The organism is Chryseobacterium sp. LAM-KRS1 (assembly GCF_013184525.1).
In the GTDB taxonomy this organism is placed as follows: domain Bacteria; phylum Bacteroidota; class Bacteroidia; order Flavobacteriales; family Weeksellaceae; genus Chryseobacterium; species Chryseobacterium proteolyticum.
The window spans coordinates 519,043-576,713 of sequence record NZ_JAAOIZ010000002.1; the positions used below are offsets into that span (position 1 = coordinate 519,043).

The following is a 57,671-nucleotide window of genomic DNA, read 5'->3' on the forward strand; positions in this document are numbered from 1 at the left end:
ACATTTTCGTGAACAGCCGGGTAATTCAGCGTGATTCGGAATAAACTCTTTTGCGTTAGAGTTAGATGTTGCGCATAACATAGCGCATATTTCAAAAATAAATATCAAAAAAAAATGTTACTTTTGCTTTAGGGACGAAGTTTTTAATGCTATCTGATCCCGGAATTGCAAGGACGCCATATTATAAAATGTTAAAAATCAATCCAATGAGGAAAATAATTTTACTATTTACTTGTCTGTTCGGTATTTCAATTTTTGCACAAATTAAAGTGTTAAAAAATGAGACTCTAGTGGAAATTGGTAAAGATAACTCTGTTGGCTTATATAAAAAGGAGGATAAATTCACTATCAATTACCAGGATCTTAATACCAGCAACCTCAATACTTTCAGATCTTTTTCTTTTCAAAACCTGAACGGAGATGTCTCTGATCTATATAAACTGATTACGGACGGGTTTATTTCCCTTCCAGAAGGAAACATCGCTTTGGAGCTTCCAAACGATATCATTGAGCTCCATTACGAGAAAAACTATGGCCAGCCAACCGTTCAGTTTATCCAGTTCATTAATAAAAACCGAAAATATGTTGGAAAATCTCAATTCTTAAATAAGAAGCAGGTCGATAAAATCTTCGGAAAAACAAATGGGAAATCATCTCTGTATGAGAGGACTGCCATGATGAACAATGTTCATTCCAATAAGCCGGACACTTCAGCATCATCTTATAATTCCGGCAATAAAAATAAGAAAACGAAAAAATAATAATTATTTTTACAATATAGCAGAGCTCATTCCTAAGAATGAGTTTTTTTATTTTATTTTTGCAAAAAGATCATTACACCCTATGTCGCTTCAAATAATCAATTTAACCAAAAAATTTGGTGACCAAACCGCCCTTAACCTGATTAACATCTCCATTGATAAAAATGAAATCATTGGCCTTCTGGGACCTAACGGCGCAGGAAAATCTACTTTAATGAAATCCATTGTCGGAGCTTTAAAAATAGATGAAGGGCAAATCATCTTTAATGATAAAGAAATTTCGGAATATGAGATAGAAGCTAAGAAGAATATTGGTTTTCTTCCTGAAAATAATCCTCTGTATCTGGAAATGTATGTTAAAGAATATTTGCAATTTGTGGCTAATATTCATAAAATCCCTGAAACACGAATTAATGAAGTGATAGAGCTTGTAGGGATCACTCCTGAAAAATCGAAAAAAATCAGTCAGCTTTCCAAGGGATATAAGCAGAGGGTTGGTTTGGCACAGGCTATTCTACATCAGCCTGATCTTCTCATTCTTGACGAACCTACCAACGGTCTGGATCCTAATCAGATTATTGAAATAAGAAATGTAGTAAAAGAGATCGGTAAAGAAAAAACCGTTCTGCTGTCAACCCACATTATGCAGGAGGTTGAAGCATTATGCTCACGGGTAATTCTTATCCATAAAGGAAATATCCTTCAGGATTGTCCGATTGAAGAATTCAAAGGAAAATTCGGCAGCCTGGAAGAAGCTTTTGCAAGCCATACCAGCTAAGATTTAAATTGTATTGATTGTTTAATGGCTTTATATTTGATTAGATTCAGGTAATCTAATTTTAAAACCTATTGCCATGATCAGAACAATCTTAATGGGCACATTTATTATAGCATTATCTTCTCCAGTTTATGCATATGTTGCTAATGAAAATCCGGTTATAAAAACTGAAAACAGTTCAGAATATATCCAGCAGGTTCCCAAAACCGTTATTATTAAAACAAAGAAATTTAAAATACGGATCGATCTTCAACCTAACGGAAAATACCTTTATCAGGCATGGGGAGCCAATTCAAAACTTACCTCAAAACCTAATATGATCATCAGTGACGGAGAGCTTGTTCCAGATGGTTCCGGAGGTAATTATTATTATGATTTCGTAAATAAAGGATTTCATTACCAGGTCTGGAGAAATTACCTCACCGATTCAGCAACGAAAGCACCCTATACGCTCGTTGTAAGTGATGAAAGTGGTAATACTGTGGTACAACAGGATGGAATCGTGGTAAAAAAGTAAAATAAAAACTCCCGCATTGGATGCGGGAGTTTTTATTTTATGTACCTAATTGTTTGATCTGGGTATAAAAATTACTCTCTGCAAAACTTTCTTTTGCCGAATTATAGCCTATATTGAAAATCTCTTCAAGACGATCCTTTTTCCTTTCAAAAGTTCCGTAATTGGAAAGATCCTGTGAGGTAATGAACCAATCACAATAATCGAACTTTCCTTTCTCTATTCTGTACGAAAGAAGGTCATAAGAGCGTGAAACAATAGCTTTAATGGATTTTAAATCTTTAATATCGATTTCATGGGGCGGAGATACAAAAACCCCGATCAGCTTATCACATTCCTCCCTGATGATATCCGCAGGAAAGTTATTTAATACTCCTCCATCACAATACATCTCTTCGCCGATGATATAAGGCGTTGTAATCCCGGGAATAGAACATGAGGCAATAATTGCATCTGTAACTTTAAAATTTTCATCAAAAATTTTCTGCGTCCCGGACACCAGTTCCGTAGCTACGATCTTAACCTCTTTATCCAGATCTTTCAGTTTCATATCCTGAAAAATGGGTCTTAAATAGTTGGTAAAAATAATGGAGGATACCAGCCCGGGCTGGTTGAATGTAAAATGCTTCCAGTTAAAAAAATAAACCGAATTGAAGAATTCCAGAATTTCTTCAGGTGTTTTACCTACTGCATACAGGCATCCTACGATAGAACCTGCACTGCAACAAGACAATACATCAATATCAATATTCTTCTCAATCAGGAATTTTAAAACTCCGGCATGTGCAATACCCTTGGTACCGCCACCTGATAAAACAAGCCCTACTTTCTCAAGATTCATAGAATAAAATTAAGAAAACAGGTCGAGAAAATCTGATTATTTTTTTGAAATATTCTAATTTTAAAATTATTTTAATAAATATCCCGGCATAAACTATATTAAAAAAGCCCAGAATAATCTGGGCTTTTAAATATTTCTGTATTATAGATTAAATGTGGATCACTTCTCCATAAGCTGCCGCAGCTGCTTCCATGATTGCTTCAGAAACAGTTGGGTGCGGGTGGATAGATTTAATGATCTCGTGCCCTGTTGTCTCTAATTTTCTTGCAACAACAGCTTCGGCAACCATATCAGTTACTCCGTCACCGATCATATGACATCCTAACCACTCTCCATATTTAGCATCGAAAATAACTTTGATGAAACCATCTGTATTTCCGTTTGCAGTTGCTTTACCACTTGCAGAAAGAGGGAATTTACCTACTTTGATTTCATATCCTTTTTCCTTAGCCTGCTTTTCTGTAAGACCTACAGAAGCAACTTCAGGGTGACAGTAAGTACATCCAGGAATATTGCCATAATCAATTTTCTCTACGTGCAAGCCTTTGATCTTTTCAACACATGTAATTCCTTCTGCAGAAGCTACGTGTGCTAAGGCCTGAGTCGGGATAAGGTCACCGATGGCATAGTATCCGGGAACTGAAGTTTCATACCACTCATTAACCAAAACTCTTCCTTTATCTGTCTGGATTCCTACTTCTTCCAATCCTATATTTTCGATATTGGCAGCAATACCAACCGCTGAAAGTAAAATATCAGCTTCCAGGGTAATGTTTCCATTAGCAGTTTTTACATTTGCTTTTACACCTTCTCCGCTGGTATCCACGCTTTCTACAGAAGCATTGGTCATAATCTCGATTCCTGATTTTTTCAAAGATTTCTCAAGATGTTTAGAGATCTCTTCATCTTCTACAGGAACAATGTTCGGCATAAACTCAACAATAGTCACTTTTGTTCCCATCGTGTTATAGAAATCGGCAAACTCTACTCCGATTGCACCTGAACCTACAACAATCATAGATTTTGGCTGCTCAGGAAGAGATAATGCCTGTCTGTATCCGATTACTTTTTTACCATCCTGTGGTAAATTCGGTAATTCTCTTGAACGTGCACCTGTTGCAATGATAATATGACTTCCTGCATATTCAGTCACTTTACCGTCTTTATCTGTAACAGATACCTTTTTATCTTTTAAAACTTTAGCCGTACCAAGGATAACATCGATCTTATTTTTTTTCATTAAGAACTCGATTCCTTTGCTCATTTTGTTGGCAACACCACGGCTTCTTTGAATTACGTTTGGAAATTCAAAACTTGGCTCTACTTTATTTAAACCATAATCTTCAGCATGATTAATATAATGAAAAACCTGAGCAGATTTCAATAAAGCTTTAGTTGGTATACATCCCCAGTTAAGGCAAATTCCACCTAAATTCTCTTTTTCGATAATTGCAGTTTTGAAACCCAACTGTGCCGCTCTAATCGCTGTAACATATCCACCAGGACCACTTCCGATGACAATAATATCGTAATTCATTAGCTTAAAATTTTTATGCGAATTTAAGGAAAAAATATGGGATGATTCACGTTTATGCAAATTCATCCAATAATGAATCATATAGAAAATTTCATGTGATTATAATTAATAAAAAACATAACACAACAAAATATTCATAACAAATATTATATTATACAAAAAATTTCACAATACAAAATCTTCTCCCGAAACAATTTCAATTTTAATAATCCTAAAAAATCCCTGTTATTTCAGCTTTTAAATAATCACCGGTACTTTCATAGTCTCAGCTAATTCGTGATTAGCTGGTTTATAGGAAATAGGCAATAAAAATGCGTGCACTAGTTACTATCTTACAAAAGATTTGGAAGTTCCGTGCCGATTGGTTTAATTAATAACGATCCGATATACTGAGTTTTAAAATAACATAATAAAAAAGAGCAGGTATTTCCTGCTCTTTTGAGTCGTATATAAATTCCGGAGTATTATAGTTTTTTCAATAATTTTTTTTCAATCATGTACTTCTCATCCAAAGCCTTTAACTGGTCTCTTTTCATCTTTTTGGTAGCCAGCGGATGGTTCAAAATAAGTTTCCTTTCCCGATTGTATTTTCTTTCCAGCTCTTGCGATTTCTTTTCTATCAATTCGGTTCTCGAAGGATGTGGCGGAGGTGCCGGGCGCCTCTGAGCCTGGACATTCATCGATAAACCTATTAATACTACTGTTGTTATAAAAAACTTGTTCATGACCTTTACTTTTGTGAATGATTTTAATAAAAAAAATATAATTAATTAACTTCATTCAGGTTCGGAGTAAATATTACATATATCATACCACAATCTTAAATTACTGAACTTCAACATCCTGCTTTAAAGTCAGATTTTTGGAAGAGTTTCCAATCATAATACGGTAAGTCCCTTTTTCTACGATCCAGTTCATTTTCTCATCCAAAAACTTCAGATCTTTTACGGGAACTTCTATAGATACCTTCTTTAATTCTCCCGGTTTCAGATATACTTTCTGAAATCCTTTTAGTTCAAGAACAGGTCTGGAAACTGAAGCCAATTTATCTCTTACATAGAGTTGGACAACTTCGCTTCCACTCACCTTTCCGGTATTTTTAATAGTAACCTTCGCAATAATGGTATCGTTTGTGTGATATTGGGTCTTGTTCAATTGTAAATCCGAAATCTCAAAAGTCGTATAGCTCAATCCATATCCAAAGGGATACAATGGCTCGCCACTCAGGTCATAATAATCATTTCCCCTGCCGGTAGGATGATGGTTATACGTTAACGGAAGCTGCCCTTCTTCCTGTGGAAACGTAACCGGCAGTTTTCCGGATGGGTTTTCGTCCCCAAAAAGAACTTTTGCGATTGCATTTCCCCCTTGCTCTCCAGGATACCATACATCTAAAATAGCTCCGACCTCATCTTTCCACTTTGTTGTTTTTATTGCTGAACCTCCGACTAAGACCACGGTAGTCGGTTTACTTAACTTCGACACCTGATGAATAAAGTCTTCCTGATTTCCGGGAAGGGCTAAAGATGAGCGATCCTGAAACTCGCCTTCATGAATTCCTGCGGTGACAATAATATGATCTGCCGTTTTTGCCAGTTCCAAGGCTTCATTAAAATTCTTTTTCTGATCTTCTACACCATAATTCCATATCAGTTCTATATGAGCTTCGCCCCTGTTTTCTTTAAATTCGATCTGAAGATCATAACTTTTATTTTTAACAAAATCTATTTCTGTGGTTTGAGTGGAATAGCTTAGCTTTTCCCACTGATCTACAACCAGTTTGCCGTCCAGATATAATCTGAAACCATCATTTCCACGAAGGCCCAACCGATACTTGCCTGAATCCGGAGCTTTTAATTGCCCGGTCCAACGCACACTGTAATTATCCGGCTGAAGCTTTTCCACATCAGGAGAATACAAAGTCCATTGAAAATTAATCTGTTCATCCTGTCTTTCAAATGCAGGATTTCCTTTGAATTCACTATTTGAAAAATAAAATCCTTTCAAGCCCTTTTGATTTCCAAAAGATAAAAATTCAGCAGGAACAGTCAGTACATCTTTCACATTCCGCTCAATTCCTTTAGCATATACTACCTCAATCCCTTTCTTTGAGCAAAAGTTCTTAATGCCTTCCAATATACTCACCTTATGATTTCCCGGTCCTGAATACCCGCCTAATCTGGCTTCCGTCGCATCAGCACCTACTAAAAGGATTCTTTTTGCATTTGCGGAAACAGGGAGTGTGTTGTTTTTGTTCTGAAGCAAGACAAAAGACTCTATTGCAGCTTTTTCTGCAAGACTTGCATAATTAAGCTTTTTTAAGCCCTCAATATCTTTATCGGATATGTATGGATCGTCAAATAACCCGAGTTCGAATTTAGCCCTCAGTACCCGCGAAACAGCATCATCTATTCTCTCCTGAGATATTCTTCCGTCCAGGAATGATGGAATAAATAATCGGTAATGCTCGTAATCCGTCTGAAAAATTACGTCCAGACCTGCATTAATTGCCTGAGCTGAGGCATCCTCATAATCTTTTGCCGTAAAATGCAATACATTGGCACCACCAACTGCACTTGCATCACTGATTACAAATCCTTTAAAATTCCATTCTTTTTTCAATTTTTCTGATAACAACCAGTGGTTTGCTGTGGCAGGTCTTCCATCCAACAAATTATAAGAAGTCATTACAGATCTGCTTTTTCCCTCTGTAAATGCTTTAAAAAACGGAATAAGGTGGGTTTCTTCCAGATATCTTTTGCTCCAGTGGATAGGATAAGAATCTCTTCCTCCCTCCCCCACGTTCGCAAGAAAATGTTTAGGCGTTGTAATGATTCCTGTATTTTCGAATGAGCTTACAAAACCGGTTCCCATCACGGAGGTCAAAAACGGGTCTTCTCCATATGTCTCCTCTGTTCTGCCCCATCTCACATCACTGGCCAAATTAACTACAGGAGTTAAGATCTGACGGATTCCCCTCAGTTTCGATTCTTTTGCAATCGCCATGGAGACTTCCTTCATCAGCCCTTGATTAAAAGATGAAGATAAAGCAATGGCTTGTGGAAAGGCCGTAGCGCCTTCTCTCATTAAACCGTGTAAAGCTTCATCAAATGGAATAATCGGAATTCCCAATCTTGATTCTTCAATAAAATATTTCTGAATACTATTGATTTTTCTCGCCAGTCTCTCTGCATCCTCATCTGCATTATATTTTAGCATTTGTCCGGCTACACCATCTCCTTGATTGGTGGCACTCACCTGTAATCCAAAAATCCCATGCCGGTACTGATCTTTGGAAACATGATCCAGGTCTCCGGGAATCATAAAACACTGCCAGAACTTTTCTTCAGGCGTCATTCTTTTGAGCAGATCCTGAACCCTTAGCTCAACAGGTTGTTTTGAATCTTTATACAGTGGTTTTTGAGCGGAAACAAAGCTTAGACTTAATAGCAAAGCGATTCCTGGAAATCGAAAACGGAACTTCATTATTTCTGTAGTTGAATTACAGTTGAATATATGAGCTGTTTACGTTCTGAAGGCAGGTGCACCTCAATGCTGTTTCCTTTCTGCTTCCACTGTACCTTCGAATCAATACCCAGAATTTTCAGGGATTTAGGGGTAAAGTTTTCAGGGACTGAAAAACTCAGGTCAGAAGGAGCTGCATAACTTGTTTTTTCATCGGTATGGAATACATTCACCGTTTTTCCGTCTTTGCTCGTGGTGTAATAAAAGTCCCCTTCATGAAAAGGAGCCAAGGTTCTTGTTGCAAAAACAGCTGCCCCATTCTTATCCATCCAACCGGATATTTCTTTCAGCCTTTCATATACCACAGCATCATAATCCCCATTAGGACCGGGAGCAATATTCATCAGATAGTTTCCTCCTCTTGAAATGATTTTAATGAGGGTTTCAATGATCTTTTGGGAGGACTTATAATGATCATTAGGTACGTAAGAAAAAGAATCTCCCATGGTAATACAGCTTTCCCAGGGAATTGAAAGAGGCTGATCGGGCACTGCCTGTTCCGGAGTTACATAATTTTCCCATTTTCCGGGAACCGTACGGTCTACGATAATGATTCCCGGCTGGTTTTTCCGGGCCATATTACCAATCTTATCCATATCGATATCCTGTTCCACCTTAATGGTTTTTTGCCATTCTACAGCAGGATCAATTGTTTTAAAGGGGCGCACCCAGCCACCATCCAGCCACAGTATATCTATTTTACCATAATTTGAAGTAATCTCATTGAGCTGATTCCAGGTAAACTTCTTAAAGCGTTCCCATCTTTCCGGATATTTTTTAGGATCATAATTTACATTCCGGTCTTTTGGAGGAAAGTAAGGCCACCAATAATCATCGGAATGCCAGTCCGGTTTAGAAAAATAAGCTCCGATCTTAAATCCCTCTTTACGGAATTTGGTAAAAATTTCTTGTACAACATCTGCTTTGGGATTTTTAGAAAAAGGAGTTTTAGCAGACGTTATTTTGTAATCAGATTCTTTCGTATCAAACATGGAAAATCCATCATGGTGCTTCGTTGTAAAAACTACATATTTCATTCCCGCTTTTTTAGCTGCATCAGCCCACTTCCGGGGATTAAACTGAGTTGGATTGAATGTTGTCTGAAGATTTTCATAATTCTTCACATATTCATTATATGTTTCTCCGTGTTCAGGCTTACGCTGAGTCCACGATTCGTCTTCCGGGCATAGACTCCAGCTTTCTACAATTCCCCATTGGCTGTACGTTCCCCAATGCATAAAAAGTCCGAATTTAAGATCCTGCCATTCTTCCAGGTTTTTCACAACCAAAGGGTCCGTTGGCTTCTCATAGCCTTTTGAAACATTATGGGCCTGTGAAAGAAAGGTTGCCGATATGAAAAGTGATGAAAGAAAAAAGGTTTTAGTTTTTTGTGGAATCAGCATAAAAAAATACTTTTTGCTAATGTAATCATCCTGCTGTAAACTCGCAAAAATTACTTCCCTGTATGACTCCTGATGAGTAGCTTCAGAGCTTTTAAACATTCAGGGTTTTTAAAAATATTTTCTCCCCGCGGATGAAATTTCTGTTTTTAGCTTACTAAGACTAATCCTTTATGGGGTTTCAAACCTAGATAAGTTTCTGTAAAGCAGAATCAATATCAGGATAGAGGAATTGAAAGCCATTTTTCATCAGTATTTCCGGATATACATTTCTGCTTTTAAGTAATAATTCTGTTTCTGTATTGAGAAATACAGACGCCAGTTCCAGTTGCCACACAGGGGAATTAATTCCAAACGGAATTCGTAAACGTTTCCGTAGTTTTTTCATTAATTCTTCATTAGTTAAAGGCTGAGGAGCGGTCACATTAACACAACCTGAAATGTATTCATGATGTATGATCCATTCAATGGCACGACAAAAATCTTCAATATGAATCCAGCTAACATGCTGATTCCCTCTTCCCTGTCTTCCTCCTAACCCTAGTTTTGTAACCTGGCAAAGTTTTGGGAAAGCTCCTCCGTTTTTCCCCATTACTATAGAAGTACGTAACGCCACTTTCCTTATCTCATCATGATGCACGGCAAAGAATTCCTTTTCCCAGCTTTTACAGATATTCATCGAAAAATCATCTCCTATAACTCCGTTTTCTTCTGTATTCAGATTCTTTTCAGAGTGCACATAAATGGTTGCCGAACTTGCATTCAGCCATATTTTCGGTTTGTCAGTGCATTGGTCTACCGCTTTTTGAAGAACTCTTGTACTTTCAATTCTTGAGGAATAAATTTCTTTTTTGTTTTTATCATTATACCTGCAGTCAACAGATTTCCCCGTAAGATTGATCAGGACATCACAGCTCTCAAGCTTATGTGACCACTCGCCGATATGGGTTGCATCCCAATACATTTCGTGTTCATTTTTAGGATTTCTGGTTAAAATATAGACCTGATTTCCTTTCGCACGGAAATACTCTTTCAGGTTTTCACCAAGAAATCCTGTACCGCCTGCAATAATGATTTTCATAAATTTAGGGTTTTAGAGGGTTAATTATTCTGAACTCCGTTTCAGATAATATATTTTTTTATTTTTACTTTAATCTCGGAACCTTCTGCAAGCATTACAGACAGAGGATCCTGAATGTTCAAAAATTTAAAATCTTTTCCGTAGATTCTTTCAAAATCTATCTTCAACTGATGATCTTTTACCAGATAATATTTCCATTGAGGGTGGCAAACTTCATACTCGGAAGTCTTGTTATCATTTTTTGTAAATCCGTAATAGTGTTCGGTAATGAACTCAAATTCAGAATCAGATTCCATAGGAAGTGCCTGAAGATCTGCAGTAATTTCCATAGAATGCCATGTTTTATCTTTCCATGAATATGTAACCAACATTTCGTGTTCCTTTTTTGCTATTGCGTTTTTCATCGGCAGCGTTTTATAATTTTCATTATAGATAGCATTTGCAATAAAGCTTAAGGCCGGTTTCGGAACAATCTCTTTAATAAAGACCACTCCTCTTTTCCATGCATTATTTTCTCTTTTTTTCACATAAAACCTAAGGTTAACTTCCTCAAAGTTGCGGTGAAAAGGGATGCGTAAACCGAGTAATCTGGTATTTAAAAACATAAATCCGACAAGACTTATATAGCATTTCCCTTTATAGAAATCAAGTTCTGTACCTTCAGGAAGATATTTTATCAGTATTTCAGGATCTATTTCATAATTGATGATCGCCAGTTTGCGCCATTCAGCCTTTAAAAAGTTCATAATTCTGCATTTTTTTGATGATTTCATTTCTTTTTACTAAAAAATCTTTGAGGTAATTTTTAAGAAAAAAATAATTAAACAGCATACCGATCATTCCCAAAGGAGATTCAAATTCGAAAATATCGGTCATGATCGTGTAATTTCCTTCCTGTTTGAAAAGGTGCTGATGCTTTAATGATTTAAAAGTTCCTTTCAGCATAACATCAGTAAACTCCAGAGGCTTTTCCATACTGATTATTTTTGAAGTGTGCGTCTGATATATTCCCAGATGCTTTGCACGCCATGTTACCGTTTCATTCAGTTCAATAAGTCCGTGCATACGTCCGGCAATAGCTTTCTCCTCTGTACCGGATGTTGATTGCTGATGCAGATCAATATCCCTTGATAGATCAAAAACTTTACAGATGTCTGCCTTAATGATTGTTTTTAAATAAATTCTAGACATAGTAATACAATAAAGTGATCAAGACAATAGTTCTGTAAATAATCCAACTTATGGACGGAATAAAATTCAATTCCAATATTTTGCAACGTCTTATGTGCTCTAGAAGCATCATGAAAACCACAATTCCAAAGTAAAAAATATAAAATAGAGAATTGAATTCTGTAAAGAGAGCAGGCAATAAAAGCAGGGTCCCGATCAGGGAAACAGTCATCATATTTCCGATATAATCCCATATTTTATCTTTCAGGTAGGCCTTTAAAAAAACAGTTTGCCAAGCGATCTGCCCTAAACAAATGGCCAATTCCCTTAAAAAATTCCGGCTAAAACCTAATCCCGTTTTTGTAACAAATACACTTAAAATACAGGAGGAAAAAATCACCACAAACAGGATGTATCCGATCCTGTACTTCATGTTAAAATCGGGAACACATGACTCTTCTGTATAAGGTTTAGATGATGGAATAATCTGTTTTCTGTTATATGACACAAAAGAATATAATTTTCTGAAAAACCAGTAAAAAGGTTGTATTCTCGCTATCTTCTCCAATACCGGAAATGAGTTTCCAATAATAGCAAGCAGGCTGTCCAGACCGTATATCACTTCATTTGTGCTATGATCAATCAACGCAATTTCATTTTTTGCCCGCTTATAATCAATAACCGATCTGCTCTTAACACTCAATTCACTAAAAGCCTCTCTCCCATTTTCATCAAGCATTCCACATTGTATAAAACCTTTAGAGTAAATATTACACATAGGACATTCATTGTCGTAGATGAGGGTCTGGTTCTTTAGAGTTTTCATATCCTTAATTTTAAAATGATTTTCTTTTCGAGAAGTACAAAATCAAAAACAAATGAATGATTAAATTTTTCATAATTATTATATTTTCAATAATTTTTGAAAGTTTATTTGAAATAAAAAAGGAACACTGTCCTTTTTAGCCTTATTTTAATAGATTCGTGATCTTTCCTACCAGCCAATGATCATCACTTTTGATCGCGAGATCCATAATATTATTAATCTTCCCCGTAACCGAACTAAAATCTTCCATCAACTTAATAAACTCTTTGGCTTCATCAGAATCACGGTCTTCAATATTCTTTAATTCTTCTAAAAAAGAAATTACCGGTTCGATTTCCCTTTTTCTTCTTTCTTTTGTGATTTGCTTAAACAGAAACCACACATCTTTTTCAGCAATGAAATACTCTTTCCGGTCTCCTTTTACAAATTCCTTTTTTACAATTCCCCAGTCCATCAGAGCCCGTAAATTCATATTGGCATTTCCTCTTGAAATTTCAAGCTGCTCCATTACCTCATCTGTTGATAATGGCTTTCCACTTGCCAAAAGCAATGCATGAACCTGTGCCATTGTCCGGTTAATCCCCCAATTGGTAGCAAATGTTCCCCACGTCTGAATATATTTTTCCTTCGCCTCTGAAAGTTGCATATTGATCTCTTTTTGAATTTCTATTACAAATGTAATAATAATTTTCGAACTTTCAATAATTTTTGAAAATTAAATTTAAAGTTTTTATATTATGGTAACATAGAATTCCTGCTTTTTCACCCTAATAACTCCAATTTAAAATTTAACCTTTTCCTTTGTAACAAATCTTGTATTACAACGACTATTCAATAATAATCTTTTTAGTAATGAAATATAACAAAATTGCCTCATTACTTTTTGTTTTGTCTGCAGGAAGTATGATGTTCGCACAGGATGACTTGATCAACAAGTTGAAAAACAATCAATCCCAAAATGCTAACTTTAAATTTACGACTCTTAAAGATGTTGGTGCTACTTCAGTAAAAAACCAGGGATCTTCAGGAACGTGCTGGAGCTACTCGGGGAACTCTTTTCTTGAGTCTGAAATGCAGCGTATGGGTAAAAAACCTGTAGACCTGGCAGAAATCTTTACCGCAAGAAACTCTTACCATGACAAAGCAAAATTATATGTTTTAAATAACGGAGCTATCAGTTGGGGAGACGGAGGTGAATTGCACGATGTAATCAATATGTACAAAAAGTACGGTGCAGTTCCTCAGGAAGTGTATACAGGATTGAAAGCCGGACAAACGACCAACAACTTCAAGGAAATGCAGGGTAAATTAAAGACTGTATTAGATAGTTTGGTTCAGGCTTCATCTAAAGGAAAACTTTCCGACAACTGGATGTCTTCTGTGGATGTTATTCTGGATGAGTACCTTGGAAAAGTTCCGACTAACTTTACATATGAGGGGAAATCCTACACTCCGAAAACATTTGCTAAGGAGGTCGTAGGAATCAATCCTGAAGATTATGTAGAATTATCTTCTTACAAAGATTATCCTTATTTCCAGAAATTTGTAAACCCGATTCCTGATAACTGGAGCCATGATTCTGACTGGAATATTCCGATGACAGATATGACTGCAATTGTTGACAATGCAGTTTCAAAAGGATATTCTGTAGGTTGGGCAACAGATGTATCTGAACCTTATTTTTCATATAAAAACGGAGTGGCTTATGTTCCGGATGTAGATCTTGACCAGATCACTCCTGAAGTAAAAAAAGAATTGTTTACAGAACCGAAAAAAGACAAAGCGATCACAGAAGATATGCGTCAGAAAGCTCTTAACAACCTTTCAACCACGGATGACCATGGTATGCATATCGTAGGTTTAGCAAAAGATCAAAGCGGAAAAGAATATTATATGGTAAAGAACTCATGGGGTGTTACCAATGATTTTGAAGGATATATCTATGTAACAAGACCATACGTTGAATATAAGTCAACTGCTATTCTTGTACATAAGAATGCCATTCCAAAAAATATTTTAAGACAATTAAAACCTACCAAAAACATCGGTTTATAATTAACAAAATCACTTTGTCATTTGATGACAATTTTAAATATTTACTCGGTTAAAAAACAGCTTCTGTAAACCAGAAGCTGTTTTATTTTATGTATAAGAATTATTTGATTAGTCATAAATCCAATAAGAGTGAAACCAAAACTGTTATATTTGTAATCTAATCAACAAATTAAAGCAATATGAAAAATTCAAAAAAATTATCCAAATCTGAATTAAAAAGAATTAGTGGTGGAAATCCACCGGACTGCACAGAAGGAATAGCTTGTTATCATCGTCCCAAAAACGGATTTCCAGGTTACTGGACATGTAATGCAGGGTCAAGCAGTTGTCCTGAAGATTAATTGATTCTACAGCTAAAATCCCCAAATTTTCAGGGGATTTTTTGTATAATAAATTTCTGAATTAAAATTAAATGAAATCAATAATGCAAAAAAAAAGCTTCCGGGTAACCCGGAAGCTTTTTTGTATATTTTTTTTGTCCTTAGAATATCGCCGGATATTTTTGAGGATTGGTTTCATTAAACATCGCATAGATCTTTTCTATCATATCATCTGCAGAAGGTTTGCTGAAATAATCTCCATCACTTGCATAAGCAGGACGGTGGTCATTTGCGGCAATTGTTAAAGGATCAGAATCAAGATATCTGAAAGCCTTTTGCTTCTCCAAAATCTGCTGTAGAATAAATGCTGAAGTTCCTCCTTCCACATCTTCATCGATCACCACCAATCTGTTGGTTTTCTTCACACTTTCAGCAATTTCATTTGTTAAATCAAAAGGAATTAAAGACTGAACATCAATAACCTCTGAAGAAATTCCTAATTTCTCCAGCTCTTCTGCTGCCTCCATTACAATTCTCCATGTAGACCCATAGGTTACTAACGTTACATCCTTTCCTTCTTTCGTTACTTCAATCTTCCCGACAGGAACAGTAAACTCTCCCAGGTTATCAGGTTGCTTCTCTTTTAAACGGTATCCGTTCAGACACTCAACAATTACTGCCGGATCATCACTCTGAAGCATTGTATTATAGAATCCTGCAGCTTTTGTAAGGTTTCTTGGTACTAGTACCAGAATCCCTTTTGAAAGATTAAGAATTCCTGCCATCGGAGAACCTGAATGCCATACCCCTTCTAATCTGTGCCCTCTTGTTCTGATAATTACGGGTGCTTTCTGCCCTCCTTTTGTTCTGTACTGAACTGTTGCCAGATCATCACTCATTCCCTGCAGGCAGTATAGGATATAGTCTAAATACTGGATCTCGGCAATTGGTCTCAGACCTCTCATTGCCATACCGATTCCCTGGCCTAAAATAGTCGCTTCACGGATTCCCGTATCTGCAACACGAACTTCACCATATTTCTCCTGCATTCCTTCAAGTCCCTGGTTTACATCACCGATGTTTCCGGCATCTTCTCCAAATACAAGGGTTTCAGGATATTTTTCAAAAATTTTATCAAAGTTGTTTCTTACCACTACTCTTCCATCCACATCTTCTGAGCTGTCTGAATATACAGGCTTGATCTCTTTAACGTTTTCGGCCTTCCACTGAGACTGAGAATACAGATGAGAAGAATAGTTGTCTTTTTCTACTTCCAGGATCTCATTGTACTTCTGTATTAGCTGGTTTCTTTCAGGAGTATTGGTTCCTCTTGTTGCCAGTAAAGACATTCTTACCAAGTGGAAAATATCTTTTTTAGCTTTTGAGACTAATTTATTAAAATGAGTAATGTAATTTTCTATTTCTGCATTTTGACCTTTAAGGTTTTCCACCAAAGGTAAAACTGCTTTTGACAGGTCTGAAATGGTTTTCTGATAGTTTTCCCAAGCCAGTTTCTGTCCGGCTTTTACTGTCTTTTTAGCCTCGTCATCGATGGCATCCAGCTCTTCTGCGGTTGCAATCACCTCTTCCTTTCCTTCAATTTCAATGGAATAATTCAGAATCCATTCTTTGAATTTTATCAACCCGTCAAAATCTGCTTCCCATGAAAGACGTTCTTCATTCTTATATCTTTCGTGAGATCCTGAAGTAGAGTGTCCTTGTGGTTGCGTAACTTCAATGACGTGAACAACTACAGGAACACTTTCAGTTCTTGCAAAATGTTCAGCTCTTGCATAGGCATCCAATAATGCAGGATAATCCCACGCTTTTACCTGAATGATCTCGCATCCCTGGTTTTCTCCTTCTTTTCTTTGGAAACCACTTAGCATTTCAGAGATATCCGCCTTTGCTCTCTGGTTTTTAGTAGGAACAGAAATCCCGTACCCATCATCCCAGATTGAAACGATCATCGGAACCTGAAGCGCACAAGCCGCATTCAGAGTTTCCCAAAAATGGCCTTCTGCTGTGGAAGCATCGCCAATTGTTCCGAAAGCTATTTCATTTCCATTGTTTGAAAACTTTTCAGAACCTTCAAATTGTACTGATTTATATATTTTAGAAGCCTGAGCTAACCCTAATAATCTAGGCATTTGTCCTGCTGTAGGAGAAATATCAGAAGAAATATTCTTTTGAGCCATAAGGTTTTTCCAGCTTCCGTCTTCATGTAAGCTTCTCGTTGCAAAATGCCCGTTCATCTGTCTTCCTGCTGATGCCGGCTCTCTTTCTACGCTGGTATCTGCATATAGCTGTGCAAAAAAGCTTTCAACCGTTAACGCATTGACGGACAAAGCAAAGGTCTGATCCCTGTAATATCCTGAACGGAAGTCGCCATTTCTGAAAACTTTCGCCATTGCAAGCTGTGGTAATTCTTTACCGTCACCGAAGATCCCGAATTTAGCTTTTCCTGTAAGAACTTCTCTTCTCCCCAGGTAAGACATTTCACGAGAGATTCTCCCTAATTTATAGTCTTCAAGTATTTGATTTTTAAAATCTTGAAAGGAAATCTTCTGTGTTTCAATATAGGTTGTTTGCATAGCCAAATATAAAAATTTTTAGTTCTAGAAGTATTTTGCTAATATACACTTTTTAAATTAATTTTAATTTTTAATAATCTTTTTTAAAAATTTGATAATAAGGCAAATTGTGTTTTATTTTAAATAAATTTGTATAAATGGAAAAAAAATCACCTCATATATTAAATGCATCCAGCAATCTTTTAGGATTTTCTCTGATTATAATCACTTCATTGAAAATCACTAAAATCAGTGGTAGTACGTATCTGGACGAATTTGCAGGTGTTGCTTGTATACTTTTTGCCTGCAGTTGTTTTTTTTCATTTCTGGCCATCAGAACGAAGAATGAAAAAAGAGAAACCAAGTTTGAGAACATTGCGGATTATTTATTTTTAATCGCTTTATTCTGCATAGTCCTGGCAGTTATTATCGTAACAATAAGAATAATGTAATTATTTATCCCGAATTGAAAGATAAACATTAAGTAGAGTTGAATATAAATGAATATTTAGGCCATATAATCAAATTCACTTTATTTTAAGATAATCTGATTATAAAAGCATTTATAGAATTTCCCAACGGATGGCAATTACAGAGAACAATAACAGGAAAAAACAGCTTTAAGGATTAATTATTTATGGGAGATAAAAAAGTACCGACCCTTTTAGAATTTTCTTTCGATCACATAATCCAGCATGCTGTGGAGTGATCTTTTAGCATCTGAATCGGGGAATTCATTAAGCAGGTCTTTTGCTTTTTGCTGGAAATCTTTCATTACACTGATAGCATAATCCAGCCCACCCGAGCTTTTAACAAAAGCGATGAGCTCTTTTACACGCTTCTGATCATTATTATAGCGTTTTATCGTATTGAGATAGTATTTTCTGTCTTTTTCACTTGCTATTGTAAGGGTATGGATCAAAGGAAGTGTCATTTTCTGTTCCTTAATATCAATCCCAACCGGTTTCCCGATAACATTTGAACTTAGATAATCGAACAGGTCATCTTTAATTTGAAAAGCCATTCCGGTATAAGTTCCAAAGTCCTGCATTCTTTTTGCAAGCTTTTCATCAGCGTTATTTGACAAAACACCTATTTCGCAACAGGCGGCAATCAGGGTTGCTGTTTTCTGACGGATAATTTCATAATAAACATCTTCAGTAATATCAAGCTTTCTGGCTTTTTCCAATTGAAGAAGCTCTCCTTCAGACATTTCCCTGATGGTCCTTGAAATAACAGAAAGTAAATCATAATCTTTATGATCGGTAGACAACAGAACTGATTTCGATAAGAGATAATCCCCAACCAATACTGCAATTTTATTCTTCCATAAAGCATTAATAGAGAAAAAATTCCTTCTTTTAAAACTTTCATCCACTACATCATCATGGACCAGTGTTGCGGTATGGATCAACTCTATCATCGAGGCTCCGCGATAGGTCTTTTCTGTAACTTCACCTACCAACTTTGCGCAAAGAAATACAAACATAGGACGCATCTGCTTCCCCTTGGTCGTAACAATGAAACGTGTCACTTTATCCAGTAAAGGAACTTTACTTTGCATAGATTCATAAAACTTTTGTTCAAAAAGTTTCATTTCTTCATTGATCGGTTGCTTGATTTCTTCTACGATGTTTGCCACAATCTGTGAGTGATGGGTAAATAATAATTAATATTCACAAAGATAATTTTTTTCAGGCAATTTTAGTAGAAAATTCAATCTTTGAATTCTTCTTTTGGAATAAAATACAGACTCTGCTTTACAGTTCCGAGTGGATAACGGAATTTCTCCCCTGAAATATATACGCCTTTTTCATCTACGCCAATTCCTTCGATCTGCCCGATTGAGGTGGCACTTCCCAGATAATAGTGCTTTAATCTCTCTTTAAAAAAGATTCCCGGTTCAGTTTCATTAAAAATATCAAGGAAAACTTCTGTTTTTTTGGTGTATCCAACCAAATAGAGTTTATGATCAAAATAAGCAGCATCGGTTACTACAAAATCTGTTTTATAAGTTTCTATTTTTTCGGCTTTCTGCAATTCATCCGCTTTTGGATCGATGGTATAATGTGAGGTTGCTTTTGCGGACCATTCTTTGGTAAAAATATGCAGTTTACCATTCAAATAAATCATAGCTTCCGCATCGAAATCATTATTGGTGTTTTTGGGGACAAATTCTTTTTGTTCAGGATAATAAAAAGAAAGGGTTCTAATAGAGTCATTTTCCATCCTGCCATTAGAAAAAGGAACTTTATAAATTTCAAGGTCTTTTCTTGTTCCTGTATTATTTCCAAAATCTCCGATATAGAAATGAGAGTCATCATGAGTAAGCGCTTCCCAATCTTTATTTTTAGCTTTAATTTTCAGGATATTCAACACCTTTCCTGAGCCCTTGTCTATTTCAAAAAGCTCCGGGCTATTATCACTATCATTAAAAGTATAAAGTTTACCATTAAAGAAATCCAATCCGGATGTTTCTTTAACCTCATCTTCTAAAAAGGCTGTTCTGTACCTTTTTATTTTAAGAAAATCTGTCTGTTGGGAAAATGAAGTCTGAAAAAACAGAAATACAAAGATGAGGATAACCTTTTTCATTGAATAAAAATACTAATTTACCGGTTTAGCATAGCAAAATTGATGCTGTAAGCGATGCAGTTATCATATTGCTAAAATAAAACGGGCTTTTGGGCCCGTTTTACTGATTAAAAAAGTTGTTTGAAAAAATTTATGCTGACTTTTTATGTTGTTTGCGGATTTTCCTTGCAAAGTAATCTTTCTGATATTGCCTTACCGTCTTTCCTGTACCGTCATGTCTCCAGCCGGGAGAATTGAAAATATAATTGATCCGGTCTGAGAATTTCAATCCCGGTTGTTTGATATCTTTCCATATTTTTCGCCATTCATAGAACAGTACCGTATCAGGTCTGTCATCGGGCATTTTAGGGTATATCCCATATTTCACAGGAATATTCGGATCCTCTTTTTCAAAAGTCCCGAACATTTTATCCCAGATGATCAGGCACATTCCCATATTTCTATCGAGATATTTGATGTTGCATGCATGATGTACACGGTGATGGGATGGAGTCACCAGAATATGTTCCAGGAAACCCATCTTTTTTACCGTTTGCGTATGAACCCATGTTCCATATACCTGTCCGATAGCGTACACTACCATAATATGCCATGGATTGAATCCTAAAAAGGCAAGCGGAGAAAAATAGAGGTACCGGTACAACGGTTGTAAAACAGGACTCCTGAATCCCGTTGTCAGGTTAAAGTATTCGGAATTGTGGTGGGTAATATGAACTGCCCAGAAAGCCCTGGAATGATGATCTACATAATGAAGCACATAATATGCAAAATCTGTGATAACAAAGCAGATCAGCCAGTACCAGATGGTGAAATCCCAAGAGAAAAGACGGTGATTGTAAAAGAAAAACATCACTCCCATTGCAAAAACCTTCATTACCAGATCCAAACCAAAATTCAGAAGAGCTAAAAAAACGCTTGTTGCTACATCTTTTTTATTATATAGTTTAGCCTCAGAAACGTGGCTATAAATCATTTCAGCTAAAATTACGGTGGCATGAAAGGGAATTGCCCAGGCATAGACATTTTCTAGTCCATCTTCGCCCAAAAAGTAATTCATCGTTACTAATTTTTGTACAAAGGTAGGACATTCTGAAAATCAGAGTCCCATTTTGGATAATTTTTTAAGGAAATTTTAATCGGTCGTCTTATTGGCCAATTGTCCGCATGCGGCATCAATATCTCCACCTCTGCTTTTTCTGATCATTACTGTGATACCTGCATTTTCAAGCTGACGAACATAATTTTCTTCTGCCTGTTTATTGCACTGGTCATATTTACCATCACCGATCGGATTGTACTGGATAAGATTAACTTTGGAAGGAACCTGCTTGCAATATTTGATCAGCGCTTTGATATCTTCATCACCATCATTAATGCCTTTCCACACACAATATTCAAAAGTGATCACGTTGCCGGTCTTTTTGTACCAGTATTGAAGAGCCTCCATAATATCAGTTAAAGGAAACTTATCTGAAAAAGGCATGATTTCGTTTCTTTTGGATTCTATTGCAGAGTGAAGCGATAATGCCAATTTTACCCTAAGGTCATCATCGGCAAGCATCTTGATCATCTTTGGAATCCCGGAAGTAGAAACCGTAATTCTCCTTGGAGACATCCCCAGACCTTCAGGCTGGGTAATTTTCCGGATCGCTTCTACCACATTTTTGTAATTCATCATTGGCTCTCCCATTCCCATAAAAACGATATTGGTAAGAGGGCGGTCGAAATACATTTTGCTTTGACTGTCAATAAGTGCAACCTGATCCACGATCTCGGCGACTTCAAGATTTCGCATTCTTTTTAGTCTTGCAGTAGCACAGAATTCACAGTTTAACGAACATCCTACCTGTGAGGAAACACAAGCGGTAGTTCTTGTTTCTGTAGGAATCAGAACAGATTCTACCATAAGACCATCGTGAAGTTTCACCCCATTTTTAATGGTTCCATCCTTACTTTTCTGAAGCAGGTCCACAGATACCGGATTGATGGTATATTCTGCTGAAATTCTGTCACGAAGCTGTTTTGAAAGATTGGTCATCTCATCAATAGAATGGAGGTTTTTACTCCACAACCAGTCATAAACCTGTTTCGCGCGAAATGGTTTTTCTCCTAAAGTCAAAAAGTAGTCTTTAAGCTGGTCCAGTGATAAAGTTCGAATATCTTTCAAAATAGAGTTGAGTATAGATTTTAAATTATAAATTTTAGATTAAAATCCCCAAACGAAGTTAGGGCTTAATCTAAAATTTATAATCTATCATTTAAAATTATTATAAAATAAGCATTGCGTCCCCGTAAGAATAGAACTTATACTTTTCTTTTACGGCTTCTTCATATGCATGCATTACAAAATCTCTTCCAGCAAATGCCGCAATCATCATAATTAATGTAGATTTTGGAGTGTGGAAGTTTGTAATCATTGAGTTGGCTACTCCGAATTCATGAGGCGGATAGATGAATTTATTTGTCCAACCGTTGAACGCAGAGATTTTTTTGTTGGAAGAAACAGAAGTTTCCAATGCTCTCATTGTTGTAGTTCCTACAGCACATACTCTTCTGTGTCCTTCTACTGCTCTGTTGATGATTGCAGCATTTTTCTCATCAATGATGATTTCTTCAGATTCCATTTTGTGCTTGGAAAGATCTTCAACCTCGATCGGGTTAAATGTTCCCAGACCTACGTGAAGAGTTACTTCTGCAAAATCGATTCCTTTGATCTCCAATCTCTTCATCAGATGTTTGGAGAAGTGTAATCCTGCAGTCGGTGCTGCTACTGCTCCTTCTACTTTTGCATAGATCGTCTGGTATCTTTCAGCATCTTCAGGCTCTACAGCTCTTTTGATATATTTTGGAAGCGGAGTTTCTCCTAATTCTTTTAATTTTGTTCTGAACTCTTCATAAGAACCATCGAATAAGAATCTTAAAGTTCTTCCTCTTGAAGTGGTATTATCGATAACCTCAGCTACCAAAGATTCATCTTCTGTAAAGAACAATTTGTTTCCAATTCTGATTTTTCTTGCAGGATCTACCAATACGTCCCAAACACGTGTTTCTTTATCAAGCTCTCTTAAAAGGAATACCTCAATCTTAGCACCTGTCTTTTCTTTATTTCCATAAAGACGCGCAGGGAAAACTTTAGTATTATTGAAAATAAACAAGTCCTTCTCATCGAAATAATCCACTACATCTTTAAACAACTTGTGTTCTATAGTTTCGGTTTTTCTGTTAAGAACCATAAGTCTGGCATCATCTCTATGCTCGGACGGGTGTTCTGCCAATAGTTCATCAGGAAGGTCAAAATTAAAATCGGATGTTTTCATTTTTTTAAATTACGGTTTAAAAATTATTGAAATTACTGGTGTAATTTTCGGTGTGCAAATATACGACATTGAACACCCCTTTGTCAAGCTTTATTTGATAAAGCTGTCAAATGGTTAATAATTACTATGTATTTTGGTCTGAAAAAGATGTAATTTGGTCGCACAAAATTGATTAATTATGAGCAAATATTCGTTAGAATCATTCATTAAAGAAACCAAAGAAAATCCTGAAGAACGGGACTATTTTGAACTTGAAAAACCTCAGCTATTAGAGATAAACCTTACCAATCAATCGGTTTGGACTAAAAGGGGAAGTATGGTGGGCTACATCGGAAATATAAATTTTGAAAGGCAAGGTATGCTTGCAGGAGGTATCGGAAATCTTCTGAAAAAAGCAATCAGTGGTGAAGGTACGAGATTAATGAAGGCAGAAGGCACAGGAAAACTGTATGTAGCTGATTCAGGAAAAAAAGTACGTATCCTTTACCTGAATAATGAAGCATTGTGTGTGAACGGCAACGATGTCCTGGCCCATGAACAAAGTATAAAAAGTGATATTACCATGCTTAAAAGTATTGCAGGAATGCTGTCGGGCGGATTATTTCAGGTAAAACTTTCCGGAACGGGACATGTGGCTATTACAACCCACGGAGAACCTTTAACGCTTATGGTAACTCCTGAAAACCCTGTTTTCACAGATCCTAATGCCACAGTTGCATGGTCCGGGAACTTAACTCCTGAACTTAAAACGAATGTTTCTTTTAAAAGCCTTATGGGTAGAGGAAGTGGTGAAGAATTTCAGATGAAGTTTTCAGGAAACGGATGGGTTCTTATCCAGCCCTATGAAGAAGTATATGCAATAGAAAAATAATAATACCTATAATGGGCTATTAACAAAATTAACTTCATATTTTTATTAAGCTTTAAAGCCGAAAATAAAATGAAAAATCTTTTAAAAATATTTTTTGCACTGATTCTTCTTCCCAATTTGGCAACTGCCCAATCGTCAAAGAAAAACTATCAATACAATATCGATCTTATTCATACGGGTAATGACCAGGTGACGGTTTCTTTTACCCCACCTAAAAATAAGCTGGAAAAAGGTAAGTTTATTATACCCAAACTCGTTCCCGGATTTTATCAGCCCCTGAATTTCGGGCAATATATTTCCGATGTTACTGCAATCGATAAAAAAGGGAAAAAAGTGGTTACGGAACGCTTAGATACCAACAGCTGGTTAATCCACGATCTCAGGCATGTAAAAAAGATATCCTATCGTGTTGCCGATGGTTGGGATTCCTTAAAGGAGCATACACAGGGAGCAAAGTCAGCAGGAAGTACTTTTAAAAAAGACAGTGTTTTTGTGATCAATTATAATTCATTGGTAGGTTACTTTGAGGAAATAAAGGATAAACCATATGAAATCAGCATTAAGAAAAATAAAGATTTTTATGCTTCTTCTGCATTGGATTACAAAAGAAAAAATGACAGTACGGACATCGTCCGGGCAAAAGATTACAGAAACCTGGTAGATTCTCCTGTACTGTATTGCGTTCCTGATACGACCTGGTTAAAAATAGGTACCACCGAGGTGCTTGTATCATTTTACAATAAAAAGGAACGGCATTATTCAAAAAAAATAGCAGATCATATAAAGACGATTTTAGAAAATCAACAGGCCTACCTGGGTGGAAAATTGCCTGTCGAAAAGTATGCTTTTCTGATTTATTACGAATCTTCAGATAAAAAAGGGTTTATGGGAGATGGCCTCGAACACTCCAGGTCGACCGTATGTCTTTATCTTTCCGGGAATATAGGCTATCTGCCGGACGCATTAGACAGGGTTGCCTCCCATGAGTTTTTCCACATTATCACTCCGCTTCATATTCATTCAGGGGAAATCCAGCATTATGATTTCTTAAATCCTTCGATGTCGAAACATCTCTGGCTGTATGAAGGTATGACGGAATACGCAACGATACACATGCCCATAAAGCAAAAGATGATCGGTATTCCTGAATTCGAAAAAAAGCTGGAAGAAAAGATAGCCGGTATGAAGGAGTTTGATCCTCATTTGTCCTTTACCAATCTGAGTAAAAACGCTATGGAAAAACAGGACCAGTACATGAACGTTTATCAGAAAGGGCCATTAATCGGGTTATGCCTGGACATCAGATTGCGTGAGCTTTCGGGTGGAAAAACGGGAACCCAGGATCTGATGCAACGCCTTATGCAAAAATATGGAGAGGATCGCTATTTCAATGACAATGATTTATTTGATGAAATTACAAAAATGACTTTTCCGGAAATCCGGGATTTTTTCAGAGATTATGTAGAAGGAACAAAACCACTTCCCTTAAAAGAATACCTTGCCAAAGCCGGTTTTGCCTATGATGACACTACGGGAAAGGTTACCGCCTTAACTCATCCTGATCCGAAGCAAATCGCATTGAGAAAAGCCTGGATCGGCCAATAAACTGTATATAGGTAAACTCACCGAAAATACTTTTCCTCATGGATTAAAAATATTGAGTTTCAAAAATTGTTCTTTATTAAAACTGTTTACTATGAAAAAAAACTTTACCACATTTCTTTTATTAGCATTAAATGTGGCCTATTCTCAAATTTCAAATGTGGAAAAAGTAATTGATTCCAGTGTGAAGAGTGATAATTTCAACGGAGCAGTTCTGATTGCCCAAAATGGCAGGACCGAATTACTTTCGTATAAAGGATTATCCAACAGACATTATAACATCAGCTTTTCGGACGAAACCAGATTTCATATATTTTCTCTCACCAAGTCATTTACTGCCGTCCTGATCATGCAGCTATACGAAAGAGGTAAAATCAACCTGGACTCTCCCATTGCAACTTATCTTCCGGATTACAAAGGGGAAGCCGCAAAAAAAGCAAGCGTAAGAAACCTTCTAACTTATAGCAGTGGTAGATTTAATAAGGACATCAGTTCCCCGGAACTCATTCACGAGGCATATGACAATACAATTTGGAACCTGGATGATTTTGTCAAAACCTTTCTCTCTGAAAAACTGATCGATAAACCCGGAACAAAATTCAGCTATAACAATGGTGATTATATCCTGCTTGGAAAAATTATTGAAAAGATATATGGTAAATCTTTTGAAGAAGTTCTGAAAGAGCAGATCCTGGTTCCTCTTAAAATGAATAATACAGGTCTTTTGCACCACAATGATATTATCCAGAATATAGATGACGGATATTCGGAAACAGATTCGGACCCGTTTGCTCTTCATACCCCAACCAACACCTATATCGACAATTTTTATACGGCCGGAGGCATGTACTCCACTCCCAAAGATCTTTTAACCTTTGACCAGGCCGTTTTCAATCATGTTTTATTAAAAAAATCAACTGTAGACACCATGCTTACTCCTTATAAGGAGCTTGGGGATACTGCTTTTAGCTTTTGGGTTTATCCTAAAAAATTCGGAAATATGACTACCCTATTTGTAGAACGTCAGGGTGAAGGTTACGGACATAGTGCGAACTGGGTACATTTACCTGAAAAAAACCTGACGGTAATTATTCTGTCCAATACCAAAAACATCAACTACCTCAACAAAATGAGAGAGAGGCTAATAAGTGCATATTACGGACAATAAATAAAAATAAAATCAATTTTAAGAGTAAAATGATTCACTGGTTATTGATATTTTAATATCTTTAAATTTAAATAACATATTTAATCAAAAATATCATTTATGGATAATTCACGTAGAGACTTCATCAAAACAACTGCATTAGCTTCATTCGGAGCACTTGTTTTACCCCATTCTTTATTTGCCTATTCAAAAGGGTTTGTATCTGATAAAAAAGTAAGGGTTGGTTTTATAGGAGTCGGATTACGGGGACAGGAACATGTAAAGCTATTGGCTAAAAGGGACGATGTTGAGATCGTTGCTTTTGCAGACCCTAGTCCAATTATGTTATCTGCCAGCCAGAAAATCTTAAAAAGCAATGGTAAACCGGAGGCCCGTGAATTTTCAAATGGAGAATATGATTACAGAAATCTCCTGAAACTTGGCAACATCGATGCGGTTGTTATCGCTACTCCGTGGGAATGGCACCTTACACAGGGAGTTGAAGCGATGAAGGCTAAGAAAATTGTTGGAATGGAAGTATCCGGTGCCATTAAACTAGATGACTGCTGGGAATTCGTAAAAACTTATGAGGAAACAAAAGTTCCCATTTTTATGATGGAGAACGTATGTTACCGTAGAGATATCATGGCTATCCTGAATATGGTCCGTAAGGGAATGTTTGGAGAATTGGTCCACGGAAGAGGAGGTTATCAGCATGATCTTCGCGGGGTTTTATTTAATGACGGTGTTACGCCTTACAATTCCGGAGCCGAATTCGGGGAAAAGGGTTTTAGCGAAGCAAAATGGAGAACGGAACATTATGTAAAAAGAAATGGAGAACTTTATCCTACGCACGGCCTTGGTCCGGTTTCCGTTATGATGGATATTAATCGTGGAAACCGATTAACACGCTTATCTTCATTTTCTTCAAAATCCCTCGGCTTGCACCAGTATATTGTGGAACATCCGAAAGGAGGTCCCAACCATCCTAATGCCAAAGTGAAGTTTAACCAGGGTGACATCGTTACGACACAAATAGCTTGTGCTAACGGAGAAACTATTCTTCTGACACACGATACCAGCTTACAGAGACCTTATGATCTTGGATTCAGAGTGCAGGGAACTGACGGAATCTGGCAGGACTTCGGATCAGGAGGCGCAGATCAGGGACATATTTATTTTGAAAAGATAATGAATCACACCCATAAATGGGATAATACCGAGAAATGGATCAAAGATTACGACCATCCGATGTGGAAGAAATTTGAAAGCAAAGCAACAGGCGCAGGACATGGTGGAATGGACTTTTTCGTTATGAACACCTTTATTGAATGTATAAAACGTAATATAGAATTCCCTATGGATGTATATGATCTTGCCACCTGGTATGCAATCACACCGCTCAGCGAAAAATCAATTGCTAAAGGAGGACAGGTCGTTGAGATCCCTGATTTCACAAAAGGACAATGGAAAAATCGTAAACCTATATTCGGAATGACAGATGAATTCTAAAAAAACACTTCTCATAGTAGCCGGAGGCTTAGGCACCCGCTATAAAGGCCTTAAACAAGTAGATGGAATATTGGGCAATGGCTCTCCTATTCTGGAATATTCTATTTATGATGCTCTAATGGTCGGCTTCAATAAAATTGTGATTATTATTAATCGTTTCATCCCTGAAAGCTATATAGAAAGGCTGGAAAACATTTCCAAAACCAATAACTTTGAGTTGCAGTGGGTCTATCAGGATATGGATAAATACATTCCTTCAGGGTATGATTATTCGTCCCGGGAAAAACCTTGGGGAACAGGCCATGCCGTACTTTGTGCAAAAGAATATATTAGTGAACCTTTTGTAATGATCAACGCAGACGATTTTTACGGTAAAGAAGTTTATCAGTTAGCATCAAATGAAATCGACAATCAAAATGTTTCTGATTCTCAATTTGAACTCATTGCCTATCCGCTTTCTACCACGTTAAGTAACAATGGTACGGTAGCTAGAGGTATTTGCACGGTGGATGATGATCATTTTTTGCTAAAAGTAGAAGAGCAGACTTCCATCCGAAAAGAAAATAATACTATTGTCTATACCGATGAAAACGGGAAAGACATAGAAGTAGCACCAGATACTTTGGTTTCTATGAATTATTTTATTTTCCACCCCATTATATTCGATTCATTGGAAATCTATTTTAAGGATTTTATTACATCCAATCCACAACCCAAAGAAGAATTTTATATTCCTACTGCTCTGCAGAAAATGAACGAGGAGAATACAATCAAAATTGCAGTCAGAACCTCGCCATCTCATTGGTTGGGAATGACCTATCCCGATGATAAAATTATTCTAAAAAGTTACCTTGAAAAAGAAATCCAAAACCAGCGATACCCCGAAGATCTATGGAGCTGAAGAATATTATCTCAAAATTTATAGGCACTGACAACTGTACAGTTACTCAGATCAATAACGGTTTGATCAATACTACCTATTGTGTAGAAAATAATCAAAACCGGGAAAAGTATATTTTACAGAAGATTAATACACAAGTCTTTAAAAAGCCGGAGCAGGTTATCAATAATCATTTGAAAATAAATAAGATTCTTAAAGAGGGTCAATATCATTTCAAAATGACACAACCGATTGCTTCGTCTTCAGAGGAGTTTTTAATCAGGGATGGAAATGGAGATTCATGGCGAATGACCAGCTTCATTGATAACAGCATTACTTTTCTTACTGTTCCTTCAGCGGAAACAGCTTCCAAGGCAGCAAGAGCTGTGGGTTATTTTCTTAGCATCATTAATACGCAAAGTCTTCCCATCATTGAAGATCCATTACCCGATTTTCTCAATTTTGAAAAGAGACTTACCGACTATAAAATTTCATTAGAAAGCGGATCATCTTCTTTAAAAGAAAATGCAAAAGCTGAAATAGAAATGATGAACCAATTGTTGTGGTTACCTGATCAATGGATCAAAATGCAAAATAATGGCCAACTCCCCAAAAGAATTGTTCATGCAGATGCGAAAATCAGTAATATTCTTTTTGATCAGAACCATGACCCGATGGCTATAATTGACCTGGACACAATCATGACTTCTACTATTCTCTATGATTTTGGAACCATGATCCAGTCATACACCAATACCACTAATGAAGATGATGGAACAGCTCAAAATAATTTCAATTCAGAAATTTTCGAATCGGTAAAAGAGGGCTTTCTATTTCATCTTAAGGATCTATTGACTCCAGACGAGTTTGAAAATCTTGATTATTCCGCACAGGTGGCTATCTACATTCAGGGGCTTCGTTTTCTTACAGATTATTTAAATGGAAGCACTTATTATTCTACAACCTATCCGGAGCATAATCTCGACCGTACGAAGAACCAGCTGGAGCTTCTCAGGGGTTTACGCAGTTATTTAAAAGTAGATTAAAGTGCACATCTTATGATGATGTTGCTGGAGCATAAAGGAAATAAGGAAGGAGGTTATTTTAGAAATTCCATGATCTTTGACCATCCTTCTAATTTCTTTTCCAACGAAATGGTATGCAGCGGGCTTGTCGAAGGCAGCAGAATTACAGGAAGCCGATAATTTTTTCCTAAAACTTTCTGTAGGTTTTTATAAGATTTTCCTCCATTACAAAATATGGCAGTGATATTCGGATATTGTTCTAAAAGCTCTTCAATCTGATTGGCTTCTTCATTTCTGATCTCCGAATCAAGACTTCCTTTTCGCTCACAGGAATCAATCACATCCCAAAGTGCGATGTGGTGTTTCTTCAATGTTTCAATCCTTACTGCATAATCTTCCGTAAATTTTTCATGAAGCAGCTCAAAAATAATCTTCCAGAATTTATTTTGAGGATGTGCATAATATTGTTGCTTTTCCAATGATTTGACCCCTGGAATGGAACCTAAAATTAAAATTATGGAATGGACATCAATAATAGGAGGAAATGAAGAAATACGATTTTGCATAATTCAAATATAAAAAAAACGGGCCAAAAGCCCGTTTTCGTTTTTATTGTTTGTTTGTTATAATGTTTCTTTTAACCAGTCAAAGAATTCTCTTTGCCATACCAAACCATTTTGCGGGTGAAGCACCCAGTGATTTTCGTTCGGGAAATACACTAATTTTGTTTTAAGGCCTCTTAATTTTGCTGCCTGGAAAGCTTCCTGTCCCTGTTCATAAGGCACACGGTAATCTATTCCTCCCTGGACAATCATGATCGGCTTATTCCATTTTTCAATAAAATTGCTAGGGTTAAATTCTGTATAAGCTTTTGGAAGCGGCTTCTCCCATGGAGACCCTAAGTCCCAGTTGGCAAACCAAAGCTCTTCAGTGGTCAGATACCATGATTTCATATCAAATAGCCCGTCGTGAGCAATAAAGGTCTTGAATCTGTTATCGTGAATCCCCGCAAGCATAAATACACTGTATCCTCCATAACTTGCTCCTACTGCAGCTACTCTTTGTCCGTCCACATAAGGTAATGTCTTAGCATAATCTGTAGCGGCAAGATAATCCCTCATAGGTTGTCCACCCCAGTCTTTAGAGATTTCTTCATTCCACTTTGTTCCCCAGCCCGGCATTCCTCTACGGTTCGGCGCAACTACAATGTATCCGTTAGCCGTCATAAGAGCAAAATTCCATCGTACACTGAAAAACTGAGTCAATGCAGATTGAGGTCCACCCTGGCAATATACCAAAGTAGGATATTTTTTATTCGGATCAAAATTCGGCGGATAATGGAACCATACTCCCATTTCTTTTCCATCCGATGTTTTCACCATTTTTAGTTCAGATTTCCCTTGAGCCAGTTTGGAATAAGTATCTTTATTGGCTTCCGTAACCTGTTTCATTTCACCGTTTTTAATGTTTACAGAAAATAAATCTGTAGCATGGTTGACATCGGTTCTGCCTACCAATAAGGTGTTTTTATTATCAGCAAAGATTTCATTTACATCAAAATCTCCTTTTGTGATCTGTTGAACCTTTGCATTTTTAGGATCTAAGGAAAACAATTGTTTTGTTCCTCTGAATGCTGCCGTAAAATAGATGGTTTTGGAATCACCACTCCAGAAAACATCACCGGAAACACTTTCGTCCCAACCTTTTGTTAGGTTCTCTGTTTTTCCGGACTTCCAGTCCATGATTTTCACATCATTTTTATCCGCTTCATAGCCATCTCTTTCCATGCTCTGCCATACCAGTGATTTTCCGTCCGGACTGAACTTTGGATTTACGTCATAACCTTTATTTGATTCTGTAAGGTTCTTTGTAGCACCGGAAGCAAGATCATAAGCAAAAATATCCGTATTTGTACTTGTAGCATACTCTTTCCCGCTTTTAGGCTTGGTAACATACAAAAGCTGAGAAGAATCAGGACTCCAGATGAAATCCTCAGCTCCACCAAACGGCCTCTGCGGAGAATCCCATGTCTTTCCTTCCAGTAAGTCTTTTGATGATTCCACTTTATCTGAAGTATTAACTACAAAAACATGATTGTATTTTCCTTCATTGAAATAATCCCAGTGTCTGTGGTTCAAATCAGTATACACCTGTGCTGTTGTTTTAGGAGTATCGCTGTATTTATCTTTCCCCATTACTTTCTCCACTAAAACCTGCTTGCTGAAAGCAATTTTCTTTCCATCAGGGGAAATTACAATATTATCAACCTCACCGATGGTATAAAACTCGGTCCAGGTTTTCCCGTTATCTTTAGAAAGGAATATCTTATCTCCTTCCTGTGCGTAAATTCCATTCTTATCCCACTGAATAAGAGCTTTTTTACCTAAGTCTAATTTTGAAGACTGATTATTGATAACATTAAGGAAATAGTTTTCGTTTTTCGTTTTCTCTGTTTTCAGATCTACTTGCCCTACTTTATAAATAAGTGAAGACTGATCAGGTGAAACTGCCTGTACTCCCACTTTTTTCAAAGTCCAAAGAATTTCAGGCGTCATTAACTGTTGTGCATTCATTAAAAGTGGGGCTGCTAAAGCCAGCAGGCTGTACTTAAGTTTCATAAATTGCTTTTTAATTCAAAGATTGCCAAATTTAGTACTTAAAATAAAAATATGCGAAGGAATTAACAATTATCTTGTTTTTTGTTAAAGTGATGAATTGATTTACCTGTGATACATTTGATGATAAGACGCTTGTACAGTTGCTATTTATGTTATTTATATCCTTTTTGATGGACCAAATAAAAAATCCGCCAGCTCAACTGACGGATTTATATTGTTATGCTATACTTCTGTGAGCTTAGTCCCCATCTGAGAACATAGAGTTGGCCAATGAAGTGATCAATGATAAGGCGATACTGAAAATGAATGCCCACCAGAATCCATCTACAACCATACTGTCTATGAAATAATCTGCCAGAAGGATGATTAATGCATTAATGACTAAAGCAAATAATCCCAGGGTGATGATCGTTAAAGGAAGTCCCAAAAGACTTAAAACAGGTTTTACAATTAAATTCAAAAGACCCAAAACAATCGCGAAAATAATCGCAGATGAAAAGCCTTCAAAATGTACTCCCGGTAAAATTTTCGTTAAAAGAAACGCAACAAGCGCAGTAATCAGTAAACGGATAATTAAGTTCATATGTTAATATTTTTAATAGTTTGTATACAAGTATCAAAACTCATTCCATCGGATCTCGGTTTGAATGATTAATAAAAGTCTTTATCCATCATGCATTGCTAAAGTTTATATTTTCAATACAATAAGGGAAAACACTGATTTTTCAAAAATGGGTATTTTCCCTTTGCGTTATGATCTTTTTATTCCTGAATTTTAAGTCTGCAAACCCCTTAAAAATTATGATCATGGACGCAACACACACAACCAATCTCACCAGAGTTGATGCAGGAAAAGATTCATCCTGGCACATTCACAAGGATCACCTGAAGTATTCCAATATTCAAAAAACAAGAGTGGACTTTAATGGACGGAGCCTTGAAAAAATTATGCAAAAAATTGCAGACAACGCATTTATTAATGCACCTTATCTACAATCTGATGAGCAAAACCGCTATTACCAGGAATGCCTTAGATGGATTGAAGAGAATTATGATTAATCAATTTTTTTAAATGGACAAATGCCTAAGGATACCTTAGGCATTTGTTTTTTGGCAAGTAAGACGGCTGAAGTAAAAGTTACGTGTCTTTTTTTTAATTTTATAACAGCTAATAATCTTATATGAAAAAAGAATACACCCATTATTTCAGATATATTATGCTTGCTTCTATCCTACTATTAATCATATCAATGATAGTGCAGGTTAATCTGTTGGTCATTAGTGCTCTTTCTGTGGTTTTTATTTTATCTCTTATTCTTGTGCTTGACCAAAGCGAGTAGATTTAAATAACGGTGGATGCCCTATAAATCAATTCGGTTTCCATAATAACCGTCTGATCCGGTGATGACGCATTTTGTATTTTTTCCAGCACGAGACGGGCAGCGGTTTCTCCCATTTTTTCTAATGGTTGCTGTACAGTTGTCAGCTGCGGATGCACAATAGTTGCCAGTTCTGTTCCTGAAAAACTTGCAATCGCTATTTCTTCAGGAATTTTTATATTCTGCTCATGAACATAATTCATTGCACCAATAGCTAATGTATCGGAAAAGGCAAAAATACTGTCGAAATGGATGTTTCTGTTTAATAGTTCCTGTACTGCCTTTCTGCCATCTTCAAAAGTCATTCCCTCTGTAGAAACAATCAGATCAGGATCAGTAAGACTATATTTCTCCATAATACGTTTGTATCCGTTCACTCTTTCAGTTACGTTCCTTATCGTTAAAGGCCCCATAATGTGTGCGATCCTTTTTCGTCCCGTATTAATCAGGTGCTCCACTACTAATGATGCTTTGATCTGATCATCTACGATCACCCGCGAAGCCTGTATTGATTTCCCGGGTATCCTGTCAAAAAATACCATGGGAATATCATTATTGATCAGCTTTTTGTAAACTTCTTCATTAAGACTTTCATGACAAAGATTAATAATGATCCCGTCCACATTAAATTCTTCTAAAAGCTTAAGATTCTCTCTTTCTATCAATGGATTTTCATCCGATTGTGTTATGATAACACGATACCCTAACGGATCCAAAATATTCTGAATCCCCTTCAGAACTTTTGAAGAAAATGGTGTGATCATTTCCGGTACCACCAATCCAATATTTTTGGATTTTCCATACTTTAAATTCAAAGCTGTTGCATTGGGTTTATAGCCCAATTTCGTTGCTGCTTCCAATACCCTCTTCTGAGTTTCCGGGTTGATATTTTTATCATTAAGCAGTGCTCTTGAGATGGTAGAGGTAGATAATGACAAAAATTTCGACAAATCTTTAATGGTTACACGCTTCATCAGGGACTCTTTTTTATCAAAAATAACAAAAAAATAAGCAAATGGGAACGTTCCCAAATTCTGGGAACGTTCCCATTATCAATTTCATAACAAAAAATACCGGGCAATAGATTTATTAATATAAGTTTAGCAAACGATTAACATTCAATTAAAAACTATAATATATGACTCCCAATTCTTATCCCTATAACCGTGAAAATATTAAAACCGGCATTGTACATATTGGTGTTGGAAATTTCCACAGGGCTCATCAGCAGTATTACACCCACCTTCTGCTGGGAGACAAAAATCAACAGCAATGGGGTATCTGCGGGATTGCCTTACTTCCTTCTGATGAAAAAATAGTACGTGATTTAAGATCCCAAAATCTGGATTATACCCTTACGGTTTGTGGAAGGGATGGAAAAGATGAAATCTATACCATAGGTTCACTCATAGAGTTGATATGGGGAGTAGAAGATCCCCAGGCAGTAATTGCTAAAATCGCTGATCCGGCGATAAAGATCATCAGTCTTACCATTACGGAAGGAGGATATAATCTCAATAAAGAAACGAATGAGTTTAATCTGAATGACAGCCACGTACAAAACGATTTACTGAATCCGGGTACTCCTGAAACGGTTTTTGGATTTATAGCAGAAGGTCTGCGATTGCGTAAAAAAAATGGAGCCGGAAGTATCACGATCTTGTCTTGTGATAATCTTCAGCATAATGGCAATACCGCAAAAAGGGCATTCACCAGTTTTATAGAAGCTCAGGATAAAGATCTTGGAAACTGGATCAAATCCCACGTTACATTTCCAAACAGTATGGTGGACAGAATTACACCTGCTACCACAGCCAAAGATATTGAAAGGCTTAATGAAAAAAGCGGCTGGAATGATAAAGCCCCCGTTTATTGTGAAGATTTCATCCAATGGGTGATAGAAGATCAATTTATCGCAGGAAGACCCGAATGGGAAAAATCCGGCGTAGAATTCACGAATGACGTCACTGCTTTTGAAAACATGAAACTCAGTCTCCTGAATGCTTCGCACACCCTATTATCCTACCCTTCTTTCTTAAAAGGCTACCGCAAGGTAGATGAGGCCATGCAGGATCAAAGTATTGTAAAGCTAATCAGGGATTTTATGAATATAGATATTACACCATATGTTCCGGCACCTGCCGATACTGATTTAGATCTTTACAAACGTACACTGATAGAAAGGTTTTCCAATCATAGCGTAAGTGACCAGGTGAGCAGATTATGCTTTGACGGTGTTTCTAAATTTCCGGTATATATTATGCCCAATCTCGCAAAAATAATCAGTGATGGAAAAGATCTTATGCGTCCGGCATTTCTTATAGCTTCTTACAGGCATTATTTGAAATATAAAACGGACGATAAAGGTTTTACATATGAAATTGGCGAGCCATGGCTAACTTCGGAAGATGAAATTTTAATCCAAAGTGATAACCCCATTGATTTTTTAAATCTTTCTGCCTTTAAAAGCATCGATTTGAGAGAGGTAAATGCATTTACCGGTCTGTACTTACAGTTTGTTGATGATATTAAAAATCAGGGGATCGCACCTGTTTTAGAAACTATTATAAACTAAAGTATTATGCAAACAAATTCCGAAATAAAAGCTTTGAAAATAAAGTCTGACAGCAGTATCCTTCCATTTGCTATTATTACTTTCATTTATTTTATTGTTGGTTTTCTGACAACTGTTAATGAACAGTTGCAGGCTCCTTTAAAATTTACTTTTCTGGCTCATGCGGGAGGTCTGAAAAATACCTTCACCACGCTCATCTCTTTCTTTTTCTTTTTAGGATATTTGTTAAACGGCACTTTAGGAAGCAAATGGGTCAATGCCTTTGGATATAAAAATACGATCCTAAGAGGTTTGTTTTTTATGATCTCCGGATTGATGATGTATTTATGTTCTTCGTGGGTGGGTTATCAGTTTCCTTCGGTGGATTTCAGGATCGGTGATGCCGTTATTCCCTTTGGGTTTATCATTTTTGTAGCCGGATCTTATTTAATGGGAACTTCTGCAGCAATTATTCAGGTGGTGGTAAATCCTTATGCTGCCTCTTATCCTTTAAAGGGGACACAGCCCGTACAACGACTGAATATTTTAACAGCCATCAATTCTATTGGTACGACCTCAGCACCTTTCTTTGTGACCATCGTGATGTTCAGTGGTATCTCCATTGAAAATATTGAAATAAAACAGCTGCTACTACCTCTTTTTGTACTGATCATCTGTATTGTTACGGTGATGGCTATCACCAAGAGACTGCATCTTCCTGATATTGAAAATACGAGAGCCGTTGCAGGAGAAAAACTGGAAAGAAGCATTTGGTCATTCCGCCATTTTGCTTTGGGTGTGGTTGCCATTTTCTTTTATGTAGGAACCGAAGTTGCCATCGGAGCCAATATCAACCTGAATGCTTTTGAGCTTATGGAATCGGGAAAGCCGATCACTTTCTTCGGAAAAACGGATATTATTATCGGCGGAATGGACCTTGGAATTCATGCCTTATTATCTACTTTATATTGGGGAGGTTTCCTTGTTGGAAGATCTATTTCCAGTTTTTTCAGTAAGATCTCAGCGAGAACACAGCTTGCAACGACAACAGTTCTTGCTACCATCCTGGCGATTACTTCGATGATCACCCAGAACCTTTGGTTCCTTGTTGCCATCGGGCTTTTGCATTCTTCTATGTGGAGCTGTATTTATACACTTTCTATAAAGGGTCTGAATAAATATACCTCAAAAGCATCCGGTGTGTTCATTTCTGCTGTATTTGGCGGTGCGGTATTTACTTTACTTCAAGGAGGACTGGCTGATCTTTTCGGCTCATGGAGATGGACCTGGATATTAACGGTCATCTGTGAATTGCTTATGCTTTCTTATGCACTCTTCGGATCTAAGATCCGGGAGAAAGATATTATTAACTAACCATTCATTTCTTTTATACATTCCTTTTTTCCGGTATTCATTTACCGGACAGGAATGTTGTAATCAAAAAGACACTCAGCATTATGATTAAAATTAAAAAGTTGATGATTATTTCCATCATCATTGGAAATTCATGGGTTTATGGCCAGAAACTGCATTCTGCATTGCAGCTCAGAAATAGTCATTTGTGGCGAGGTCAGGAAGTTTCCTCAGGTTTCATATATACCGGTGATGTTCATTTAGATGGTAAGAATTTTTACGGAGGATTCTGGGCCGGAGGAAATGCAAATGGCTCCTATAAAGAGTTTGACAATTATATTGGATACAAAAATAAGCACCTTATGGTGGAACTCTGGGATATTTATAATTTTTCACCTGGTGCCACTTATAACAACAAAGAATTTTTTAATTACAATGCAAGTGAAACAGGGCGCTTCTGGGATTTCAGGTCATATTATACAATAAGTGAGAAACTACCCTTAGTCTTAAGCTGGAATACGGTAGTCTTTGGCCGGGATAGGGATAGGGACAATACACACAATAAATATTCTTCTTTTGTTTCAACAGAATATCCTTTCTATACAAAAGAAAACCTCGCGGTACGAGGGAGGATCGGATATGCCTTTGCCTTACATAATCCCAAAGGTGAAAAAGGAAACTTTTTTGCTCAAGAAGCAGGTTTTAATGAGATCAGTCTGATCATTACCAAAACATTTTCCATTGCGGGTTATCAGCTTCCGGTTGGAATCTGGGGAATGTTTAATCCTGTAGGAAATAATGCTTACCTGCAGTTTTCTGTTCAGGCTTATTCTTTTTAAATCTTATTTAAGTCTCATCATCGTCACCAATGATGTGGCAACATGAGTTTCGGATGATCCGTTTTCGTCCACTGTATAAATTTCAGTTCTGATCACGCTGATCTTCCCGCCTCCTTTTACTACGTATGATTTTGAAATCAAAGCATCTCCCATTGCAGGCCTTAAATAATTAACCTTAAGTTCTATGGTCACTACGTAACAATCATCTTTATAATTGCTTACCGCAGCATATCCCGAAGAAACATCAACCAGAGAAGCGATCATTGCCCCATTAAACATTCCTGCCTTACGGGTCATCATTTCCATCTTTGGGATTTTAATGGATATGAAATCGGTTTCTACTTCAAGAAGCTCTGCTTTGTAGAATTTTAAGGTTTCGGAGCGGTTGAAACTGTCTATGATCAGTTGTTTTTTCTCAGGTGTCATGGATTGAAATATGATTCTTACAAATGTAATAAAAGGATTGAAAATCCCAGCAGCACTTTTTAAGGTAAACGCAAACATTTAAAACATCAAAGATTAGAAAGATCTTGTCCTCTTGTGATTAATCAACAATCTTTAGTTCACAATGATAATGTGAGTTAACCTAGTTGCACCGTAAAATCATCAGATAATGAAAGGACACCTTCCGTAAGGGCATCCGGATGCGTACTGAAACCTTTTAATTTAGATGTTTTTGCTTTAAGAATAAGATCCAGAAGTTGTTTTTCTGATAACTTTTTTCCAAAGAGCTCAAACGGTATTTTAAAACCACAATTTTTAAAATCTGAACATCCAACTGCGGTTTTCCCCTTAATCAGATTGTGTTCTTTGCATTTCGGACATTTTGTTTCCTCAAAAGACTGAAGTTCCTTTTTGGGAGCAGGTTCTCGTTTTTTCTTTTCAACCACTTTCTCTTCTTCCTGTAAAGTGATCACTTTTCCTTTTCCGTCCACTACTTTTCTTGTAAGTTCAGAGACCATCTGGATCAGTTCTTCTTTAAACTGATTGGCTTCATATTCACCACTTTCTATTTTCCTAAGCTTTAACTCCCACTCTCCCGTAAGTTCAGGGCTTTTCAGCAATTCATCTTCAATAGTATCGATCAGTTGAATTCCGGTGTGCGTCGCAATAAGATTTTTTCTTTTCTTCTCAATATATTTTCGTTTGAAAAGAGTTTCTATGATATTGGCCCGGGTAGAAGGTCTTCCGATCCCGTTGTTTTTCAACATTTCACGCAGCTCTTCATCATCAACCTGCTTTCCGGCAGTTTCCATTGCCCTTAACAACGTTGCTTCGGTATATGGTTTTGGAGGGGATGTCTTTCCCTGATGGATCATTGGATCATGGGGGCCCGTTTCTCCTACTGTAAATTCCGGAATGGTTTGCTCTTCTTCTTTTTCTTTATCCTTATCTGAAGACTCTTCTTTCGGTTCTTTGGCATATACAGCTCTCCATCCCGGCTCTAAAACCTGTCTTCCGCTTGTTTTAAAAGGAATAGTTCCAACTTTTCCTTCTACCAATGTATTGGAAATTTTACATTCGGGATAAAAAACAGAAATGAAACGCTTGGCGATCAGATCATAAATAAGCTTTTCCTCCCTGCTCAGGTTCTGGGATGGTGGAACTTCGGTGGGAATAATTGCATGGTGATCCGTTACCTTCGAATCATCAAAAACAGCTTTGGATTTCGGTATAGGAGCTTCCAATAGTGGAGCAATTAAATCCTGATAAAAGTACATTTTCCGAAGAATTCCTTCTATTTTAGGATATAAATTTTCAGATAGATACGTAGTATCCACACGCGGATAAGTCACGTGCTTTTTTTCATAAAGGCTTTGAATATAATTAAGCGTATTTTCGGCTGAATATCCGTATTTTTTATTCGCTTCCACCTGAAGTCCCGTAAGGTCAAAAAGCCTCAGGTTCTTTTCTTTTCCTTCTTTGATCTCAAATGAAACGATTTCAAAGGGATTTACTTTAAGATATCCCAATCCTTTTTCAGCCCGGTCCAGTGTCTTTAAACGATCAATCGCAGCATTGAAAATAACATCGCGGTATTTCGTTTTAAGTTCCCAATACTCTTCTGTGGTAAAAGCGTCAATTTCTTTCTGACGCTGAACCAACATTGCCAGGGTTGGAGTTTGTACCCGGCCGATAGAAAGAACGGCTTTATTCCCTCCGAATTTTTTCGTAAATAAGCGTGTTGCATTAATACCAAGCAACCAGTCTCCGATAGCTCTGGCATTTCCAGCCAGGTACAGATTTTTGTAATCTTCCGCAGGTTTCAGGTTAGCAAATCCTTCTTTAATCGCATCTTCGGTTAGGGACGAAATCCATAATCGTTGAATCGGCTTATTGCACTTTGCCTTCTGCAATACCCAACGCTGGATCAATTCTCCTTCCTGTCCGGCATCCCCGCAGTTAATGACCTCATCACATTCTTCCACCAGTTTTTCAATTACTTTAAACTGATTTTCAACTCCTTTATTCGGAATCAGTTTTATTCCAAAGTTATTGGGAATGATCGGTAATAAAAACAGATTCCAGGATTTGTACTGCGGACCATAATCATGCGGTTCTTTCAGCGTACATAAATGTCCGAATGTCCAGGTTACACAATAGCCGTTTCCTTCCATATAGCCCTGTTTAGGTGTAGTAGCACCTAAAACTTTGGCGATATCTCTGGCAACACTGGGTTTCTCGGCAATACAAAGTTTCATGAATGTTCGGGATTATTGAAAGGGTTGCAAAAATCGGGATTTTTTTTGACTTTAAAAAACTTATAGCTAATCAATACCGGGAAAAGATTAAACATTGGTAACTGATCATTATAAAGTACAAAAAAAGCTCCCACAGGAAGCTTAATCAATTATTATATTTATTCTTTCAACCAGACATCATTATATTCTTCCGGATGTCTTTTGAACTGCGCAAAAACATAAGGACATAGAGGAACTATTTTCAAATTATTTTCCCTGGCATAAGAAACAAGTTTCTCCAATAGTATTTTAGCAAAACCTTTTCCTTCATGTTCAGGATCTACCTCTGTATGATAAACGGTTAATTTTTGTCCAATAACTGAGATATCCATTTTTCCTATCTTCTGATCATCAGAAAATAACTGAACTTCTCCCCTGTTGTGTGTATTAATAATTACTTCTGTTCTTTCCATTTCTATATTTTTTATCTGTTTTACTATTTAATAAAGTAAAGATAGAATGATTGTTTGTACTACGTCATATCCTATGATAACTTCTCTGTATTTTATATTTATTGTATTCCAAATGGGTTTACAAAATCAAAAATCCCTTTAAACCGAAGTTTAAAAGGGATTAGGTTTATCTTCTAATAGAATTTAGAATTAAGGTTATAGTTTAATAAATTACTTCACATCAATTATCTATTCAAAAAATCTTCAAATTGACTTCTTTGAAAATTAACTAATTGATCATGTTTTTTAAATTTTCAATTTCTTTGTTCTGGGAAATCATATAGAGCGTAAGTTCTTCGATTTTTTGAAGTAATTTCATCTGGAAATCTCCGATTTTCACTCCATCTTTTATTATGTTATCCCCCGATGGAATTTCAGGAAGGTGCTTGTTTTCTCTTACAAAGGATTCCAGCTCATTGATCGTAGGCATTTGATAATCTGGTCTGATAGAAGACTTATTATCAAAATACTTCTGAAAAACATAGTCTGCAGGAACATTGGTATCTACGATCACATCTTCAGCATGAATTTTTCCTTTTACGGTTAGCTTTTGATCAGGATTCTTTGTTCCTATTCCTACATTTCCGCTAGTGCTGATCCTCATGAATTCATTCATAACAACAGGTGAATTAAGGCTGCTTTGCGCACTGGCACTTCCCAGGAATTTCATTCCCTCGTTTCCGAGAGTAATAGCCGTTTTATAGTTTGAAAAACTACCATTGCTGGATACCCAGCCATAAGCTGTGGTAGGTGATGCTTTTGCTCCGTAACTCATATAGGTTTCAGCACCACTTCTTAATGACCCCCAGTTATTAAAAGATCCGTTCTCATATCTTATCGCAAAAGCATTTACTCCTTCTGTGGCAGATTTTGCTCCGGCCTGAATTTCTCCTACGACATCCAGTTTTGTTGCAGGCGCTTCTGTTCCGATTCCTACATTCCCTCTAAGGAAAACGCGATCATCACCAACGGAAAATTTCGCAATACTGCTTCCATACTTTCCTATATAATAATGATCAATCTGATTATTGGTGCCTAAAGCTCCAAAACCTCCCAAATGCTGTGTATTATCAGGTGACACAAAATGATATCCCCTTGACCATTGGGTCGTATACCCAACAATTCCTACACCACTTACGACAGCGGATCCGGCATTTAATAGAACCCGCCCCTGAACATCCAGTGGAGCAAGTGGTTTTTTGGTTCCTATTCCCACATAATCATTATAATTGACATAATGTTTATTTTGTCCCGTCAGTGTATTGGTATAAATATCGGACAATACAGCCTTATCAATTAAAGCCGTTGAATTACAATGCTGGATAAGTCTTATCGCATATACGTTTCCTGATTGGCGTGTATGATATACCGTTACTTTATATTGCCCTATAGAACTGTCCCATACAATATCACTAAGATAAATATGATCTGTAATGGGGCCTGAAGCTTCTATGATTCTCGATACAGGCTGGTACCAGATACCACCACTAGGATTTGCACCAACAATAATTTGTTTTTTAATAATACCTACGGTATTTTCACTATTCCATGCACCAACGATATGTATTTCTACATTCCCGTTGATGGTGGTTCCCAATAATATATCTACCGCCAAATTACTTTCCTGATTAGGAAATCTAACAGAGAAGTCTTTATATTTAAAGCTATTTGGAAATATTGCAGGGTCATCCAAATGTGCATAACTATCCATAAGATCGCTAAATTGGATTTCTGTAGGTCTTTTTCCTGCTTTAAAATAATTTTTTAATTGTGCTATTGTTCTTTTTGCCATAATTAATTAAGTTTTGAATCAATCTCTTTTTTCAGAGAGATTATATAAAGAGTAAGTTCTTCAATTTTCTGAAGCAATTTCATTTGGAAGTCTCCGACCGTAACTCCCTCTTTCAGAATATTATCCCCGGATGGAATTTCCGGAAGATGTTTATTTTCTTTTACAAAGGATTCCAGTTCGTTTAAAGAAAGCATTTGGTAATCCGGTCTGATGGAAGAAGTATTATCAAAATACTTTTGAAATACATAGTCGGCAGGAACATTGGTATCTACAATTACATCTTCTGCATGTATTTTTCCTTTTACAGTTAGCTTTTGATCCGGATTCTGGGTTCCAATTCCCACATTACCGGCGTCTCTGTTCAGAATCAAATTATTCCCAAGAGGGTTAATATATAGTGGTGATGATGCATGACTTTGTATCCAGTTGTACTGCTCATTACTTCCGAACCTCATATTCACCTGAGAAACATCTCCTAATATCAAAGTTCCTTCTTGATCAGGGTTCTTTGGAGATGATACAATATTCAGTTTGGCCTGTGGAGCTGAGGTTCCTATTCCTACATTTCCATTAGGCTGTACAGATAGCCTTACAGCTGCATTTGTTACAAAATTAATCGCTCCGTATGTATCACTTAAACCGTTATTTACAATATTAAAGTCACTGTATGTACCAAACCTGAAGCCCGAGCCGGTAAAACCTGAATTAACTTCAAGATCAGCAGTCGAATGATATCTGATGGATAATTTATTGCTTCCTCCTGCAGCATCGTTTCGATCAAACAGGCCTGAAGTATAATTAGTATCTCCTTGACCAGGAAGGGTCTTTACGTGAAGTTTTGCTTCCGGTAGTGAAACACCTACCCCAAAATTGTCATTATAATGGGTATAATGTATTCTTTGCCCTGCAAGAGGATTAGTGTAGATATCAGAAAGCTTTACCTCACTAAAATCCTGCGTATCAAAAGGGCAATGATAAGTAATTCTGATATCATATATATTTCCGGCATAATGGGTGTGATAAATAGTTACTTTATATTGATTAATATTAGCATCCCATACTACATCCCCGACATAAATATGATTAATAATAGGACCTCCCGCCTCCACGATTCTTGAAGTGGGCGTATACCAAACCGAGTTATCCGGATTGAATCCCACCTGAAACAATTTTTTGATATTTCCTACACTATTGACATACATCCATGTTCCTACAATTTCTATTTCAAGAGCTCCTGACATGCCCCTGTTGCCCAAAAGAATATCCACAGCCTGATCCGATACATCATGAGGAAAATTAAGATCCAGTCTTTTTTTAATGTAATTTTTAGGAAACAGTTGTGGGTCTTCCAGGTTGGCAAAGCTATCCATGACGTCACCAAATTGTGCTTCAGTAGGCCTTTTTCCAGCTTTAAAATAATTTTTTAATTCTGTAATTGTTTTTTTCGCCATAATTAATTTGTTTTTAAAACATCGATCTCTTTTTTCATGGAGATCATGTATAATGTTAATTCTTCTATTTTCTGAAGCAATTTGATCTGGAAGTCTCCTACTGACAGTCCATTATCTGTCATCTCTTTTGCAGAAGGGATTTCCGGAAGATGACTTTTTTCGGAGATGAATTTTTCAAGATCACCGATCTCTCTTAAATGGTAATCCGATGCGAAGACATGGTCCGCAGTGGGTGTCGCAGTAATGACCACATCCTTTGCTTCAATTTTACCATATAAGGCCATATTACCCGCATCTGATAAGAACAACCTTGGTCCATAGGATCCATCTGTAGAATAACTCCAGAACTGTAATCCATTACCATAGCCTCCTGTCATATTGTAGATTGCCCATTGGTGAGCTGTACCAGATGCTGTTTTGGCTGGATTTTGTAAGAGAAGAGCTCCTCCTTCATTACTACTAACTTGTGATACCATAATTCCGCGTACATCCAATTTTTGTTGTGGGTTATCTGTGCCAATTCCAACATTTCCATTCGGGACTATCCTCATAAGTTCTGACATCGCAACGGGAGAATCCTGGGCAGCTTGCACATAGTTAGAGGATAAAAATTTAATTCCTTCACCACCAACCGTCACCGCTGTCTTGTAACCAGCGTAAGATCCATTACCTGATAGCCAGCCATAAGCCGTCTGATTATCAGCTTTAACGCCATAACCCATGTAAGTTTCTGCGCCACTTCTTAATGATCCCCAATTGTTTACAGATCCATTTTCATAACGGATGGAAAATGCATTGATTCCTTCTGTAGCATCACTTCTACCAGCCTGAACATTACCCCATACATCCAGTTTAGATTTTGGGTTATCAGTTCCTATTCCAATGTTTCCATTATAATATACTGAATGCTTTTTTTGCTCAACTAATGGTTTAACATATATATCAGAAAGCCTTGCCTGATCTACAAATGCCTTATCATAAGAAAACTGTTTGATTCTTACAGCATATGGGTTTTGATTGGGGCTTGTATGATAAATAGTGAATTTATATTCATTTCTTGCGGAGTCCCATACAATATCTCCAATGTAAATACTTTCTAAAATGGTTCCTGCTGCTTCCACTACTCTGGCTGTAGTAGGATACCAGACATTTCCATCAGGATTAAGCCCTACTTCAAATTGTTTTTTTATAATACCAACACTTGTCTGATGTGAAAATGTACCTGTAACTTCAACTTCAATACTTCCATTCAGATAATTATTTCCTAAAAGAACATCCACAGCCATATCACCTTGCTGATGAGGAAATTCAAAGTATAAATCTTTATGTTTATAATTATCAGGGAAAATAATTTTATCATCTAAGTTGGCAAAGCTATCCAGTAAATCCCCGAACTGGCTTTCTGTCGGCCGCTTTCCTGCTTTAAAATATTCTTTCAAAGCTGCTATTGTTTTTTTTGCCATAATTTTTTTGTTTTTTGATAAACAGTTTCCCCTTTCCTATCTTATCTGGTAAGGAGAAACTGTTGAATCTTTATTAATTGAAGGGTTAATTAAGGTCTCACAATGAAAGTTCCCTGTAAGATCATTCCGTCTGTTCCGTCGTGAGAAATTCCACTGATATCCATCCAGGTCTCTTCTTTATAGATTGTCAGAATTTTTTCTTCGGTACTGAACATATTCGATGTATTCTGAGACACCATTTTGAAGTGATGATAAAGTACCCTTCCTTCTGCATCTTTAATCTTCATAGGATCTAGTCCTAATTTTTCTACAGGAAGGAAAAACTCATTTCCGGTCATATCGAATGTTTCTTTAAAGAACCATTCTTCAGTATTAGTTGCCGGATTATTGCCAAAGACGTATAGATTTGCTTTTGTAGTATCTTTTTCATCCGTATCTATTCTGGCAATTTCCTTCCAGTTACCCAGAGGACTCATTTTATAAAGATGGTATTTTCCTTTATAGCAAATCTGATCCCAGGATAAGATCACCCAGTTGATCATATCAGAATCTACTGGTTCAGAATGATATCTCAGTACAGGTGCCGGTGGATTATAATTTTCCACCAACATGGTTACCGTTGTCTTTGAAGGTAATGATGGTGCCTGCTCCTGTACCAGTTTATTAGCAGGTGGTGATACGTTATAATCTATTGTGTTGTACTCTACTTTTCTGGAAGCAACTACACGATAGAAAAGTGGATCACCGTAAGGTTTTTCATCCAGATCTTCAAACTCGTCATACACCGTCCATGAACCATTTTCAGGATTCACTTCCACATCAGCAATTTCTACAGATTTGATGTGTTTCATACTCAATATGGAATCTGCATCCAGCTTATTGGTTGCCCTGTAAATAGAAATTTCATTGATCTTGTGTACATCAGTATAAGAGTTCACTTCAATCCTTACTTTTGCAGGAATTCCTAATGTAGCATTATCTACTATTGGTAATAAGCTTAAGATCTTTGGTGGTTCAGCAGGATTAGTATTAACCAGTTTAATAGGTCCCTGGAATTTACTGAACTCTCCCATCTGCAATTGGTTTCCTAATTCTCTTACTCCATAGAAGTAGAAGTTATCGGAGGCACCATCAATCGTAAAATCGGTAAACAGAGTTGAATGGGCAGTTCCTCCCTGACCTTGGTTGTATATAGCTGCCATAGGAGCCATATCAAAATCCGCATGACTGGTAGGCAATAAATATCCTGAAGCATCCCTGATATTCTGTTTTTTATTTTTAGGTCTGTGACCTGTTATATCATTGAAATCAAAATTATGAATCTGCTGATAAATAATCGGTACTTCTGTAAGGGGCAGGAAGCAGTTAATCATCGCTTCTTTAATAAAGTGCCCTAAACGTAATTCATCTGATTGGCCAGGAATAGCCTCAATCACACGATAATTAATTGGATATTGACCATTTTTCCATTTGGTTTCATCTAATAAGTTAGCATATCCGCTTTGTCCTGTTTGTAGCCCAAAATGTTTGTTATGATTCACAATAAAATAATTAATTGCATCAAATAATACGGTACTGTTCGGAAGTGGCAGAGCATATTTCAAAGGGCTATCGGGAGGGAATGCTTCAAATTCTGTTTTTGTTGTATTAAGAAGCATTTCAAAATCCACAAAATTCATCCACCTATCAGTAAAAAACTCTTCATCATTACCTCCAAGAGCATTAAGGTTATTTTTTATTTCCTCAATTTTTAACGATTCATATAAAGAAGCTAACAATACTGCATTATTCGCTCTGAAGAACTGTACTGAATATGGTTTATGCTCATACTCCGTAATAAAGCTGTAGGTTGATTTTCCGAATTTATCCGGTCTGGTTGCATACATAGAACCTTTTGGCTTCCTTGGTGGTTTAGGATCTACAATTCTATTGGCAAACATTATAGCCGGTACGCTGAATTTGGATTTGTACTTAGCGCCTTGCATGTCCACATTGTCATTGTCAACACTCTTAAACCCGAACATAGAATATCTCACATCTTCTCCTTCAGGCGGAAGAATAACTTCTTCTTTCAAATTATTGGCCTCATTCTTATATAAATATATTCTATAAGAAGGATAATAATTAATTTCAACATCATTCCCCATTAAAGGATCAGACAACTTCATTGGAAAGTCGTTTCCATCGTTAAATACGAATACTGGCTTATGCTGGCTATCTTCTTTTATTTCAAAATTTTCATCATAAACATACAGTACCAGATCTTTATTGGTTCCTATATTTTCCGTACGTACAACTTTGAATATAGAACGTGAATCGCTTGGTGCCGCACCAAAATGTTCATAAGTAAACATTCTGACAATTCCGTTAAACCACTCTACAGAGTCGGAAGTTGCAGAAAACTGTGAATGCTGTGCAAGTTTAAAACCAGGGAAGGTAATTTTATAAACGCCGCGATGTACTTCTTTACCCTGAGCAGGATCGTCAGTAACGACACCCATACTGTTTTGATATTTTGCAATTTTCTCATAATGTCTATGAACCTGAGCATTTTTCCAAAAACCTCTGCTCTTTTCTAAAAATCTCTGTACAGATCCATCCGACTGATGTGTGCTGATTACTTCTCTGTGGATTCCCCAGTCATTAGTCCCAATCTTCACTTTTAATGAGTTAGGATTTTTTGGTCCCCATGTTGGTGTATTCTGCATATTTTCGGTAGCACTGAACAATCCTTCAGTTCCGGGACTGAATGTAGGAAGTACAAGACTGCTCTGATCGATTACCGGTGAAGTACCCGCTATAATAGCCGCACTTGGTGCTTTTTTAAATACTGTAAACTTTAATCCTGAAGATTCCACCTCGATTCCGTTAATGATATAGCTTTCACCGTCCAGCAAGAAAATTCCTCCGATAAAATCATTAATGGTTGTTCCTGCCGGGATTTCCGATTTTAAAATATGTAAAGGAATTGAAGGTTGAGCAGGCATACTTGATCCCGGAGCAATAGTTCCACCTGAACTTGGAAGGATATAATCTACCGTTTTAATCTCTGCTAAAAGCTGATTATTCGGATGATGACTGATACCGGATACTTTCGCAGAAATCTCTCTCATTGTATAATTTCTATAGAAAATCTCTACTTCATCTGCCATAACTTCTTTATTATCTGGAAATATGGTATCCGGATTCAGATAATAATCATCCGGCAATGTGGAATCAAATGAAATAGGGTATACAATTTCGTCCTGATAAATATGATGGTCAAAGCCCAATCTTACCAATGTTTTATCAGAATCTGTAATAGCCTGTCTACGATTCTGCTCACTCTGAGAAGTTAATGTCACAGGATATTCTTTCTGGATAAGGAAAGCTGTTGTTGCCGTTGGAGGTAATAGCCTGTTGTTAGGCTTGATGTTGGTATCAATTGACAGTTCTTCTCCTCCTGTTTGTGCCCTGGAGAACCAATTGATCCCGTATCCTTTATAAAAATACGTTCCACTTTTGTCCTGTTTATGCATGTACAATGGAGTATAAGTATCCGGAATCTGGATCGGCAACGTTTCAAAAGAATTTACCGTCGTATCGATGTTTGAGTACTTGGTATCATGGCACAACTCTGGTTTGAACCAGATAAAATCATCTGTTTTCCCAGGTTCTACCAAACGGTATTCCAGACCTGCATACACTGGAAACGTGAATGAAGAGGCATCAAATCTTTGAGAGGATCCAAAGAATGTCGGGTTTACTTCAAGATCAGGAATCTGTATATTATAAATACTGACATAACGATATTTTCCATTATGAGAATAGCCTTCACTATCATATAAGCCAGCAGATTGCGGATTATCAGAGTCCATTCCTTTATTAAGCTTCAGTAGTTTTACAGGCAATGAAAGCCTTTCGATTTCTGTAGAGACAGGAAGAGACATGGAAAGCAACTGATAGGTCTTGTCAGACGTATTAATATCCAGATTTTGATTGGTATAATATTCTGCAATATAGATATACTCGTTTCCGAAAACATCACTATTGATATCAAGATGACCCAATCCCAGCATTCTGGCCACATGATAATCAAGGGCTGCAATATTCAGAATATCAAGGTTGGAAACCTCCATATCGCCTTGTTCCGGAAGATTGGTACTTATATCAACAACCTGTTGGGAGCCTGTAGGTGAAAGGTTAATCGAAATCGTTTCATTGGCTTTTGGATTCGGCTGATTATCACTAAGCTCTACATACCTCTTAATAACAGTCTGTATATCCCTGTCTAATGGTCCTTGAGATGGATGTTCCCATTTTCTTTTGTAATTTTCCGTATTTACATAAGCTCCATCGTTATATCGTAACCATGCACCGTGAACCGGGTTATCCTGAGGAAGAGGATCTAATCTGGAAAATGCTTCATCCGGTTCTGATGTCAGGGAAAACTGTCCTAATTCTGTCCAGGCATTCGCTTGATTTCTGCTGATAATAAAGTCCGAATAAAATTCAAATTTAATCAAGGAAACAAGACATTTGTCGGCTCTAAATCTTAGTGTTTTTGCATTTTCTGCATTAAAATACGATGTAGAAACTTCACTTCCATATAAATTAATTCTATACGAAAGGTGCTGTTGGGAAGGATTACTTTGTTCAGCTACAGAAAGTGCTTCCATATCAATAACAGAATCTTGCTGTTGATTATTTACCTCCAGCTCTGCAGCAAAGAAAATATCAGTTTTACAAAGAACTTCTATCAGCTCATATCCATATACACTTATAAATTTAAGCGGATCTGCCAATGGATCAACCGACTGTCTTACCTGATTGTATCTTGTTTTATTTCTAAAATAGACATAAAAAATCCTTTTGTTGTTATTGAATTTATACACCCACATCTTCTGGTTATCGTCAACAAGCTGGGGAGGAGTATTAAAGTCTAATGTAAAAACTGCTTTTTTATAGGCTGTCCTATAAATTTTCACAAAATCTTCAGGTTTATTGAAATTGTAATCTGATGATGCCAAATTCCCCTTAGGAAGGTGATTTTCACCTAGCTTACCGCCAAACCCCCATCTCAGGTGAATCCCTTTTGTACTATCATCTCCTTTAGATCCGGCTGCCTGGAGATAAAAATTAGGAGTCTGAAGTCCTGAAAATTCATCAAAATTAATTCCGCTTCCATCGTCATCACAAATGCTCATATTCGTATAGGAGGTGGTATTAACTTTCAAGTCACTGGTATCCATACTCAGGTAGATATTCTTGAAACCATAGCTGGCTCCTTTCATATTCATATTGTAAAGATCGGGCTGCCACAATTGTATGGGGAATGATTTACAGTTTGTAATATCACCCTGAATAAAACCTGAATACTCGTGTGAATCTGCATTTCCATGAATTAATAGGGTGTCTCCATCCACTTTGTCTATTACAGAGGTGGTTACACTCAGTTGCTTGATAAATTCAATTGAATGATTATAGTTGGAACATGCAATCTGGCTCTTTTCATTGCATATATAGAAGTTATTTTGTCCAAATGAAAAACGCGTTTTCAGGCCTGTATTAGGTTTGTAGAAATATCCAATATTTTGGTCCGGAAGAACAAGAGCAGGACCATTATTCCATACCCCTGATGCATAGATCTTGTTATTCTGAAAGTATATTCCGTCCAAGGAAACTGTTGCCCCGTTCGAATGATAGGTATACCTTGATGTAGTTGTGGTAAAGTCCGGATTTGTACTAATAACAGTTCCCAGTCCATTTTCATTACCACAGATATAAATTTTACCATTATAAATTGCTAGACCTGAAATCTGAATATTTGCACCTCCTATAGTATCAACAATATTTCTGCTGATTACAATATCTCCGGTCGCATTTATTGCGATAATATAATTATTCTGATATTTAAGATCAAAAAAAGCAAGATAAGTGAGATCTCCGTATGCTTCTGCAAATAAGGCATCTTCCTGGGTAGGATTTGCAGGAAAGTTCCTATACCAGATCACATCACCTTTGATGTTGATACATAAAAGAAAAGGGGTCACTTGATCTTCCAGCCCCAGGATAACATAGTTACCTGAGACTGAAATGATTTTTTTAAAGCTTACTTCTCTGTCGGGATTAGAATAACTTTTACTCCACAGAAGTTTTCCGTTTTCTTTAAGAACAGTAACTACTCCCGCCTTTTCTAAATCTCCTGCATGAAAAACATTACCATTATCTCTATGGGTAAAGTTGATTTTAGCGTTCGAAGTATTATAATTATGATATTTAAAAAAACTCATTTTAGATTTAATTAATTGTTTATTTGTAATTCGTTGATTGTCACTCCACTTCCCGGAAATTCAGTATAAGCTGATCCATCCCAGGATTTATACTTAAACTGTAGTTTTAATTTCAGGTCTTTGATTTTGTTGCTCTTATGTACCACTAAAATCTGAGAATAGTCTTTAGCATAAATGAGTTGAAAATCTTCAATATGGTTTCCTAAGGCATTAGGAATTACAAGACATTTTTTCACCTCTTCCAATGGAATTCTAGGATCATTGAACGGTTCCGGGTTCCTTATGAGTAAGGCAACTACGTCATTATTGGAGTTGACTATTTTAACAAATTCCGTATTAGTTGGCGGATTTAATGGTTTTAATCCCATTACTCCTTCAAAAGCGCGGTCAAATACCTCTGAATAGGTATTGGCAAGCCCTTTTAAGTTTGGATTTTCAATGCCTTCCGAAGCTAAAATATAGAGGTCATTAAGCTGCTGTTGTTTAAGATCTGCTTTTATCTCATAAATAGCATCCTTTTGTCCTATTACTTCATTTTTATCATTATATTCTTTCAGCTTATAACTTTCTACCTGCTCTTTGAAATCCCTGTATCTTGAAGTTCTAAATACGAACTCATGAATTTTCTGGTTTTCTTCATACACTTTGTAAGGATCTTCCGGTGTTGGTGTGGGCTGTGGATTATAATTTCCGTCCCCGTCATCATCAAAAGCATTATAAATAATGGCTGTATACAGTTTTTCCGGAGTCAGATCCTCCAATTTAACTGAATATTTATATGCTTTTGGTGGTACAGGTTGTCCCAGATTAACAGTACAAGCCATGCCTGTATTGCCCTGGTTAACGTGATTCACATAGTTAAGCATCTGCTGAATTCCCAATGGTAAATTCGGATCGTCTTCTTCCCAGCTTTCTTTAGTTACCGGTATTGTTTCATGTTTTGTCCAGTTTTGAGGTAAAGGATACGGAACACTGATACCCGTTACAGGATCTTTAATCACGATATTAACACTTCCTTTGATCTCACCTACGTCCATGCCATTTACATTATGAGCAGCCCATGTTTTAAGCATATTGTAGATGTAAGGTTTAGTAAATGAAAGTACTATTTTACTCTGCTCATTACCATAGAATAATGGTTTTGCCATCAGAAGGTCTCCGTCTACATTAGGATATGATTTTTTCATATCGATATATGATTTCAGGGAAGTAATCGGGTATTCATCTATATTTTTCTTCTTATTAGGAATTGGATTTCCATGTTCATCTTTAAGATTTTCAATATAGCTTTCCTTTTTCTTTTCAAAGTGTCCGATAGGGCCTGCTGTTTTAAATGCGAAGTAATAGTTAATGATATGGGGCGTATCTCCATTTACATTATCTTTCAATTTAAGATTGATATAGTATACACTGTTTGGTCTCCAAACCGGCTGTACCACTTTGCTCATTGCCTCCTGCATCAGCTTCATATCTTCTGTTACAGCATCCTGTGATGGGATGGTCTGCTGATATTCATATTCTTCCGCCGTGATCCAATTCACTTTGTGGAACAATGTATAGCAATTCGACACTGCGCCTCCATCACCATCATTATTACATCCGCAATTTCCAAGATTAAAAATAACATCATGGATTTCTTTTGTTAATTGTAATGCACCGAATATGGTAGCTCCCTCCATATTCAGATAGGCTTCCAGTTTTCCGATAAGATCTTTTACATATCCAATCCCCTGAATAAGATTATATTCCGGGAAGTCTTTATCAAAACTAAAGATCGTATCCATGAAGGTAATAAAGCATTTTCTGCTGTATCTTAGCTGTGTGACCCCATCAACTCCCTGATAAACAATACACTGATTAAGATTATACATCAGTTCGGTAAGAAAATTACAAAGTCTGGTATCTTTATCACATGGTTCCGGTTCTGAATTACAGCCACAATCCGGTGTAAATTTCAGACTAACAGGCTTTTGATTGATTTTGTTAATCTTAATAATAACTGCTTTATTGATTGTCTCCTTAGGATAATCACTTGAATAACAAACATCTACTCCAGTTCCTTTATCTGAGATTTTAGTAATCACAGAATTGTGCTTAATGAATTGACTTAACGGACCGTGAGGAAGGTACAGGAATATTACAGAATGTGTATTAAAATCAACATAGGGTACGGTCGTTTCTCCCGTGATCGTTCTATATTGTACATCATAATCTGTCCAGTCATTCGCCACATTAGACATATCAAAATTCAGAACCCCAAACATTCCGTTGTATCCATTTTCTACATGCATCACATTGAAATCAAGTTCGTTGCATTGAGAAGTAGTACATCCTCCATTTTTCAGTTCTTTCAACTGTTCAACAAGCGCATCGTATTCAGCCTGTTCTGCAGGAGATAAAACTATACTGATTACCTCACCGGTTGTATTTGCAGTCGCATTAGCCCAGATCTGATCAATCTGTGCATTGATATTGTCAATATCCTGTTGATTGGCGTTATATGGAATAATTTCTATCTTACTTACATATTGTCCGGCATAATCAGCCGCTTCATAAATCAGCTCTGTTCCCAGTTCTGCTTTTGTCTTTGTGACTTCATCGATCAAAGCATAACTCTGATAAATAGCAGTCGAGAATACATCTTTATAATATCTGATCTTCACCGAGCTTGCCATCGTAGAAAGTAATAATCGTAGCCTTGCTGATGCTTCAGGAAGTAAAACGACCATCGTATTTCCATTGGTCATCTTTAATGATCTCGGATAGTTATGTGGATTGGATGCATTGGAAACCATAAGGTAATCAGTAGCATCTGATACTGTTCCTAAAAGATTGTAGTACGCTCCATTAATTAAGTTATAGGGTGCTCCTGCAGGTGAATAATATACAGTTCCTACTGCTTTATCTTTTACATTAGACTCATGCCATACAACTTCAGATTCGGTACAGAATAATGATGAAGGTGTAATTCCATATTGCTCAGGAATAAACCATCCCGGTTGTGCAGAGTCTAAGAATGAAAATGGCGTAGATGCCAAAATCCTGATGGTATCATACTTATCATTTGTCTTCTGCCAGAATCCTAATTTAAATTTATCCAGATTAGCAATGCTGTTTGCTTCATTCTGAGTCAGCACGGCTCTGTAAGGATTGTATTTATTCCATGCAGTTCCCTGCTTATTAAGAATTTTAATCTCAACATCTTCAATGGAATACTGGTGTTTCACCTGGCGAAGGACGTGACCTCCAGGCTGGGTTTTCTGAGGCGGAATAAGATCTGTAAATTCACTTGCTCCGTTGGTATGTCCTCCGATTTTCTCGCCTGCAGTAGAAGTTGGAATAAGTCCTTTTTCAATTTTGATATCGATATAGGTATCCAATGGAATGGTAGGCAGTTTTTCGTGATCTTTAATTGCCGGTAACGGAACATCGCCAACCTGTACAACTGGAAGATCGAAGGTCTCACTGGTCAACATATGAACTCCTTTCACCGCATTTTTCAACCTTTCTTCTTTCGGATAATCAATCTCTGGTGGGTCTGATTCGTAAGTAAGAGGCGGTACAGCACTTGTATCTACCTTATCGTTTTTCTCCCATTTGATGCTTAAGTGTACTTTAAGTTTAATTTTAAAAATGGCCAGTTTGATCTTGAGCTCGAATTTAAATTCCGCAAGAATCAGGAACGGAAATACAAGCTCTACTCTGAAATAGATAGAGATAAACAAAGCAACACTTACAATGAAAAGATTGATCTCTGCTCCTCCTTCCACATAAATATATCCTCCTACCTGTGGCCTTTCAAAACTGATATGCGCTCCCACTTCAATAGCGGCATACACTTTTACAATGATCAGGTTCAGGTTGAAATCTACTCTTGCTCCGGCTTCAATTCCCTTAGCGGCAATCATCAGATAAGATTCTGCCTTAATATTCACCGAATCTTTAAACAGACTGGCCCTGATCGGTTTATCCCTTGTTCCGAAATTAACATACCATGGTCTTTGGTTTTTAAAGAAGAAGCCCATCTGAACTTCGGCCTTAATATCAATGAATGATCCGTTATTTTTGTTGAGCTGGAAGTTACCTCCTGCTCCAATTTCCAGTGAATTATCACCTACAATTACAAATGCGTAGAATGGCGGAACTTTAGGGTCATCTTCTGTTAATCCAAGACGTTCACTGATAATCGTTAATCCGGCATCAATCGCAAACATACTTGGTACTGAAAGCAATACCATTGCTCGTAATGAGGCAAGACGCCCATCTAAGGTGGCCAGGGAAGCTCCTGCTCCAAAGGAGAACGGTGCACTATACTTTTGAGTAAACTGAGGCCCGATAAATTTATCTGTATTGATTCCTCGCTGCGGATGCACATAATAATCGTACCAAGTGTCATTTTCCGTCATTCCGATCGCCTCTTTTTCAGC

At 36.9% G+C, this 57,671-nt stretch carries 44 protein-coding genes (1 of these 44 running past the window's edge); 16 read left to right on the top strand and 28 right to left on the bottom strand.

Features of this window, described 5'->3' with window-relative positions; genetic code table 11:
* Positions 1–206 precede the first annotated feature (206 nt).
* The 3 genes from G9C87_RS06220 to G9C87_RS06230 all read left to right on the top strand — a co-directional run bounded on the left by G9C87_RS06220 (position 207) and on the right by G9C87_RS06230 (position 2,056).
* Positions 207–761 (top strand): hypothetical protein, encoded by a 555-nt coding sequence (locus tag G9C87_RS06220; protein WP_172279214.1) that lies wholly within the window; start codon positions 207–209, stop codon positions 759–761.
* An 82-nt stretch (positions 762–843) separates the two neighbouring features.
* The gene (locus tag G9C87_RS06225) at positions 844–1,539 is read left to right on the top strand and encodes an ABC transporter ATP-binding protein (RefSeq protein WP_172279216.1); all 696 of its coding nucleotides are present in this window, start codon (positions 844–846) and stop codon (positions 1,537–1,539) included.
* Between the two features lie 76 nt (positions 1,540–1,615).
* Positions 1,616–2,056, top strand: coding sequence for a hypothetical protein (locus G9C87_RS06230; RefSeq protein ID WP_172279218.1), 441 nt, complete (start codon positions 1,616–1,618; stop codon positions 2,054–2,056).
* 37 nt (positions 2,057–2,093) lie between these two features.
* On the opposite strand, the gene G9C87_RS06235 is transcribed toward G9C87_RS06230, so the two are convergent.
* The 10 genes from G9C87_RS06235 to G9C87_RS06280 form a co-directional block, all read right to left on the bottom strand.
* On the bottom strand, positions 2,094–2,894 hold the full coding sequence (locus tag G9C87_RS06235) for a patatin-like phospholipase family protein (RefSeq protein ID WP_172279220.1): 801 nt from the start codon (positions 2,892–2,894) through the stop codon (positions 2,094–2,096).
* A 148-nt stretch (positions 2,895–3,042) separates the two neighbouring features.
* Positions 3,043–4,431, bottom strand: coding sequence for a dihydrolipoyl dehydrogenase (gene lpdA, locus G9C87_RS06240; RefSeq protein ID WP_172279222.1), 1,389 nt, complete (start codon positions 4,429–4,431; stop codon positions 3,043–3,045).
* Positions 4,432–4,895: 464 nt separating this feature from the next.
* Positions 4,896–5,156 (bottom strand): hypothetical protein, encoded by a 261-nt coding sequence (locus G9C87_RS06245; RefSeq protein WP_172279224.1) that lies wholly within the window; start codon positions 5,154–5,156, stop codon positions 4,896–4,898.
* Between the two features lie 100 nt (positions 5,157–5,256).
* On the bottom strand, positions 5,257–7,917 hold the full coding sequence (locus G9C87_RS06250; RefSeq protein ID WP_172279226.1) for a glycoside hydrolase family 3 N-terminal domain-containing protein: 2,661 nt from the start codon (positions 7,915–7,917) through the stop codon (positions 5,257–5,259).
* Positions 7,917–9,458, bottom strand: a complete 1,542-nt coding sequence (locus G9C87_RS06255) for an alpha-L-fucosidase (RefSeq protein WP_228456967.1) — start codon at positions 9,456–9,458, stop codon at positions 7,917–7,919. The genes G9C87_RS06250 and G9C87_RS06255 overlap by 1 nt, the downstream gene beginning before the upstream one ends.
* A gap of 85 nt (positions 9,459–9,543) precedes the next feature.
* Positions 9,544–10,437: a TIGR01777 family oxidoreductase gene (locus G9C87_RS06260; protein ID WP_172279228.1), complete on the bottom strand. Its 894-nt coding sequence runs from the start codon at positions 10,435–10,437 to the stop codon at positions 9,544–9,546.
* A 41-nt stretch (positions 10,438–10,478) separates the two neighbouring features.
* Positions 10,479–11,183 carry a YqjF family protein gene (locus G9C87_RS06265; protein ID WP_172279230.1) on the bottom strand — a complete coding sequence of 235 codons (705 nt, stop codon included), beginning with the start codon at positions 11,181–11,183 and terminating at the stop codon, positions 10,479–10,481.
* A complete protein-coding gene (locus G9C87_RS06270; protein WP_172279232.1) occupies positions 11,164–11,628 on the bottom strand; it encodes an SRPBCC family protein in 465 nt (154 codons plus the stop codon). The genes G9C87_RS06265 and G9C87_RS06270 overlap by 20 nt, the downstream gene beginning before the upstream one ends.
* Complete coding sequence (locus G9C87_RS06275; protein ID WP_172279234.1) at positions 11,621–12,433, bottom strand: DCC1-like thiol-disulfide oxidoreductase family protein; 813 nt, start codon at positions 12,431–12,433, stop codon at positions 11,621–11,623. The genes G9C87_RS06270 and G9C87_RS06275 overlap by 8 nt, the downstream gene beginning before the upstream one ends.
* Positions 12,434–12,575: 142 nt before the next feature.
* A complete protein-coding gene (locus G9C87_RS06280; protein ID WP_172279236.1) occupies positions 12,576–13,079 on the bottom strand; it encodes a GbsR/MarR family transcriptional regulator in 504 nt (167 codons plus the stop codon).
* Between the two features lie 206 nt (positions 13,080–13,285).
* On the opposite strand from G9C87_RS06280, the gene G9C87_RS06285 reads away from it, so the two are divergent.
* Both G9C87_RS06285 and G9C87_RS06290 read left to right on the top strand, forming a co-directional pair.
* Positions 13,286–14,488: an aminopeptidase C gene (locus G9C87_RS06285; RefSeq protein ID WP_172279238.1), complete on the top strand. Its 1,203-nt coding sequence runs from the start codon at positions 13,286–13,288 to the stop codon at positions 14,486–14,488.
* 179 nt (positions 14,489–14,667) lie between these two features.
* Positions 14,668–14,829 (top strand): bacteriocin-like protein, encoded by a 162-nt coding sequence (locus G9C87_RS06290; RefSeq protein WP_172279240.1) that lies wholly within the window; start codon positions 14,668–14,670, stop codon positions 14,827–14,829.
* Positions 14,830–14,969: 140 nt separating this feature from the next.
* Here the strand turns inward: G9C87_RS06290 and G9C87_RS06295 are convergent, their stop codons facing one another.
* Positions 14,970–17,402 carry a thiamine pyrophosphate-dependent enzyme gene (locus G9C87_RS06295; RefSeq protein WP_172279242.1) on the bottom strand — a complete coding sequence of 811 codons (2,433 nt, stop codon included), beginning with the start codon at positions 17,400–17,402 and terminating at the stop codon, positions 14,970–14,972.
* 137 nt (positions 17,403–17,539) lie between these two features.
* Between G9C87_RS06295 and G9C87_RS06300 the strand changes: the two genes are divergently transcribed.
* Complete coding sequence (locus G9C87_RS06300; RefSeq protein ID WP_172279244.1) at positions 17,540–17,833, top strand: hypothetical protein; 294 nt, start codon at positions 17,540–17,542, stop codon at positions 17,831–17,833.
* Between the two features lie 212 nt (positions 17,834–18,045).
* Here the strand turns inward: G9C87_RS06300 and G9C87_RS06305 are convergent, their stop codons facing one another.
* The 5 genes from G9C87_RS06305 to queA all read right to left on the bottom strand — a co-directional run bounded on the left by G9C87_RS06305 (position 18,046) and on the right by queA (position 23,293).
* On the bottom strand, positions 18,046–19,023 hold the full coding sequence (locus G9C87_RS06305; RefSeq protein ID WP_172279246.1) for a polyprenyl synthetase family protein: 978 nt from the start codon (positions 19,021–19,023) through the stop codon (positions 18,046–18,048).
* Positions 19,024–19,097: 74 nt separating this feature from the next.
* Entirely contained in the window at positions 19,098–19,976 is an 879-nt protein-coding gene (locus G9C87_RS06310; RefSeq protein WP_172279248.1) for a hypothetical protein, read from the bottom strand.
* A gap of 130 nt (positions 19,977–20,106) precedes the next feature.
* On the bottom strand, positions 20,107–21,033 hold the full coding sequence (locus tag G9C87_RS06315; protein ID WP_172279250.1) for a sterol desaturase family protein: 927 nt from the start codon (positions 21,031–21,033) through the stop codon (positions 20,107–20,109).
* A gap of 75 nt (positions 21,034–21,108) precedes the next feature.
* Positions 21,109–22,143, bottom strand: a complete 1,035-nt coding sequence (gene rlmN / locus G9C87_RS06320; protein WP_172279252.1) for a 23S rRNA (adenine(2503)-C(2))-methyltransferase RlmN — start codon at positions 22,141–22,143, stop codon at positions 21,109–21,111.
* Between the two features lie 100 nt (positions 22,144–22,243).
* Positions 22,244–23,293: a tRNA preQ1(34) S-adenosylmethionine ribosyltransferase-isomerase QueA gene (gene queA, locus G9C87_RS06325; protein ID WP_172279254.1), complete on the bottom strand. Its 1,050-nt coding sequence runs from the start codon at positions 23,291–23,293 to the stop codon at positions 22,244–22,246.
* A 178-nt stretch (positions 23,294–23,471) separates the two neighbouring features.
* Here queA and G9C87_RS06330 point away from each other — a divergent pair, with 178 nt between their 5' ends.
* From G9C87_RS06330 to G9C87_RS06355, 6 genes are all read left to right on the top strand, one after another.
* Positions 23,472–24,164 carry an AIM24 family protein gene (locus tag G9C87_RS06330; protein WP_172279256.1) on the top strand — a complete coding sequence of 231 codons (693 nt, stop codon included), beginning with the start codon at positions 23,472–23,474 and terminating at the stop codon, positions 24,162–24,164.
* 69 nt (positions 24,165–24,233) lie between these two features.
* A complete protein-coding gene (locus G9C87_RS06335) occupies positions 24,234–25,769 on the top strand; it encodes a peptidase M61 (protein ID WP_172279259.1) in 1,536 nt (511 codons plus the stop codon).
* A gap of 91 nt (positions 25,770–25,860) precedes the next feature.
* The gene (locus G9C87_RS06340) at positions 25,861–26,934 is read left to right on the top strand and encodes a serine hydrolase domain-containing protein (RefSeq protein WP_172279261.1); all 1,074 of its coding nucleotides are present in this window, start codon (positions 25,861–25,863) and stop codon (positions 26,932–26,934) included.
* A gap of 99 nt (positions 26,935–27,033) precedes the next feature.
* Positions 27,034–28,425: a Gfo/Idh/MocA family protein gene (locus tag G9C87_RS06345; RefSeq protein WP_172279263.1), complete on the top strand. Its 1,392-nt coding sequence runs from the start codon at positions 27,034–27,036 to the stop codon at positions 28,423–28,425.
* Positions 28,415–29,326, top strand: coding sequence for an NDP-sugar synthase (locus G9C87_RS06350; protein WP_172279265.1), 912 nt, complete (start codon positions 28,415–28,417; stop codon positions 29,324–29,326). Before G9C87_RS06345 ends, G9C87_RS06350 begins: the two co-directional genes overlap by 11 nt.
* Positions 29,317–30,351 carry a phosphotransferase enzyme family protein gene (locus G9C87_RS06355; RefSeq protein ID WP_172279267.1) on the top strand — a complete coding sequence of 345 codons (1,035 nt, stop codon included), beginning with the start codon at positions 29,317–29,319 and terminating at the stop codon, positions 30,349–30,351. Before G9C87_RS06350 ends, G9C87_RS06355 begins: the two co-directional genes overlap by 10 nt.
* Before the next feature lie 53 nt (positions 30,352–30,404).
* On the opposite strand, the gene G9C87_RS06360 is transcribed toward G9C87_RS06355, so the two are convergent.
* The 3 genes from G9C87_RS06360 to G9C87_RS06370 form a co-directional block, all read right to left on the bottom strand.
* Positions 30,405–30,896 carry a DNA-deoxyinosine glycosylase gene (locus G9C87_RS06360; RefSeq protein ID WP_172279269.1) on the bottom strand — a complete coding sequence of 164 codons (492 nt, stop codon included), beginning with the start codon at positions 30,894–30,896 and terminating at the stop codon, positions 30,405–30,407.
* Between the two features lie 57 nt (positions 30,897–30,953).
* On the bottom strand, positions 30,954–32,948 hold the full coding sequence (locus G9C87_RS06365) for a S9 family peptidase (protein ID WP_172279271.1): 1,995 nt from the start codon (positions 32,946–32,948) through the stop codon (positions 30,954–30,956).
* 238 nt (positions 32,949–33,186) lie between these two features.
* Positions 33,187–33,531, bottom strand: a complete 345-nt coding sequence (locus tag G9C87_RS06370; RefSeq protein ID WP_172279273.1) for a phage holin family protein — start codon at positions 33,529–33,531, stop codon at positions 33,187–33,189.
* 224 nt (positions 33,532–33,755) lie between these two features.
* On the opposite strand from G9C87_RS06370, the gene G9C87_RS06375 reads away from it, so the two are divergent.
* On the top strand, positions 33,756–34,007 hold the full coding sequence (locus tag G9C87_RS06375) for a hypothetical protein (RefSeq protein WP_172279275.1): 252 nt from the start codon (positions 33,756–33,758) through the stop codon (positions 34,005–34,007).
* Positions 34,008–34,290: 283 nt separating this feature from the next.
* On the opposite strand, the gene G9C87_RS06380 is transcribed toward G9C87_RS06375, so the two are convergent.
* Positions 34,291–35,301: a LacI family DNA-binding transcriptional regulator gene (locus G9C87_RS06380; RefSeq protein ID WP_172279277.1), complete on the bottom strand. Its 1,011-nt coding sequence runs from the start codon at positions 35,299–35,301 to the stop codon at positions 34,291–34,293.
* A gap of 164 nt (positions 35,302–35,465) precedes the next feature.
* Here G9C87_RS06380 and G9C87_RS06385 point away from each other — a divergent pair, with 164 nt between their 5' ends.
* The 3 genes from G9C87_RS06385 to G9C87_RS06395 all read left to right on the top strand — a co-directional run bounded on the left by G9C87_RS06385 (position 35,466) and on the right by G9C87_RS06395 (position 39,073).
* A complete protein-coding gene (locus G9C87_RS06385) occupies positions 35,466–36,902 on the top strand; it encodes a mannitol dehydrogenase family protein (protein WP_172279279.1) in 1,437 nt (478 codons plus the stop codon).
* A 6-nt stretch (positions 36,903–36,908) separates the two neighbouring features.
* Positions 36,909–38,255, top strand: a complete 1,347-nt coding sequence (locus tag G9C87_RS06390; RefSeq protein ID WP_228456968.1) for an MFS transporter — start codon at positions 36,909–36,911, stop codon at positions 38,253–38,255.
* A gap of 83 nt (positions 38,256–38,338) precedes the next feature.
* A complete protein-coding gene (locus tag G9C87_RS06395) occupies positions 38,339–39,073 on the top strand; it encodes a hypothetical protein (protein WP_172279281.1) in 735 nt (244 codons plus the stop codon).
* 3 nt (positions 39,074–39,076) lie between these two features.
* Here the strand turns inward: G9C87_RS06395 and G9C87_RS06400 are convergent, their stop codons facing one another.
* The 8 genes from G9C87_RS06400 to G9C87_RS06435 form a co-directional block, all read right to left on the bottom strand.
* The gene (locus G9C87_RS06400; RefSeq protein WP_172279721.1) at positions 39,077–39,499 is read right to left on the bottom strand and encodes a PaaI family thioesterase; all 423 of its coding nucleotides are present in this window, start codon (positions 39,497–39,499) and stop codon (positions 39,077–39,079) included.
* 155 nt (positions 39,500–39,654) lie between these two features.
* Positions 39,655–41,775, bottom strand: a complete 2,121-nt coding sequence (locus G9C87_RS06405) for a type IA DNA topoisomerase (protein WP_172279283.1) — start codon at positions 41,773–41,775, stop codon at positions 39,655–39,657.
* 158 nt (positions 41,776–41,933) lie between these two features.
* The gene (locus G9C87_RS06410; RefSeq protein ID WP_172279285.1) at positions 41,934–42,227 is read right to left on the bottom strand and encodes a GNAT family N-acetyltransferase; all 294 of its coding nucleotides are present in this window, start codon (positions 42,225–42,227) and stop codon (positions 41,934–41,936) included.
* A 268-nt stretch (positions 42,228–42,495) separates the two neighbouring features.
* Positions 42,496–44,058 carry a hypothetical protein gene (locus tag G9C87_RS06415; protein ID WP_172279287.1) on the bottom strand — a complete coding sequence of 521 codons (1,563 nt, stop codon included), beginning with the start codon at positions 44,056–44,058 and terminating at the stop codon, positions 42,496–42,498.
* A gap of 2 nt (positions 44,059–44,060) precedes the next feature.
* On the bottom strand, positions 44,061–45,509 hold the full coding sequence (locus tag G9C87_RS06420) for a hypothetical protein (RefSeq protein WP_172279289.1): 1,449 nt from the start codon (positions 45,507–45,509) through the stop codon (positions 44,061–44,063).
* A gap of 2 nt (positions 45,510–45,511) precedes the next feature.
* Positions 45,512–46,972 (bottom strand): hypothetical protein, encoded by a 1,461-nt coding sequence (locus tag G9C87_RS06425; protein WP_172279291.1) that lies wholly within the window; start codon positions 46,970–46,972, stop codon positions 45,512–45,514.
* A gap of 89 nt (positions 46,973–47,061) precedes the next feature.
* Positions 47,062–53,244 carry a PQQ-like beta-propeller repeat protein gene (locus G9C87_RS06430; protein WP_172279293.1) on the bottom strand — a complete coding sequence of 2,061 codons (6,183 nt, stop codon included), beginning with the start codon at positions 53,242–53,244 and terminating at the stop codon, positions 47,062–47,064.
* Positions 53,245–53,255: 11 nt separating this feature from the next.
* On the bottom strand, positions 53,256–57,671 hold the 3' portion of the coding sequence (locus G9C87_RS06435; protein WP_172279295.1) for a hypothetical protein. Its footprint extends 2,466 nt past the window's final position; the window shows 4,416 of its 6,882 coding nt (coding positions 2,467–6,882); its start codon lies off the right edge, out of view — the gene reads right to left on this strand; the stop codon is at positions 53,256–53,258.

Excerpts from the sequence above, each read along its gene's own strand:
- G9C87_RS06405 (WP_172279283.1), bottom strand. The coding sequence starts at position 41,775 with ATGAAACTTTGTATTGCCGAGAAACCCAGTGTTGCCAGAGATATCGCC.
- G9C87_RS06335 (WP_172279259.1), top strand. The coding sequence starts at position 24,234 with ATGAAAAATCTTTTAAAAATATTTTTTGCACTGATTCTTCTTCCCAAT.
- G9C87_RS06260 (WP_172279228.1), bottom strand. The coding sequence starts at position 10,437 with ATGAAAATCATTATTGCAGGCGGTACAGGATTTCTTGGTGAAAACCTG.
- G9C87_RS06350 (WP_172279265.1), top strand. The coding sequence starts at position 28,415 with ATGAATTCTAAAAAAACACTTCTCATAGTAGCCGGAGGCTTAGGCACC.
- G9C87_RS06360 (WP_172279269.1), bottom strand. The coding sequence starts at position 30,896 with ATGCAAAATCGTATTTCTTCATTTCCTCCTATTATTGATGTCCATTCC.
- G9C87_RS06280 (WP_172279236.1), bottom strand. The coding sequence starts at position 13,079 with ATGCAACTTTCAGAGGCGAAGGAAAAATATATTCAGACGTGGGGAACA.
- G9C87_RS06420 (WP_172279289.1), bottom strand. The coding sequence starts at position 45,509 with ATGGCGAAAAAAACAATTACAGAATTAAAAAATTATTTTAAAGCTGGA.
- G9C87_RS06385 (WP_172279279.1), top strand. The coding sequence starts at position 35,466 with ATGACTCCCAATTCTTATCCCTATAACCGTGAAAATATTAAAACCGGC.
- G9C87_RS06315 (WP_172279250.1), bottom strand. The coding sequence starts at position 21,033 with ATGAATTACTTTTTGGGCGAAGATGGACTAGAAAATGTCTATGCCTGG.
- G9C87_RS06285 (WP_172279238.1), top strand. The coding sequence starts at position 13,286 with ATGAAATATAACAAAATTGCCTCATTACTTTTTGTTTTGTCTGCAGGA.
- queA (WP_172279254.1), bottom strand. The coding sequence starts at position 23,293 with ATGAAAACATCCGATTTTAATTTTGACCTTCCTGATGAACTATTGGCA.
- G9C87_RS06380 (WP_172279277.1), bottom strand. The coding sequence starts at position 35,301 with ATGAAGCGTGTAACCATTAAAGATTTGTCGAAATTTTTGTCATTATCT.
- G9C87_RS06235 (WP_172279220.1), bottom strand. The coding sequence starts at position 2,894 with ATGAATCTTGAGAAAGTAGGGCTTGTTTTATCAGGTGGCGGTACCAAG.
- G9C87_RS06355 (WP_172279267.1), top strand. The coding sequence starts at position 29,317 with ATGGAGCTGAAGAATATTATCTCAAAATTTATAGGCACTGACAACTGT.
- G9C87_RS06390 (WP_228456968.1), top strand. The coding sequence starts at position 36,909 with ATGCAAACAAATTCCGAAATAAAAGCTTTGAAAATAAAGTCTGACAGC.
- G9C87_RS06275 (WP_172279234.1), bottom strand. The coding sequence starts at position 12,433 with ATGAAAACTCTAAAGAACCAGACCCTCATCTACGACAATGAATGTCCT.
- G9C87_RS06410 (WP_172279285.1), bottom strand. The coding sequence starts at position 42,227 with ATGGAAAGAACAGAAGTAATTATTAATACACACAACAGGGGAGAAGTT.
- G9C87_RS06230 (WP_172279218.1), top strand. The coding sequence starts at position 1,616 with ATGATCAGAACAATCTTAATGGGCACATTTATTATAGCATTATCTTCT.
- G9C87_RS06255 (WP_228456967.1), bottom strand. The coding sequence starts at position 9,458 with ATGTTTAAAAGCTCTGAAGCTACTCATCAGGAGTCATACAGGGAAGTA.
- G9C87_RS06310 (WP_172279248.1), bottom strand. The coding sequence starts at position 19,976 with ATGAAAAAGGTTATCCTCATCTTTGTATTTCTGTTTTTTCAGACTTCA.
- G9C87_RS06375 (WP_172279275.1), top strand. The coding sequence starts at position 33,756 with ATGGACGCAACACACACAACCAATCTCACCAGAGTTGATGCAGGAAAA.
- G9C87_RS06345 (WP_172279263.1), top strand. The coding sequence starts at position 27,034 with ATGGATAATTCACGTAGAGACTTCATCAAAACAACTGCATTAGCTTCA.
- G9C87_RS06245 (WP_172279224.1), bottom strand. The coding sequence starts at position 5,156 with ATGAACAAGTTTTTTATAACAACAGTAGTATTAATAGGTTTATCGATG.
- G9C87_RS06270 (WP_172279232.1), bottom strand. The coding sequence starts at position 11,628 with ATGTCTAGAATTTATTTAAAAACAATCATTAAGGCAGACATCTGTAAA.
- G9C87_RS06265 (WP_172279230.1), bottom strand. The coding sequence starts at position 11,183 with ATGAACTTTTTAAAGGCTGAATGGCGCAAACTGGCGATCATCAATTAT.
- G9C87_RS06415 (WP_172279287.1), bottom strand. The coding sequence starts at position 44,058 with ATGGCAAAAAGAACAATAGCACAATTAAAAAATTATTTTAAAGCAGGA.
- lpdA (WP_172279222.1), bottom strand. The coding sequence starts at position 4,431 with ATGAATTACGATATTATTGTCATCGGAAGTGGTCCTGGTGGATATGTT.
- G9C87_RS06425 (WP_172279291.1), bottom strand. The coding sequence starts at position 46,972 with ATGGCAAAAAAAACAATAGCAGCTTTGAAAGAATATTTTAAAGCAGGA.
- G9C87_RS06250 (WP_172279226.1), bottom strand. The coding sequence starts at position 7,917 with ATGAAGTTCCGTTTTCGATTTCCAGGAATCGCTTTGCTATTAAGTCTA.
- G9C87_RS06395 (WP_172279281.1), top strand. The coding sequence starts at position 38,339 with ATGATTAAAATTAAAAAGTTGATGATTATTTCCATCATCATTGGAAAT.
- G9C87_RS06225 (WP_172279216.1), top strand. The coding sequence starts at position 844 with ATGTCGCTTCAAATAATCAATTTAACCAAAAAATTTGGTGACCAAACC.
- G9C87_RS06295 (WP_172279242.1), bottom strand. The coding sequence starts at position 17,402 with ATGCAAACAACCTATATTGAAACACAGAAGATTTCCTTTCAAGATTTT.
- G9C87_RS06370 (WP_172279273.1), bottom strand. The coding sequence starts at position 33,531 with ATGAACTTAATTATCCGTTTACTGATTACTGCGCTTGTTGCGTTTCTT.
- G9C87_RS06290 (WP_172279240.1), top strand. The coding sequence starts at position 14,668 with ATGAAAAATTCAAAAAAATTATCCAAATCTGAATTAAAAAGAATTAGT.
- G9C87_RS06365 (WP_172279271.1), bottom strand. The coding sequence starts at position 32,948 with ATGAAACTTAAGTACAGCCTGCTGGCTTTAGCAGCCCCACTTTTAATG.
- G9C87_RS06330 (WP_172279256.1), top strand. The coding sequence starts at position 23,472 with ATGAGCAAATATTCGTTAGAATCATTCATTAAAGAAACCAAAGAAAAT.
- G9C87_RS06340 (WP_172279261.1), top strand. The coding sequence starts at position 25,861 with ATGAAAAAAAACTTTACCACATTTCTTTTATTAGCATTAAATGTGGCC.
- G9C87_RS06300 (WP_172279244.1), top strand. The coding sequence starts at position 17,540 with ATGGAAAAAAAATCACCTCATATATTAAATGCATCCAGCAATCTTTTA.
- G9C87_RS06400 (WP_172279721.1), bottom strand. The coding sequence starts at position 39,499 with ATGACACCTGAGAAAAAACAACTGATCATAGACAGTTTCAACCGCTCC.
- G9C87_RS06220 (WP_172279214.1), top strand. The coding sequence starts at position 207 with ATGAGGAAAATAATTTTACTATTTACTTGTCTGTTCGGTATTTCAATT.
- G9C87_RS06430 (WP_172279293.1), bottom strand. The coding sequence starts at position 53,244 with ATGAGTTTTTTTAAATATCATAATTATAATACTTCGAACGCTAAAATC.